Origin of the sequence: Streptacidiphilus sp. ASG 303 (assembly GCF_020991365.1) — a bacterium.
GTDB lineage: Bacteria > Actinomycetota > Actinomycetes > Streptomycetales > Streptomycetaceae > Peterkaempfera.
In genome coordinates, this window is record NZ_JAJLRA010000037.1 from 1 (window position 1) to 42,522 (window position 42,522).

The following is a 42,522-nucleotide window of genomic DNA, read 5'->3' on the forward strand; positions in this document are numbered from 1 at the left end:
GCGCCAACGACCTGGGCGGCACCCTCATGGAGGAGACCATCTCCCGGATGGCGGGCTCCGCCTACGGCTCCCACCGGTCCGTCCGCGACCTGGAGGCCATCGCGCAGGCCGCCGGCCGCCCGGCCCGCCAGCGCACCACCCTCTACGGCGAGGTGCCCGCCGAGCGCCGCGCCGCAGCCCTCGCCTCCGACGGGCACCTGCCGGAACTGCTGCCGCTGCTGGATGCCGGCTCCTCCGACCGGCAGGACCCCCGGGCAGCCGCCCGGTCGGCAACGCAGTGACGGCCCTGCAGGCGGCCTGGACCGTCGTGCTGCCCGTGAAACCGTTCGCGGCGGCCAAGAGCCGGCTGGCCGGTGCGTCCTGCGCCTCCCGCAGGACCCTGGCCCACGCCTTCTTCCGGGACACCCTGGAGGCGGTCCTCGGCACTGCGGCAGTCACCCGCGTCCTGGTGGTGACGGACGATCAGGAGGCGGCGGCAGAGGCCCGGTACGCGGGCGCGGTACCGGTACCCGACCGGCCACCAGCAGGACTCAACGCGGCCGTCCGCACAGCGGCCCGGCATGCGCAGATGCTCGGCCGCAGCGGCGCGATCGCTGTCCTGACCGCCGACCTGCCCGCCCTGCGGAGCACCGAGCTGGCCACCGTGCTGCACACGGCGTCGGGGCACCGGCGGGCCTTCCTCGCCGACCACGCGGGCCGCGGCACCACCGTCCTCACCGCCGCAGGCCCGCAGCGGCTGGAGCCGGCCTTCGAAGGGGACTCCCGCGACCGCCACCGCCGCACAGGGGCGTACGAGATCGTCGGCCTGGACGTGCCCGGCGCCCGGCTCGACATCGACACCCCCGACGACCTCCGGCTCGCCCGGCGACTCGGCCTGGGACCGCACACCCGGGCCGTCATCGCCGGGTCCGGCCCCATCCCGTCCCCATGCCCGCGGCAACGACTCGGCACAAGCCCCACGGATGCCCCTTGAGCCTGCGCCGTCCTGACGGACAGGGTGGTGCGGTGGTCGGGCGGCGCGGGCGGTTCCGTCGTCGTGGAGGCTGCGGTGGCGGCAGGTCACGCGCAGGGCGTCGGCGACCGGCCCGGTGTGCGGGTGGCCGGCGTCGGCCTGGGCCCGGCAGACCCGGTCGCGGACCGCGGTCCCGGTCAGGCCGGCACCCCGGCCGGCCTGCCCGACCGGGCGGTCACCGCGCCCGCACGGCTCGACGGTCCCGGCCTCGGCCCCCGGCGTGAACGGGCGCCGGGGGCAGGGCCTCTCCTCCCCGGTGCCCTCCAGGAGGGACGTCCTTGCGGGGACTCAGCCCCTGCTCGCGGATGCCCGTCGAACCGCACCAGACCCACCCCCTTGCAGTTCCCGCTCCGCAAACAGGCGGCCCTCCTGCACCGGCAGCCCCCCACGGCCCGGGGCGGCCGGGGTGGGGGCGTCGGCTTCCGGTGTCAGTCCGCCGTCGGCCAGGCCTTCATCGCGAGGTCGATGACCCGGTGCAGTTCCTCGCTGCTCGCACCGCCCACGGCCTGGACGGCCAGGCCCTGAAACACGGTGGCGAAGAAGCGGGCGAGGTCCGCGGGGGACGCGTCGGCGGGGATCTCCCCCTCGTCCTGGGCCCTCTCCAGCCGCGCCCGCAGGGCCGTTTCCCCGGCAGCGCGGCGCCTGGCAAGCTCGGCGACGGCCTGCTCCGACCCCGGGGCAGCCGCGAGTCCGCCCTGCAGCGTCAGGCACCCGGGAGGGCAGTCGGGACGGGTCGTGGCATCCGCACCACCATGCAGCAGGGCCTCGACGACCTGGAGGGCGGTGGGCTCGGTGAAAGCCTTCTGCATGTAGCCGGCCGGACCGTCCGCGTAGCGGTCGAGGACCTGCCGGAACAGTTCCTGCTTGTTGCCGAAGGTGTTGTACAGGCTTGGCGGGTTGATACCCATCGCGCTGGTGAGCTGTGAGATCCCGGCGCCCTCGTACCCATGGCGCCAGAACACTTCGAGCGCCCGGTCCAGCACCTCATCGACGTCGAAGGCCCGCGGCCGACCTCCAGCCATGGCGTCCTCTCACACATCGCAGAATTATAGTAGGCGCTATCATATCGGATGCGCCCGTCACCGGACACACCGTCTCCGGACGGAGGCGGGGTCGGACAGGCAGCGTTCGGCGCAGACCGGCCGGACGCGGTCGCGCTCGCCCGGGCAGCGGCGGCCGCCGACCGCCACCACCGGGGTGGTGCCGTGCCGTCCCCGGGTGCCTCCTCAGGGCGGTCAGCGGGTGAGTCCCGGTTCGTCCTCGAAGCAGATCCATGCCCCGCAGGCCGCCGGCGCTCTTCCGCCTCCGCCCGGATCGCCTCCTTCCACACCGCGACGGCCTGCTCGTCGCACTCGGCCACCCGCCGCGCCGGCAGCTGCGGGCCGAAGCTCCGTCGGCGCATGGGCCGAGCGGCCCCGGGGACGCCGGAGAGGGCATGGGACTTCCGGCCGACCGGCGCGGCCACCCGTGCGGCGGTCCGCGCCCGGCCCTCCGCCCGGCCGTGCGCGGCCGGGCCCGGTCGGCCGCCCGGTCAACCGGTCGTCCAGCAGGTCCGCCGCCGGCCCGGCCGGACCCCGTCAACCGCCTCGGCAGAGGCAGTCGCGTCGCTCATGGGGTGCTCCTTCCATGATCGGGAGCCGCACCGAAAACCGTGCGGACCGCTGGACGCGCCCCGGCCGGCTGCCCGCCCCGGACCGACCACCCCGCACCACCTGATCGACGGCTGCTTCACCGGCGCCGGCCTGATCCCGGACGGCCGACCGGCATCACGGATGCACGTCCAGGGTCACCGGCGGAGTGCGACCCGGCGCACCCGGCCGGCCCGGTGCGGCCCCGCCGGTGGGCCCCGATGATGTCGGCGTAACGGCGCCCGCTGTCCTTCACGGTCCGGCGTTGTGTCGGGTAGTCGACGTGGACGAGGCCGAAGCGCTTGCGGTAGCCGTAGGCCCATTCGAAGTTGTCCAGCAGCGACCAGGCGAAGTAGCCGGCCAGCGGGGCCCCGCCGCGCACCGCGCGGGCGCAGGCGGCGAGGTGCTCCTCCAGGTAGGCGGTGCGCTCGGGGTCGTGCACCCGTCCGTCGGGGCCGGGGCGGTCCTCGTACGCCGAACCGTTCTCGGTGACGTAGATGCTGCGCGCGCCGTACTCCTCGGTCAGGCGCAGCAGCAGCTGTTCCAGGCCGTCGGCGTGCACCTCCCAGTCCATCGCGGTGCGCCGGACGCCGGGCAGGCGCACGGGGCGTGCGCGGGGCAGCGGTCCCGAGGGGTCGTCGGCGACGACCTCGCGGAAGTAGTAGTTCAGGCCCAGCCAGTCCAGCGGGGCGGCGATGGCCGCCATGTCGCCCGGGCGCTCCGGCAGCTGCACGCCGTACAGCTCCACCATGTCCTGGGGGTAGCCGCGGCCGTGGACGGGGTCCAGCCACCAGCGGTTGGTGTGGCCGTCGGCGCGCCGTGCGGCGGCGACGTCCTCCGGCCGGTCCGAGGCGGGTGTGCAGGGGCTGAGGTTGTTGACGATGCCGATCCTGGCCTGCGGGACGGCGGCGCGCAGCGCCTGGACGGCGAGGCCGTGGCCCAGGTGCAGGTGGTAGGAGGCGCGGACGGCGGCGGTGATGTCGGTGAGGCCGGGGGCCATGAGTCCCTGCAGGTGGCCGATCCAGGAGGAGCACAGCGGTTCGTTGAGCGTCGCCCAGTGGGTGACCCGGTCCCCCAGCCTTTCGGCGACCACCGAGGCGTACTCGGCGAAGCGCAGGGCGGTCTCCCGCTGCGGCCAGCCGCCGCGGTCCTGCTGGGCCTGCGGGAGGTCCCAGTGGTAGAGGGTGGGGAAGGGGGTGATGCCGGCCTCCAGCAGTGCGTCGACCAGGCGGTCGTAGAAGGCCAGGCCGGCGGGGTTGACCGGCCCTCCGCCCTGCGGCACCACGCGCGGCCACGCGATGGAGAAGCGGTAGGCGTCCAGGCCGAGGCCGCGCATCAGGGCGACGTCCTGCGGCCACCGGTGGTAGTGGTCGCAGGCGGTGTCGCCGGTGTCGCCGTCGGCGACCTTGCCCGGTGTGCGGGAGAAGGTGTCCCAGATGGAGGGGGCGCGGCCGTCCTCGGCCGCTGCCCCCTCGATCTGGTAGGCGGCCGTCGCGGCGCCCCAGACGAAGGTGTCGGGGAGGTCGCTGAGGTCGGGGAACACGGGCTGCCTTTCGTTCGCCGGGTGGTCAGGGGCGGGTTGCGCGGGGCCGGCCACCGGGTGCCTCACTTGACCGCGCCGGCGGTCAGTCCGGCGACGAGGTAGCGCTGGAGCAGCAGGAACCCGCCCACCACCGGCACGCTGACCACGAGCGAGGCGGCCATGACCTGGTTCCAGTAGACGTCGCTCTGCGTGGCGTAGCCCTGCAGGCCGACGGCGAGGGTGCGGGTGGCGGTGGTGGTCATGACGGAGGCGAACAGCACCTCGCCCCAGGCCGCCATGAAGGCGTACACGCACACGGCGACGATGCCGGGTACGGCGGCGGGGACGACCACGCGCAGCAGGGCGCCGAGCGGGCCGCAGCCGTCGACGAGGGCTGCCTCGTCCAGGTCCCGGGGGATCGAGTCGAAGTAGCCGACGAGCATCCAGACGGAGAAGGGGAGCGAGAAGGTCAGGTAGGTCAGGATCAGGCCGCCCCGGCTGCCGTACAGCGCGATGCCGGTGGCGTTGCCGAGGTTGACGAGGATCAGGAAGAGCGGCAGCAGGAAGAGGATGCCGGGGAACATCTGGGTGGACAGGATGGTCAGCGAGAACAGGCGGCGCCCGCGGAACCGGTGGCGGCTGACCGCGTAGGCGGCGAAGACGGCCACGGTGACCGAGCAGACCGTCGCGCCGGCCGCCACGATCAGCGAGTTGAGGAAGTAGTGGGCCAGCGGGACGGTGTGCCAGATGTCGCGGTAGGGGCGCAGGGTCAGGTGGCTGGGGAGCCAGTGGAAGGGTCCCTGCACGTCCTGGAGCGGCTTCAGCGACGAGACGGCCATGACGAAAACCGGTGCGAGCGCGAAGGCGGTGAGCGCGCCCAGGACGACGCGCCGGGTCCACACCAGCGAGCGCGGCGGGGCCATGGGGCTGCGGGCGTCAGGCATCCTTCCTCCTCGAGGAGGTCACGGCCAGGTACAGCACCGTCACGACGAGCAGGAACAGCAGCAGGAGCACGGACATCGCCGAGCCGGAGCCGAAGTTCCAGGTCACGAAGGACGACTGGTAGATGTGGACGGACACCAGGTCCGCCGCGCGGGGTGCGGCGCGTCCGAACAGCACGTAGGGCGTGTTGAAGTCGTTGAACGTCCACAGGAACAGCACCAGCACCAGCACCTGGTTGACCGGGCGCAGCGACGGCAGGGTGATGGACCGGATCTGCCGCAGGACGCCCGCACCGTCCATCGCGGCCGCCTCGTACAGTTCGCGGGGGATGTTCTGCAGTCCTGCGGTGAGGCACAGGAAGGCGAAGGGCCACTGGCGCCAGACCGAGACGGTCACCAGTGCGGCGAAGCTGTTGTCGCCGATGAGCCAGAAGGGGCGCTCCCCGGTGAGGTGCAGCTGGTCGTGCAGGAGGTGGTTGACCATGCCGGTGTCCCGCTGGAACATGAACGCCCAGGTGATGACCGCCGCGTACACCGGGAGCGCGTAGGGCACCAGGAAGACGGTGCGCAGCAGGCCGCGGCCCCGGAAGGCGTCCTGCATCAGGAGCGCGGCGCCCGTGCCGAGCAGCCAGGACAGGCCGACGGACAGCAGGGTGAACCGGCAGGTGACGGCGAAGGACGCGAGCAGGTCCGCGCCGACCGGCGCGTGGACGTCCACCACGAGGCGGTAGTTGTCCAGCCCCGCCCAGGGGGCCGCGGACCAGTTGCCGATGAAGAACTGGGTCAGCTGCCTGAAGCTCATGGCGATGCCGACGAGCATCGGCACCAGGTGGACAAGCAGTTCCAGGGCAAGGGCCGGCAGGAGCAGCGCGTACGGGAGCCAGGCGCGCCGCAGCCGGGCCGGTGGGAGGATCCGGGCCAGCGGGGACCGGCCCGGGGCCCTCTTCTGCGGCGGCCGGGGGGCGCCGAGGGGTGGGGCGGTGGGGCCGTGCTGTGCGGGCAGGGCGGGGCGGGCCACGGGTCGGCGCGTCCTCACGAGGCCGGCATCTGCTGCTGGGCCTTCTGGAGGGCGGTCCTGACGCTGTCGGTGGTGACCGGGCGGCCGGCGGCGGCGTCGGCGAAGAGGTCCTTCACGGCCGTGCCGACGGCGGTCTCGAACTGGCTCTCGTCGGCGACCTGCGGGAGCGGTGCGGCGGTGTGGGCGAGCGCGTCGGCGAGCACCTTCAGGTCGGGGGTGGCGAAGGCCGGGTCGGACTGGGCCGCCTTGGTCGGCGGGAGCGACCCGTAGGCGGCGTTGAGGATCCGCTGCTCGTCGTCGCCGGTCATGAACTTCACGAACTTCAGCGCGCCGTCGGCGTTGGCCGTCTTGTTGAAGACGGCGAGGTTGATGCCGGCGACCATCGAGTTGACCGCGGTGGGGCCGGTGGCGTCCTTGGTCCGCATGGGCACCCGGGCGACGCCGTAGTCGCCGGGCTTCATGCCGTGGGACTTCAGCGAGGAGCCGGCGGCCTGCCACAGCAGCATGGCCGCCTTGCCGGTGGCGAAGTCGGTCACCGCCTGGTTGGCCGCGTACTCGGCACTGCCCGGGGCGACGATCCTGTCGGCGGCCATGAAGTCGACGTACTGCTTGACGGCGGCCACGGCCCCGGGGGTGGTGAAGTCCGGCTTGCCGGCGGCGTCGAAGAAGTCGGCGCCGTGCTGCTTGCCGAGGACGAAGGCGTGGTGGACGTTCTCGGACGGGTTGCCGCCCTCGACCGCGAGGCCGTACCTGCCGTCCTTGGTGAGCATCTTGCCGTCGGCGACCAGTTCGTCCCAGGTGGCGGGCGGCTCGGCTATGCCGGCGTCGGCGAACATCTTCTTGTTGTAGTACAGGCCGTAGGCGAGGGAGTACAGCGGCACTGCGGCCGGGTCCTTGCCCTGGGCGCCCGTCGCGCCGATCGCGGAGGCGACGAAGCGGTCCTTGCCCCCGATGGCCTCGAAGGCCTTCGCGTCGAAGGGGCGCAGGGCTCCGGTCGCCTGCAGGGAGGAGGACCAGGTGTTGCCGATGTTGAGGACGTCGGGGCCCTGGCCGGAGGCGGCGGCCGCGAGGATGCGGTTGAGCAGGTCGCTCCACGGGACGACCTCGAGCTTGACCTTGATGCCGGTCTGCTGCTGGAACTTCTTGAGTTCGGGTGTGAGGACCTGCTGGTCGGCCTCGAGGCTCGAGCCCTGGTTGCTGGCCCAGTAGGTGAGCTCCTCGGGGCCGCCCTGGGCGCTGCCGCCGGTCGATGAGCCTCCGCCGCAGGCGGTGGTGCAGACGAGGAGTACGGCCGCGAGTGCCGCGGGAGCCGTGATACGAGTGGTGCGCATGACCGGGATCGCCTCCGGGGTGAACCGTGGAAGTGAGGTACGTCACGTCTTAATTCAAGGCGTGATTTAACATGGGGGAAAACCCGGCGTCAAGGTCCGGAACAGCACCGGACCGCCAGGGGGAGAGGGCCGACATGGCAGAGCGGGACAGTCGGACAGTGCGCGACCTGCGGCGCGGCAACCGATCGGCGCTTCTGCGCCATCTGTACTTCGAAGGCCCCCTCAGCCGGCAGGAGTTGGCGAGGGACACCGGGCTGAGCACGGGATCCATCAGCAACGTCGTCTCCGAGCTCCTCGCCGACGGCGTCGTCGAGGAGGCCGGCTCGGTCGGCTCCGACGGCGGCCGCCCCCGCGTCATGCTCAAGGTCGCCCCCCGGCACGGCCTCCTCGTCGGCGTGGACGTCGGCGAGACCCGCGTCCGGGTCGCCCTGTTCGACCTCGCCCTCACCGAGCTGTCCTCCGCCGACCGGCCGTTGGCCGACAGCGGCCACGAGGTCGCCACGGTGGTCCGGCTCGTCCTCGACGGCCTGTCCGCCGTGCTGCGGGACGCCCGCGTCGACCCCGCCCTGGTGCTCGGTGTCGGCATCGGCGTCCCCGGCATCGTCGAGCAGGGCACGGACGGCTCCGGGGCGGTCGTGCACGGACAGACCATCGGCTGGAACGCCGTGCCCCTGGGCGCGCTGCTCGCCGAGGGCACCCGGCTGCCGCTCCACATCGACAACGGCGCCATCACCCTCGGCCAGGCCGAGATGTGGTTCGGCGCGGGCCGCGGCGCCCGCAACGCCGTCATCGCCCTGCTGGGGTCCGGCGTCGGCGCCTGCGTGGTCACCGACGGCAAGCCGTACCGCGGGACCGGCACCAGCGCCGGGGAGTGGGGGCACACCACCCTGCAGGTCGGCGGGCGCCGCTGCCGCTGCGGGGCCCGCGGCTGCCTGGAGGCGTACGTGGGCGCCGAGGCGCTGGCCGAGCGCTGGGGCGTGCACACCGGCGCCGGCGAGGAGGCGGCCGTCGGGGCGCTGCTCGAGGCCGCCGGAAGCGGCGACCCGGCCGCCGTCGCCCTGCTGGACGAGACCGCCGAGTACCTGGGCGCCGGCATCGCCGACCTGGTCAACCTCTTCGCCCCCGAACGCATCGTGCTCTGCGGCTGGGCCGGGCTGATGATCGGGCCCCGGCTGCTCGACGCCGTCCGCACGGCCGCGGCCGCCTATGCGCTGCACCGCCCCTTCGCCCGGACCACCGTCGAACTCGGCCTGCTGGGCGCCGACGCCGTCACCGTCGGCGCCGCCACCCTGCCGCTCGCCCGCTTCCTCGACGCGGGCGGCCATCCGCTCGTCGGGAGCGCAGCGGACAGCGCCCCGACCAGGCAGCGGTGACGGCCGCCCGCCACCTCGCTCCGGTCCGCGCGACGCCGCCTGAGCGGGTGCGGTCCACGGCCCGCTCCGCGTGCGGGGTCCGCTTCCCCGCGGCGGAAAGCCGAAGAAGGAACGCCTCCTCCCCCGTCCTCCCCGGCTCGGTCGTCACGCCACGGCCGTCTCTCTCCCCCCACGGTGCCGCTCCGCCGAGCGGGGCCGCGGCCGGTCCGGGGCCGCGGCCGGTCCGGGGGCGGGTGCCGGCGGTGTGGTCGGCGGGCCCGACGACCGCGCCGGCGCCGTCCGGGACGCGCCTGAGGGCGCAGGCCCCCTGACCGGGGCGGACGGTGGGCGGGCGGGTGGTGCCGGAACCTGGGACGGCGGTGGGAGGGAGGGGCGGGGGCGGGGCCGAGGAGTGCGGTGAAAGGGGAGGAAGGAACGGGGGCGGGGCCGCCGTGCGGACGGCGGCCCCGCCGGGTGCCCGGCCGGGCGGAGTCAGGGGCCGGAGACCAGGTCGGTCACGTTGTTCGCGGCGTTGGAGGTGCCGCCGGTGTCGTTGATGACGCGGTTGATGGTGCCGGTGCCGCCGAGCGAGACGGTCACCATGTCGTGGAAGCGGACCCCGGGGACGGCGGGGGCCTCGAAGGCCCGGTCGGCGACGACGGACGGGTTGACGTTGAAGTAGCAGTAGCTGCCCAGGCCCCAGGCCTCGTGCGTGGTCACCGACGGGCCGACCAGGTAGGCGTCGTAGCCGCGCGTGGCGCCGTTCATCCAGGCGGCCTGGTCGGGCGGGTCGTAGGGCATCTCGTTCTGGAAGAAGTACGTGCGCCCGCCGTTGCCGTTCCAGACCACCTGGTGCTGCTGGTAGTGCTCGACGAACAGCCCGTACATCGTCACGTCGGTCCCGTTGACGATCAGGCCGTTGGCGGCGGTGTTGGTGTTCCAGCCGACGCCGCTGCCGTGGTCGGCGCGCCAGAGCCACATGTGGTCGCCGATGACGTCCGAGCTGTTGACCACGAGGCTCCGGGCAGCCCTGCCGACGCCCGCGCCGCCGATGCGGAAGAAGACGTCGTGCAGCGAGGTCGGGTTCGCGGTGTGCCGGGCGGAGGAGCCGGCCGGGCCGATCTGCATCAGCGTCTGCGAACCGGTGGTGCCGGCGTCGACGAGCAGTCCGGCGATCCTCACGCCGTCGACGTCGGCCACGCTGACCGCGGTGACGCCGTTGTCGGGGACGAGGGTGGCCAGGCCCAGGCCCAGGACCACGGTGTCGGCGCGGTCGATCTGCAGGGTGCGGTCGAGGTGGTAGACACCCGGGGTGAAGAGCAGGTTTTTGCCCTGCGCGAGTGCGGCGTCGATGTCGCTCGCGGTGGCGCCGGGCTTGACGATGAAGAACTGGTCGATCGGCAGCGAGGCGCCCGCCTGGTTGCCGCCCGCCCACGTCGTGCCCTGGGTGCCGGTGCGCAGCGCGGGGACGAAGACCTTGTAGGCGCCGGCCTGGTCGACGTACAGGAAGGGCTTCTCGCGGGTCACGGGCGACTGCGCGACCGTGGTGTAGGGCGGGTTGGGGAAGGTGCCGGCGGGCGCGTTGACGTCACCGACGAAGACCATGTTCCAGTTGGAGCCGCTCCAGCTGCCCCACTGGCTGTTGCGCGACAGCCACTGCTGCTGCGAGCCGGAGCGCACTTGTCCGTCGATCAGGGAGTCGGCCATGAAGCCGCCGCTGGACCAGCCGCCGTCGTCCAGTTGCAGGTTGCCGCGTACGTGCATCCGGCGGTACGGGGCGGCCTGCGAGACAGCCCAGCGGTCCGTGCCGCCGGCCGGGTTGACGGAGAGGTTCTCCGCGGAACGCCAGAAGTTCTGGGTGGCGTTGCCCTGGAACCAGTCGGCCTCGGCGTGCACCGCGCCGTTGACGGTCACGTCGTCCGGCGACAGGCCCAGGCCGGCGACCTGGGTGTAGAAGCCGACGTTGGCGTCGACGTCGTAGCTGCCCGGCTTGAAGAGCAGGGCGTAGCGCTGCGGGCCGAACTGGTTCGACTCCTGCTGGGCGAAGACCTGGTCGAGCCGGGCCTGGACGGACGCCGAGGACATCGACGGGTCGAAGACCGAGACGTTGGGGCCGAGGTCGGGGGTGCCCGGCGGGTTCTGCGGGAGGTCGACGGAGCCGAGGGTGAAGGACTGCGCCGCGGTGCCGTTGCAGGTGTACTGCTGGAGGCGCGCTCCGTCGGCGGTGGAGGCGCCGGGCACGTCGAGGCACTTGCCGCTGTTGCGGCTGACGAAGTGGTACGTCCCACCGGCCTCCTCGACGGGCAGCCACTGCTGGTTGGCGCCGCCCGAGTAGGACCAGAGCTGGATCGGGGCGCCGTCGGCCGTGGAGACGTCGGTGACGTCCCAGGCCTTCGCGGTGTCGTTGCGGGTGTCGACCTGGACGTATCCGTCGCTGGTCGGCTGGAGGCGCCACTGCTGGGCGGCGGTCCCGTTGCAGGTGTACTGCTGGACGGCGGTGCCGTTGGCGGTGCCGGCGGCCGCGGCGTCGACGCACTTGCCGCTGTTCCCGGCGGTGACGGTCACCCACCCGGTGGGGAGCGGGGCGGCCTGGGCCTGCGGTGCGCTCAGGAGGACGGTGGACAGGCTCGAGACGAGCAGGCCCGAGGCGAGCAGGGCGCCCAGGGCGGCCGGGGCGGCTCGGCGCCGGGTGCGGCCGGTGCCGGGGGCACCGGCCGCCGGTGTGGCGGAGGTTGTCATGGCTGGCTCCTGTGCTGGGTGGCGATGCGCCAGGGTGGTGGCGTTCGGGCGGGGCCGGGAACGAGAGCGCCAGCAGGGTGGGGCGAGGTCGGGTGCGCCGAGGGGCCGGGAACGCAGGGACGGCGCCCCGAAGAGCAGCAGCACCCTTTTCACACAGCGTGAAATTAGGTTCTTAGAGGGAACACGTCAAGAGGTTGCGCCATGATCTCCGCCCTCCCGCGGCACCGCCCCGGCGCGCAGCCGACTCTTCTCTGCGGGTCAAGGTCTGACGGTCCACCAGCTCCGGAGCCGGTCCGCACCGGGACCTCGGCCACGGCCCGGGTCCGCCCCCTCCCTCACGCATGGACGGAAGCGGCGCCCGCGCCTTGTGCCGTCGGCGCCCGGATCGGCGCCCAGATCGGCGCCCAGGAGAACCAGGCCACCGGCACCCGCACCGGGTACCGCGGCAAGACACCGCCCACGTCGGCCGGCGGCCTGGAGCCGGCCGTCCCCCAGGTCCGCAGAGAGGGCTTCCTCCCCCGCCTGATCGAGCGCCGGCGCCGCATCGGCAAGGTCCTGCACACGGTCGTCATGGGGCCTGCGTCCTCGGCGTGTCCACCCGCCCGGTCGACGACCTGGTCCACACCCTCCGCACGGACACCGGTATCCCCAAGAGCGGGGTCTCGAGGATTCCCGCTCCTCCGGCGCCCACGGATCCGGGCGGGAAGTCGGACGCCGGCCGCCGTGCCGGGCGGCAGGCCGGTCACCAGGCGGACGCGTTCGACGGCGAGCCTGCCGGTGAGGAAGCCGAGAGCCCGGCAGGCCCGGGCGGGCGCGCCGCCGATCCGTTCCGTGGTCGCGGTGGGCGAGAGGGCGCCGGCCGGGACAACGCCGCGGCAGCCGCGGTCGGGGTGGACGGCGAAGAGCACCGGCCGCGACGAGCACAAGGTCGGTAACCCTGCGGCCCTGCAGTCGGGCAGCAGACGACTCCAGGCGATTCCCTGCAGGTCGGACGGGTCAGGCAGTTCACCCGGATCCGCGGCGCCTTCCCCCGTCCACCCGCGGAATTACTCACCACGGCCGTCGTGTTGACCTGATGACCGCCGACCGCCCCCGCGGGAACCGGCGTTCGGCAGAGACGGCGTCAACGACGGAGAAGCCCCGTGCCACAGACCTCGGCCCCCCTGCGGAAGCTCGGCTTCGTGACCATCGGGCTGTTCGACGAGGCCGATCCCCGGCGGGGCCACGAGTCGACGCTGGAGATCATCGAGCTGGGTGAGCGCCTGGGCTTCGACAGCGCGTGGGTGCGTCACCGCCACCTGCAGTACGGCATCTCCTCCCCGGTCGCCGTCCTTGCCGCGGCCTCCCAGCGGACCAGCCGGATCGAGCTCGGCACCGCGGTCATCCCGGTCGGCTGGGAGAACCCGCTGCGGCTGGCGGAGGATCTGGCGACCGTCGACCTGCTGTCCGGCGGCCGGCTCAACCCGGGCGTCAGCGTCGGCCCCCCGATGCACTTCGAGGCGGTGAAGCACGCGCTCTACCCTGACACCGCGGAGTCGGAGGACTTCGGCTACGGCCGCGTGGAGCGGCTGCTGGACTTCGTGCGCGGCACGCCGGCCACCGACTTCAGCGGCGTGGAGGGCTTCGAGGTGTTCTCCGACCGCGTCCAGCCGCAGGCACCCGGCCTGGGCCGCCGCATGTGGTACGGGGGCGGCAGTCTGCGCTCGGCACGCTGGGCCGGAGAGCACGGCATGAACTTCCTGACCAGCAGCGTCGTCAAGGCGGAGGAGTCGGAGGACTTCGCCGAGGTGCAGCTGTCGCACATCCGGACCTTCCGCGCCCACCACCCCGACGGCGACCGGGCCCGCGTCTCCCAGGGCCTCGTCGTGATTCCCACGGACAGTGCCACGCCGGGGCAGCGTGCGACGTACGAGGAGTACGCGAAGGCGCGCACCCCGCGCACGGCCGCCCCGCAGGGCCCGGCCCGGATGATGTTCGCACCCGATCTGGTGGGAGGCTCCGCCGAGATCGCCGAACGGCTCCACGCCCACGCCGCGTTCCAGGAGGTCGACGAGGTCGCCTTCGCGCTGCCCTTCACCTTCGCCCACGAGGACTACGTCCAGATCCTCACGGACATCGCCCAGGGGCTCGGCCCCGCGCTGGGCTGGCGCCCGGCCGGATGAACGCGGCAGCCCGGCAGCGTCGAGGAGCCCTGGCCCGGAGCACCACGTGAGACGTCCTCCCCAGCTCAGCCCGGCGGGTCGGGGTGCTCGGGAATCATGCCGGGCGGCCCCGGGGTGACGTCCCCCGACTCCTCGGGTACGGCCATGAACAGTCCCGCGTCAGGTCCGGTTTCGGGCGTCGCGATGCGAGGAGGCGCGGCACCGCGCGACATCGGCTCCGCGGATCCCGCCGGGGAGGTGGTACCCGGCGCTCCGGCCCCCTCGGGGCCGGCTCTGACGGCGTGAGCCACGCGTGCGGGCATCCCGGGGAGGTCGTCCGAGCCGGGCGTCGGCCTTCCTTGTCCCATGCCGCACCGTCAGTGGCCCTGACGTCGCCCACAGCCGTTCCTCGCAGCGTGTGCGCAGGTGCGGCGGGGTCGAGGAGTCCGCGGGGGCGGAAGGGTCCGTGAGGTCCTGGGCACCGCCGGTCCCTCCGGCGGCAGCCGGCCCGTCGCCGGTACTGGCCCCTGCCCTCTTCGGACCGGTCAGGACTTCCAGTACAGCGTCGCGGCGGCGGTCCGGCGCAGGAAGTGCTCGGCGTGCTCCCACGAGCACGCGTTCTCGACCACGAGGGTGCGCCAGCCCGAGGGGCCGAACCAGAACCACAGCGACTGGGCGGTTTCCTGCTGCGTGCAGGAGGGCGGGGGGAGCAGGGTGTGCAGGTGCCGCGCGATGGCGTCGAGCGCGTCGCGGTAGTCGGAGGTGGCACGGAGCCAGAGCGCTTCACCGTCCGCGTGGGTCGGCAGCGCCTTGTGGATCGCCTCGTGGACGCGGAAGTGCTGCTCGTTGCCCGCCCGCGTGCCGCGGGCGAGAACCTCCAGGACCGCCTCGGGGGTCTCCAGGGCGAGGGCTTGCCGCACGGCCTCCTGGTAGCCCGAGGCGGCCACTCCGCGCGTGACGATCTCGTCCAGGAGGTCGCTCTTGCTGCCCACGCTCGCGAACACCGTCTTCGCCGAGACGCCGGCGGCGGCCGCGATGTCGGCGACGGTGACCAGCCCGTAGCCGCGGCTCGCGAACAGCTCGGTGGCCCGTTCGATGATCCTCTGCCGGGTGAGGGCGGCGGCCTGCTCACGCAGGGGAGACACGTAGACACGCTTCGGGGACACAGGTCCACCCTACATCGAGACACTCAACAAGAAATGATTAGGTAGCATGAAACCTCAATAAGTACGCGTGTCCGAACCACGCGGATTCACCGCTGGACGAAAGGCATCCCCCGATCATGACCATGAACACCGACGACCTCGCCCGTGGCCTCTTCCGCGTCCTGGAGACGGGCGACGCGGCTCTGGCCGCCGCGGTGGTCTCCGACGACTTCCGCAACCGTGAGGCGGCCGTCGCACCCGCCGCCTGCGCCGTGCCGGGACCGGCCGGCGTCCTGGCCTCGGGAGCCTGGATGCGCTCGGCGTTCACCGGCCTGCACTTCGAGATCCTCGACGTGGCCGGCAACGACCACCAGGTGTGGGTCCGGCTGCGGATGCAGGGACACCACACGGGCCCCTTCGTCCGCTTCAAGGACGGATCGCTCGACCAGGCCGTACCCCCGACCGGCAGGGACATCGACTTCGAGCAGATCCACGTGCTCGACGTCCGCGACGGCCGGGTGGCAGGCCACGAGGCCGTACGGGACGACATCACCATGCTCGGCCAGCTCGGCGTCTTCCCGCCCTCACCCGCCGTCGCCCTGCGCATGGCGGCCTGGAAGGTCACCGGCCGCGCCGGCCGCGCCGCGGCGGACGTCGACCGACAGGCCGACGAGGCGGCGCTTCTCGCCCGGTGAAGCCGGACCGCGGGTCGACACGCATGCCGCCGGGCAGGCGCCGCGGTCGGCGACGGGATCGTGGCGGGCCGTCGTGCACGGGCCCGCCTGGAAGGGCGGGCCGGGCGCGGACCGGCCGGAGCCGTCCGGCCACCGACGCCGCGACGGCCCCGTCATGTCTTCCGCGGCCCTGCAACGGGGCCGCCGGCCCCAAGGGCCGGCACGGCTGCCGGACCCCTGTCGACCGGATGGCCCGCGAGGGCGCCACCGGGGCCGGGGGGTGCCCTCGGAGACGCTGACCAAAGGGCCCGACCGCCGCCCGCCGGGCACGGCACCCGGCGGTCCGCGGGCGGCAGGTCTGCACGACGTGGATGCGCGAGAACGGCCACGACGCCGAGGCCGGCACGGCAACGGGACACGGGGATGCCGGCGCGTACCGCACCGGCCGGGCCCGATTCCCGGCAGACGGTGCCGTCGCGGCGGGCTCCGGGGAGAGGCACTCCGACGGCCGGGAGCCGGCCGCGGAGGTCGGCGGCGCGCCGGGAGGTGCGGCCGGTACTGCGGTGGCACGGCAACGGCCCCTCGCTCGCAGCCACGGCCGGTGGAGGAACCCCCGGGCGCTACCGGCAGGGACCGTCGCCACCCCTGCCGCGAGCCGCCACGCGAGCGTTCCGAACCACCCTCCTGGGCTGCGGCCGGCGCAGCTTGCCGGCCACCTGCGGCGCAACGGGCAACGCACCGTCCTGGGCTGATCGGGACAGCCCGCGCCGCGCTCCGCTCGACCGTCTGTGAGCGGGCCCGTCGTATCGAGGACGGTGATGCCGGAGATGGTGGCGCCTGCGATCGCCCGGCTGAGTGGGCCTGTACGCGGGACTGTCTCCTGCGGCTCCCCGGCCGTGGCGTGCCCGGCACCGGGGAGGCGGACCGTCAGCTGTGCAGCAAGGTCGAGATCCGTCGCCGGGTCGCCGGTCAGGGCAACCGTCGCCGGAACGGTCGACCCGGCTTCGTTCACCCGCCGGGCGCGGGCAGCACGTACGGCGGCGGTGTGGAAGGAGGCGGCGTACGCGACGGCGGACAGTCGTTCCGGGTTCGTGCCCATGGTCCCGGCGCTGCCATCTGCGGACGGCGGAACACGGAGATGCAGATCCAGTTGCCGGTCGGACGAGCCGACGCGGCCGCGTCGGCCGGGCCGGGCGGTCGCGGACCCGCCGTACAGGACAGCTCATCGCCCTCCTTGCCACCGGCCGCCACGGAGGCGGGACGGCTGTGTCCGCCGGGTGCGCGGTGGTGTCAGCCGAACTGCCAGGACCGCTTGGACATCGAGTACCAGAACCCGTCGATCACCGACCGTCCGCTGTCCGACGACTGCGCTGCGGCTCCGAGGCTGACGAACAAGGGAGCGAAGTGCTCGACCGTGGGGTGTGCGATGCCTGCGGCAGGCGCCTTCCGCCGAAAGTCGAAGAGACCGTCGAGGTCCTTCGAGGCGATCGCCTCGTGGACCCACTGGTCGAACTCCGCGGACCATGCGGGTACCGCCCCAGGCGACGGGTTCCGCAAGGCCAGCCGGATGTTGTGGGTGGTGAACCCGCTTCCGACGATCAGGACACCCTCGTCCCTGAGCGGGGTCAGGGCGGTGCCCACCCTGTACAGCATGTGGGGGTCGAGGGAGGGCATGGACATCTGCAGGGTGGGGATGTCGGCGTCCGGGTACATCTCCACCAGGGGTACGTACGCTCCGTGGTCGAGACCGCGTCGGGGTTCGTCGTGCACCTGCACCTGGGCCGCGCGCAGAAGGTGCCGCACCGTCGACGCGAGGGCCGGGGCTCCTGGCGCCGGGTACCGCACGTCGTAGTAGCGCTGAGGGAAGCCGCCGAAGTCGTAGAGCAGGGGGACCGTCTCGGTGGCCCCGAGTGTCACCGGGGCGGCCTCCCAGTGCGCCGAGACGATGAGGATCGCGGTCGGCCGGGGCAGGTCCGCCGACCAGTTCGCGAGTTCCGAGGTCCACAACGAGTCATCGGCGAGTGACGGTGCGCCGTGGCTCAGGTAGAGGACAGGGGTGGCGGATGGGGTCATGACGGCTTCCTTCTCTGATGGCGGGTAATCGGTTCAGCGGGCGACGCAGAACCGGGTGCTGCGGTGGGCTGGGGTCCGGATCTCGTCGACCGGCGCCATGGCGGCATCAGGCCCGGGGATCATGGACTTCCCCTGCGCGCCGACCAGCAGCCCGTCCCTGCCGACGCGGAGGGTGTGCCCTTGGCCCATCAGGCGCACGGCTGCCGAAGTCGGCAGCCACGCCGGGGAGGAACCGGCCTGCTCCGGAGCCTGCGGGACGCAGGACGTCCGGGACTTCCTTCCGTGCGACCACCAGGTGCAGGCACTCGGGGAACGGTGGGAGTGTCGGGCAACAGCGGTCCGTCGGGACCCGCGCGCAGGCTGCAGGCACCCCCGCTGCAGCCAGCCGTGGCCCGGTGCGCGGGACCGTCCCCAGCACGGAGGGGATGGCCGTGGCGAGGGTGCCGGCGTTCGGGCCCGGGGCCGCGACGAAACGATCACGTCGGACGTGGCGGCGGGTTCGGCCAGGGGGGCCGGGTCGCAGACCGGTCCGGCGCGGACGGCCGCTCCCGGCCTGGCCCCGTGCGTCCCTCCGCGGTCGACCGCCCCCGCATCGCGGCCCCGGCGCAGCGCTTCTTCGACGATGCGCTCGCCGGCATGTCCGGGCGCTCCCCGCACTGCGATGAAGGTCATGGCTGCGCCTTTCGGGGTGGGGTCCGCGTTCCGTCCGTGAACTGAAGGTTCAGCTCATTGGTCATACGGTGAACTGAAGCTTCAGCTCACCGTACGTCCCAGGTATTTGAAGCGTCAACTGATCGCCGGTACCGTGGTCCCCGTGACCGAACCGGACTGGTTGGACGAGCAGGAGATGGACACCTGGCTGCAGATCGTCCGCGTCCTGACCAGACTGCCCTACGCGCTCGACGCACAGCTGGTCCGCGACGCCGGCCTTCGGCACTTCGATTTCCAGGTCCTCACCCAGCTCTCCCAGGCACCGGCACGAACCTTGCGCATGCATGAGCTGGCAGCCCAGGTCAGCGCCTCCTCCTCCCGGATCGCCCACGTGGTGGACCGCCTGGAAGGACATGGCTGGGTGCACCGCGAACCCTGCGCGGAGGACGGACGCTTCACCAACGCCACACTCACCGACGAGGGATGGCGGAAGGTCGTCGAGACGGCGCCCGGCCATGTTGCGACCGTACGGCGCCTGGTGATCGACACGATGAGCCGCGAGGAGCTCGCCCAGGTGGGCAGCATCGGGCGGCGCATCCTCCAAGCCCTCGACTCTCCCCCGCCCGACGCCCGGCCCACAGGAACCCGCAGATCACGATGACACACATGCCCCTCGGACCGAGTTCGGCGGCCGACCTCCGCTGATCGTCCTCGAGGCATCCGAGCCGGTCGCCCCTATGGAGGTCCTTCGAACACGTCGACGGCCTCCGCTCCACGCTGCGAGATGCCGCTCCGGTCGTCGGTGCCGAGGGGTGTCCGCCGAGCAGACCGCCGGCATGCACCCGCCGGCCGGGGACGGCGCCGCACCGCTCACCCGATGCGGACCGCCGGCCCGGCAGGCCGGCTCGGCGTGCCCGTCCGCGCGCACCCCGCCGCAGGCCGTTTCCACCTGCGCGAAGCGGCGCACCCGCATCCGCAGCGCCTCCCCGTTCACCTCCAGCCCCACGCCGGCGACCCGACCGCCCCGTCCCGCCCCGCCCCTCGCGGACCGCAGCATCGCCACCGCACCCCGCAGGAACTCGTCGCCGCACTTCGACGGACGTCCAACCCGGGGCCCACCCCCTCACGGATCCGCGGACCCGACGGCCAGAGGTGTCCACCCCAAGGGGGCAACCTCACGGCGACGTTGCCCCGGATGACGCTGCGCCGCCTGAGGACCGCCACCGGCACCGTACGGGATGCGCAACCCCGCAGCGGCGCCGCCGCCCGGCTCTCGACGGCGTAGCGGACCACCGGCAGCACGGCGCCGAGTGCGAGCGCGGTCAGGGCCGTCGGGGTCCGTCCAGCCCTGCCGGCCGGCGCGGGTCAGGCCGTGGACGGCACGTCGGCTACGGGCCGAGGTCGACCGAGCCCGGGGACACGGTGCCGACGTCGCCCCAAGGCGAGGTCGAGGTGCCCACGACGACCTCGGCCCCGTGCGCGGCGGTGCACCCCACCGCACCGACACCCAGGGCGCCGGCGGCGAAGACGGCGAGGAACACCACGGCGAACACGACCGCCCCCGCACCGGTACGGCCGTCCTCGGGAACCACGACCGCCCGGCGGGGCCGCCCGGACAGACAGGCGACGATGACCGTGCCGCCCTCGACCACGGTGTCCGGCGCCTGCGCCCTGAGCCGCCGCACCCGCCCGTCCGGGCCGCACTACTCGACCGCATGCCGGCGCCGGGAGCGCACGTGCCCGCCGTGGCTGTCGACCCCGGTGAGGACCCGGACGCAGCGCCCCGCGGTCCGCACGCCGGTCCGCAGCACCGCGCGTGCGCGCAGCCACCCGCACACCAGCACGCCGGCCGTGATGAGCGCACCGGCGGCCATCAGCACGGCGACGGCGGCGAGGACAAGAGCGAACACGGACGCAGCCCCTCCCCCGGAAGGACGCGGACCAGTGCCGCGATGACGCCCCCGCGGCCGGAGCCGGCAACCACGGAGCCACGGGTTCAGAGCCTGCCTTGAGCCTTCCCGGCCCCTGCCGCCCAATGGAGCGCAGACCAGGGAGAATGGTGAACCGTACCGGGCTGCCTCCGCGGACAACCGGGGCGACCCGCGCCCCCACAGGGACAGCGGAGTGCCAGAGGTGGCTGACGTCATCGGCGGACGGACCAGGAGCAGCGAGGGAGAGCCATGCCGGTCCCACAGGAAGCGCGGCACACCGTCACGGCCCGCAGGACGTCGGCGTGGCGGCGCGCCCTGCTCGTCCTCGCCGTCGGGCAGGTGGTCAGCTCGATCGCCGGCCAGGCGGCCGGGATGGAGTTGACCACACCGGACCGGGCAGGGGAGCCCCCCGTCGTGCCCGTCGGATGGGCGTTCTCCATCTGGGGGCTGATCGAACTGCTGAGCCTGGCCTACGCGGTCTGGGCGCTGCCCGACGGCCGACCGGACAGGCGGCTCAGGAACGAGCTGGCCGTGCCGCTGACGGTCGTGTTCGCCGGGTTCAGCTGCTGGCTGGCGGCAGCCGAGGTCGAGCCCGTCTGGACGACGGTCGCCGTCTTCGCCGTCATGGTCGCCGGCCTTCTCAAGGCCCTGCAGATCGCCCTGCGCAACCGGGACGCGATCGCCAGGTGGCCCCGGGCCGGGCGATGGCTGGCCTGGTGGACCATCGGGATCTACTCCGGCTGGTCGACCATGGCGATCTGGATCAACCTCACCACCGCCATGGCCGGCTCCGGGGCCCCGGTGGGCGGCGCCCGGGGCATCGGCGCGCAACTCGCCGTCCTCGCCGGTGCGACCATGACCGCCGTGGCCGTCATCCGGTGGAGCAACGGCCTGCTCCCGTACACGCTTGCGGCCTGCTGGGCCCTGGCCACGGCCGGACTCGGCGCCGCGGACGCCGGGGAGGCCCTCCTGGCCGCAGCCGCAGCGGCCGGCCTCTGCACCGCCGCAGCAACGACTGTCCACGCCCGCCGACGCGAGGACTCCGACCGGACCTGACGACGGCCGGAGTCGAAGGTCTTCTCCCCAGCAGGGGTGAGCGCGGCGGCGTGGCGCCCGCCCCTGCCGAGGCCCCGTTCGGGACAGGCCCGGATTCCCCTGATGCCGCCCCCACGGCCCCCCCCTGCCGCTGCGCTCGCCCTCGGCCTCGCCTCGGCATCAGCGCGCCCGCATCCACGCGACGAGGAGCCGCCTCACCCGGAACGGGGTCGACGCCCATGGCCCCGGCCAGCCGCCCGCCGATGCCTCCGACCCCCGGGTCCCCGCTCCGGAGCAGTCCCTCGGCGGCATCGCCGGGCTGCCCCCCGGCCACCGTCATCGACCTCGCCTCCCGCCGCCTCGCCTCCAGCGAGCGCGAGGCCCGACTCGAGCTCTTCCGCTGGCTGCACCGCTACGACACCGTCCGCCGCCGCTCCTGCCTCGGCCAGCGCAGCCCCATCGCCTACGAGACAGCACTCCAGGCGACATCAACTACGCTCACCCAAGCCGCATAACCCCGTGTCCAACATCCGGGGTCAAGGCCCAGATGGGGTGGGAGGGCGTGGACGGACTTCCCGAGCGGATCGGCACAACCATGACGTTCGACGCCCACCCGGGCTGGGACCGGCGACGAGTCCGTTCGCCTCTGCACGACGGCGACCTCGAGCCGCCCCCGAACCGCAAGGGGCAGGAGGCCCTCGGTCGGATATCGAACTGACGACCGGTCAGGGAAGCGGAACGCCACGGGCGGCGACCCAGAGCCGGTACCACTCCTCGTGGGTGAGCGCGGGCTGCTCCTCCGCCGCATCTCGGCACGCCCGGATCCGCTCGGGCCGGCTGGTGCCGATGACCGGGACGATCCCGGCGGGGTGGCGCTGCAGCCACCACAGCACGATCGTCTCCGGGGTGGTGCCGTGGCGGTCCGCGAGCAGCCGCACCAGCGCGGCCGCAGTCCGGTCGGCATCGGTCTCCGGGTTCTCCGTGAACCGGCCCCGGGCCAGCGGACCCCACGCCTGCAGCCGCACCCCGTTCCCGACGCAGTACTCCACCGTGCCGACGGGGAAGCCGAGACCGGCCCCCGCGGCCGTGTTGACCTGGACCTCGCTCTCCAGCCAGTCACGCCGGTGCAGGCTCATCTCCAGCTGGTTGGCCACCAGGGGCAGGTCCAGCGGCTTCTGCAGCCGGGCGATCTGGGGAGCGCTCATGTTGGAGACGCCGAACTCCCGGACCAGGCCCTGCCGGTGCAGCGAGGTCAGCGCCTCGGCGACGTCCTCCGGGTCCGCCAGCGGATCGGGACGGTGCAGCAGCAGGACGTCCAGGTGGTCGGTGCGCAGCCGGGCCAGGCTCTCCTCCACCCGCTGCACGATGCTGCCGCCGCGCAGGTCGTACCAGCCGATCCCGTCCTCCTCGGGCAGGCGGATGCCGCACTTGGTCTGGAGCGTGATCCGTTCCCGCAGGCCGGGGTCGCGGGCCAGCAGCTCACCGAAGACGGCCTCCGCCTTGCCGTGCCGGTAGATGTCGGCGTGGTCGAAGACGGTGATGCCCGACTCGAGCGCCGCCTCGACCGCGGCCCGGGCCCGGTCCACGTCGGCGGCGGTCCAGGGCTCGCGGTCCCAGCTCCCGCCCAGACCCATGCAGCCGTAGACGACCCGGCTCTCCGCCATGTCCGAACCTTCCGTTCCGTGAACCGTCGACGCCGCCCTCGGCGTCCCCGGGCCACCCTAACGGGCGCTGCGGCCTGCCCACGTCCACGGATTCCCCGGAGGGACCGGGAGGCGACGCACCCCGGTCCGCGGTCGCCGCCCGGTCCGCTCCGTGCTCCGCCCGGAGGGCGGGCTCACGCGAGGCCCTACCTCCGGGTGTCCGCGCCCGCCCCTCGGGGCGGCCCGTCAGTGCGGGCGGCACACGGCGCCTCAGCCCGCCGCCGCTTCGCTCACGGCGAGAGGACGACCTTCTCGCAGTCGTCCTGCTTGTTCTTGAACAGGTCGTAGCCGGTCGGCGCCTCGGCCAGGGGCAGCCGGTGGGTGATGACCCGGGTGGGGTCGATCGCGCCCTGCTCGATCAGGCCCAGCAGCGGTTCCATGTACCTCTGCACGTGGCACTGCCCGGTGCGCAGGGTCAGGGACCTGTTCATCCAGGCGCCGGCCGGGAACTTGTCGATCAGCCCGCCGTAGACGCCGATGACCGACACTACCCCGCCGCTGCGGCAGGACAGGACGGCCTGGCGCAAGGCGTGCGGCCGGTCGGTCTCGGAGCGGACCGCCTGCTTGGCGCGGTCGTAGAGGTGGATGTGGGAGGCGCCGTGCACGGCCTCCATGCCGACGGCGTCGATGCACTTGTCGGGGCCCCGGCCGCCGGTGAGGTCGAGCAGGGCCGACCTCACGTCGGCGGACTCGAAGTTGACGGCGGTGTAGCCCTGGGCCTCGGCCATGTCGAGCCGGTAGGCCTCCTTGTCGATCGCGATGACCTTCTCCGCACCCAGGACCCGGGCGCTGTCCATGGCGAACTGGCCGACCGGCCCGGCGCCCCAGACGGCGACGACGTCACCGCGCTGGATGTCGCACATGTCGGCGCCCATGTACCCGGTCGGCAGGATGTCGGACAGGAACAGCACCTGCTCGTCGCTGAGGTCCGACTCGATCTTGAGGACGTTGGCGTCGGCGAGCACGACGCGGGCGTACTCGGCCTGGCCGCCGGCGAAGCCGCCGGTCAGGTGGGAGTATCCGTAGATGCCGGCGGTGGGGTGGCCGAAGAACTTCTCGGAGACACCGGCGTTGGGGTTGGTGTTCTCGCAGCACGAGTACAGCTCCGCGCGGCAGGACGCGCAGGCGCCGCAGGCGATGGGGAAGGGCACGACGACCCGGTCGCCGACGCGCAGCCTGTCGTGGCTGATGCCGGGGCCGACCTCGACGACCTCTCCCATGAACTCGTGGCCCAGGATGTCGCCCTTCTCCATGGTGGGGACGTAGCCGTCGAGCAGGTGGAGGTCGGAGCCGCAGATCGCCGTCGACGTGATCCTCACGATGGCGTCGCGGTTGTTGAGGATCGACGGTTCGGGGACGTGCTGCACCTCGACCGAGTTGCGTCCCGTCCAGCAGTTCGCCTTCATGCCAGGGCCTCCTTCAGCTCGTCCTCGGTCAGCGGTCGCGCCGGGCGCTGCGGGAACTCGCCACGGGCCTGCTTGCCGCCGGGCGCGCCCTCGGAGCGGACGACCTCGCCGGTCTCCACGATCTGCTTGAAGCGGCGGAGGTCGTCGTCGAGCTGCTGGTGCGGCTCCTCGCCGAAGTAGCGCGCGGCGGCCGCGCCCAGCGCCCCGCCGGGCAGGTCGTAGCGCAGGGTCACGCGGATCTCCGTGCCCCGGTCGCCGGGGGCGGGCGTGAAGCGGACCTCACCGGAGTTGTCGATGTCGGCACCGTCCACCGACCGCCAGGCGATCAGTCGGCCGGGGACGTCCTGGGTGGTCTCGGCGTCCCATTCGACCGCCCGGCCGAACGGCGCGACGACCCGCCAGTGGCTGGTGCGCGGGCCGGTGACGCGCACCTCGTCCAGGTGCGCCATGAAGTCCGGCAGGCGCGTCAGGTCGCTCCAGAAGGCGTGGACCTCGTCCGGGGGACGGGTGACGGTGGTGGTCGCGGTCAGTTCCATGGGGGTGCTCCTGCGGGTGCGGGTCACGGCCGCGTAGACGTCCGTGGCCGTGATGGCGGTGACCGCGGCGGTCGCGGCGACGGTGCGGCCGAGGCCGCGGCCGTCATGGTTCCTCAGGGCCCGGCCCAGCATCGCCAGGTCCATGAGGTCGCCGCCGACACGGCCCCAGAGCCAGGCGGGATGCGGCCTTGCCAGCAGCCCGGCCGCCGCGGCCAGTTCACGCACGCCGACGGCGGCCGTGGCCGAGCGGTGCCGGATGGAGGGGCGCTCCACGCCCAGGGCGCGGGCGAAGCCCGCCGGGGCGGCGACCTGGGGCACGCCCAGGAGCGCACTGGCCCAGCCGAGGCCGCGCACGAGCGGGTCGTGCCGCAGGCCGGAGGCGGAACGGATGTCTGTCTTCACGGATGCTCCTCACATGGGGTGAGGTGGAGGGTGGCGGGCCGCTTCGGGGGGACGATGGTCGGGGAGACGGTGAAGGGGGCGCCGCGGACGGGTCCTGGGTATCCGCGTGACCCGTGTTCAACCCCCGTTCCCCTCATGGATCCGGTCCCCTTATGGGTCCGGCGGCGCAGCGGTCCGACGGCGGCACGGACGTGTCACGTGGGACGGGCGTCGTCGTCGGACTCCACGGCCCGGCTGCGTGGACGGGGGCGGCCGCGCGTGCGCACCCTGCCGGACCGGGCGGCGGGGTTGCCCGTCCGTCCCGCCGGGCGGGACGTGGCCGGTCCCCGCTCGCCGGGTGCGACGCGAGGGCGGGCGGCGCCGGCCCGTCCGGCCCCGGCGGCGGCCGGGGCCGGACGCCATGCGTCGGCCGGACCTGGTCGGGCGGCCGTCAGGCAGCCCCGGGGCGCCTCACCGCCGGTGTCCGTTCCCGTGTCCGTCGGGGTGCAGGACCACCTTGGTCCAGCCCTCGTCACGGGCGTCGAAGTGCTCGTAGGCGGTGGAGACCTCGTCGAGGCCGAGCTCGTGCGAGACGACGAAGCTCGGCTTCGCCTTCCCGCCGGCGATCAGATCCCGCAGCGCCCGGTTGTACCGCTTCACCGGCGCCTGCCCGGTCCCCATGTGCTGGCCCTTGAACCACATCGTCCCGAAGTCGATCGGGACCTTGCCCTGCGCCTCCAGCTCCCCCTGGTTCTCCGCGCCGCCGGGGTCCTGGGGCAGGAAGACGCCCACCACGCCGATGTCGCCCGTGAACCTGACCGCGTCGATCAGTCCGTTGAGCGTGAGGCTGGCGTCCTCGTGACCCTGGGGGTCGTGGGCCTGGTAGCCGACGCACTCGCAGCCGTTGTCGGCGCCCAGACCGAGGGTGGCCTCCTTGACGACCTCCGCCGGGTCCTGCTCGGCGGTGTTGATCGGGATGGCTCCGATCTCTTCCGCCTTTCGGAGCCGGTCGGGCTGGTGGTCGGCGGTCCAGACCCGGCCGGCGCCCTTGAGGAGGGCGGAGTAGGTGGCCATCAGCCCGACGGGGCCGGCACCGAAGACGACGGTCTGGTCGCCCGGCTTGACGTGGGCCATCTCGGTGGCGTGGTAGCCGGTGGGGAAGATGTCCGCGAGCATGACGTAGTCGGTCTGCCGCTCGGCGGCGTCCTCGCCCAGGCGCAGGGCGTTGAAGTCGCCGTAGGGCACGCGCAGCAGCTCCGCCTGACCGCCCTGGTAGGGGCCCATGTCGGCGAACCCGTAGGCCGCTCCCGCGAGGGCCGGTTCGGGCTGCATGGTCAGGCAGTAGTTGGTCAGACCCCGCTCGCACTGCTTGCAGAAGCCGCAGGCGATGTTGAAGGGCAGGACCACGTACTCGCCGACCTGGACCTTGCGGACGGCCGGTCCGACCTCCACGACCTGGCCCATGTTCTCGTGTCCCAGGGTGCGGCCGGACTCGAACGAGGTGCGGCCCTCGTACATGTGCAGGTCCGAGCCGCAGATGTTGGTGGCGGTAATCCTGACAACGATGTCACAGGGGTGTTCGATCCTCGCGTCGGGCACGTCCTTCACCGTGACCGTCCGCGGTCCTTCGTATACTGCCGCTTTCATGATGGCGTCTCCTGGTGCCGCGGTGCGTCCGCGACTCTGAAGTGGTGGAGACTGCGCGAGGAGCCCGTCGGCTCCGGCACGTGCTTCGACGGGGTCCGTGACTCCGGCACGTCTCTGCGGGCCGTTCACCCGGATCGGGTGGAACGACGGTTACGCCGCCGGCCCGTCCGGCGGAGCCTCAGCGCTCCGGCGGCGTGCCGCGCGGGTCTGCGTCGGCCTCGACCGCGGAACAACCGCTCGGCGGCCGGTCAGCCGAATCCTCGTACCCGGACGGGGGCGGCCGTCGGCCGAAGGGATTGCCGATTCGGATCACCAGCCGGTTCCCGTCTTCTTCCACCGTACGCCGATATCCCTGCCCGTGCGGGGAGCGGACGGCTGCCCGGACCGCCCCCGCCGCGCCCCGTGCTCGGCACCGCCGCCACGGCCGGTCGATCGGTGCGACCGTCCCGAGGAGCCTTCCGGGCAGCAGCCCGGCTCGCGGACCACGTACCGGAGGGCATCGGGCTCCGCCGCGCGGAGGGGCACGGGGCACGCGGACGGGGAGACAGATCCGAGGCCACGGCGACCGCCCGCCGGCTGCTTCACCGGAAACACGGATCGCGGCGAGGGCGGGGACGGCGGAACGGGGCTGTGGTCACGGGGCAGGGCAGAACGAAGCCGGGAACGCAGGAGGAGTGATGTCGGTTCAGGATTCCCTTGCCGACCCCCTGCGGGCACTCCGGCCGGACGTGGGTTCTGCGCCGCTTTGCCCGGTGCCCCCGGCGCAGCGGCGCCTGCGGGCTCGCCCGGGCGGGAGCGGTCCCCCTCCGCGCTGCGACTGCTGTGCGGGGGCTCCGCTGCAGCGGCCCACCACCGATCCGGCCGAGACCGCTCCCCCTTGGTCCCGCCGCCTCTGCGCGGCGGCCGGAAGGGCCGTACCACCCTGCCGTGCGGGGCCGGACGCGGCCCGTGCCGCCCCGTCCTTCCGGGGTGGAACGCTCCTCCTGAGCGGCGGTACGACGAGCGGCGGGCGCCGCTCGCGCCCGGCCGGGCGGGGACCGGATCCGCGAGGGCTCCGGGGGCGGACGGTCAGGGCCGGGGTGGCCGGGGGTGGGCGGCGAGGTGGTCCTGGAGCTCCCGGTGGCGGAACTGGTGGGCGGTCCCGGAGATCCGAAGGATGCCCAGGTCGTAGCAGCACTCCATGAACCGGCCCAGGCGCCAGGGCAGCAGTGTGCGGCTGCCGGCGAGGAAGGCGAGGTAGCGGACCGTCGCTCCTCCCGCGAAGCGGGACGCCAGGGCGACGGCCAGGGCGTTGCCGCATCCGAAGACCAGACCGAGGACGAGGCCGGCGATGAGCATCACGGCGACGTCGACCGGCAGGCTGCCGGAGTGCGGGAGGACTCCGGCAAGAGCAGCCACGGCGCACATGGCCCCGTCGGCGACGAGGCCGATCAGGAGGGCGGTGGAGAGCCGGCTGGTCCAGTCGCCCCGGATCACGCGGCACGCGTCGGCGTGAAGCGTCCCGTCCTGGTGGCCACTCGCCTGTCCGGCTCTGAACGTGCGGGCGACATCGATCACCATCCCGGCCAGGACACCTTGCACGAGGCCGCCGGCGGGATCGTGCCAGGGCCAGGAGCCGGGGACATGCAGGTACGTGCCCGCGATGCCCGCGAGGATCCCGATCAGCAGCCCGCCCACGACCGGGCCGCCGGTCACCGTGGTGCGGAGACGACGAAGCATCCTCCGCTGGTCGGCGTACTGCGGCTTGGGCCACGACGGCCTCCCCCACACGGCGGCCGGAACGACGGCCGTGAGCACCGCTGCCGTCCTCCAGGTGGCCCGCTCCGTCTTCTCGACGAGCGCGGCCAGGGCCAGGGCGGGAGCCTCGCACAGCGGGACCACGACGGCCGTCACGGCCCGGTCGATCCGGCGGACACGGCGGGGACCGGCGAGGGGCCGCAGCTCGTGGAGGACGAGGTCGGTGGTGGGCAGGGTGCGTCCGGCCAGGGGAGGCCTCCCCCTGTTGCTGTCGAGGTAGGCGGCCAGGACTGCGAGGCGGCGGTGCGCCTGGGCCGCGTTCCCAGCGGCTGCGGGGCGCTGTCCGAGGTCGCCGGGCGTCCTGCCGGTCGCATGGGTTCCGGCTGCGGCCCGGATGCTCGCGGGGATGAAGCGGTCCAGCAGGTACCGCGACAGCTCCCCCGTTCACGCGAGGGTGATGAGCAGGGCGGGGCTGCGCTTGTAGGTGCCGGAGGCGTCCCGCTCCTGGAAGACCACCACGGCCAGGGTCAGCCGCCACGGCGTGCTCAAGGACTCGGCCAGGGCACGTGCCGACCACCCGATCCCCGCCACGGACACCAGGACGGACGCCCAGGCCGCCACCCCCCACCCGCCACGCCCCCGAAGCTTCATGCTGCAGATCCTCTCCGCCGTCGGGCCGGGTCCGCCACTGATCGGCAGACGTCACCGGGGACGTCCGGCGTCGCCTCTCGGGGTGGAACGTCCTCGGCCGCTGACGTGAGCCGGGGGCGACGGACTCGGCGGCCCCGGCTCCTGCCCGGCGGGGACGGACGGATCAGGGCCCCGCGGTGGACGGGGCGGCCCGGTAGACGGCGTAGACGTCGTGGACGTCGTCCCCGGAGTCCTGGCTGTCCGGCCGGTCGAAGCGGACGGCCACGAAGCCGTTGCCGCTGACGCCCTGGATCCGGAAGGACTGCTCCTTGGCCAGCACCCGCTGCGTCGCCGCGTCGAGCACCAGGCCGTTGGGCCGGCCGTCCTGCGTGGTGCTCCCGCTGTCGCTGGGCACCCCGACCGATCCGTACAGCCGTCCCGAGATGCAGGTCTCGGGGCGGAAGGTCAGCTGGCCCTCGCCCTGCTGCCACAGCCGGCGCCCCGTGCGGAGGTCGTAGGCGTAGGCGCGCTCCTGCTCGACCGCGTAGACCCGGTCGTGGTCGGCGTCCCAGGTCAGGTGCAGGGTCTCGGCATCGCCGATCCTGCCGAGCTCGTGCCCGTTGCGCACGTCGTACGCGTAGAGCGGGCCGTCCTGCCACTGGAGGACCACGTGGTCGCCCACGACCCCCCATTCGGCCGGGGAGACGTCGGGGTCGAGCCGGGCTCCTGCCGGCGCCGTCCGGGTCAGGTCCCACAGGCGCTTCCCCCCGGCCGCCAGGTCGTGGACGGCCAGGGTCCGGTCGCCGGAGGCGGTGCGGGCGTGGACGAAGGCCCAGCGCCCGGCCTGGATGTCGTACACCCCGAGGGAGTTCGGGACGTCGCGTCCGCTGGCGTCGGTGGGGACGCTGACCACCGCCCGCCCCCTCGGGTCGCGGATCGCGGTCGTGCCGGCGGCCTTGTCGGTGGTGACGATCCAGCCGTTCAGGAACTGGGCGTCGCCCTTGTCGTCGTCGTAGGTGAACGTGCCGATCCGGGTCCCGTCGAGCCCGTAGGTGTCGACCACGGTGTGGTGCCGCTCAGGTGTGAGGCCGTCGGAGGGGACGGTCGTGCGGTAGGTGAACCCGATCACCTCGGTGCCGTCGATGTAGCCCTGCTGCCACTGCAGCGTGTTGCCGTCAGCACCCGAGGGTTCCGGGACGGTGGCGGTGACGTGGCCGGTGGCGGCGTCCACGACGCGGATGCCGGGGCCGTCCGGGTAGGCGAAGCGGTCGCTGAAGGACATCCACTCGGGGCGGCTGCGGTCGGACGTGCTGTCCGGCCGGGCGCTCCACGCCGGCGCCGGGCCCAGGCCGGTGGCCGCGTCGAGGGCCGGAGGAGTGTTCGCCGCGCCGGGGGGAGTGCTGCCCGCACCGGGTATCGCGGGATCCGCGCCGCCGGCCGGGGAGACGCTGGTGCGGGAACGCTGGTGGGTGCCGTCGAGGCGGAAGTCCCACAGGTCGCCGGAGACCGTCCCTCCGGCCACGTCGCTGAAGGCCACCATGAGGTCGTCGTCCTCCGCTGCGCGCTGGGCGACGGGGACCTCGACCACCCAGGTGACCTGCTGTCCCACCGCGAGCCTCAGGTCCTTCCCCTGCCGCGCCTCGAGCGGCGTGCAGGAGGGCGGTCCGCTCCCGTCGTCGCCGGCCACCTGGATCCGGTCGGTGAGGACCCGGTGGGAGACGGCGTCCGCCAGGGCCATGGTGAGGCTCGGCTGGGGGTCCGTCCCGGACGGGTCGTCCGTCCTCCACGACACGGGACCGGCGTTGCGGACCGTGACCGTGACGGGGAACACCTGGCCGGCGGTCTCCTGCTCGCACCGGGGTTCCGCCGGACCGCCGATGCGGACCTGTATGTCGGCGTCCAGCCTGCGGTGCCCCTGAACGCCGAGGGCGAAGTGGTGTTCCAGCCCCTCGTGCCCCTCGTGGCCGCCGTGCGGGCCGAGCGCACCGGTCAGGACGACGACGCAGGCCGCCGCGGTCAGTGCGAGGACGGTGAGGAGGACGGCGAGTGCGGACGGGCGTCCGCGCCACCGCCCGCTGGGGGGCGCGGGGGCCGCCGGGGCGGCGCCCGTCCGGGGCGGGCGGGCGGGGGGAAGGGGCGGTGCGACGGCGGACGGGTGCGGCGGCAGGGCCGGACCGGCCGGACCGGCGGCTGCGGACGGCCGCACGGTGAACGCCTCGGCCCAGGAGCGCAGTTCGGCGTCCCTGCCGAGCGCCTCGTCGAGGGCGACGCGCAGGGCCGTCGCCCGCTCGGGCCGCTCAGGGTTCTCCCGCCAGGACAGCCAGGCGTCCCGGAGTGCGGGATGGCGCTCCAGGAGGCGTGCGGGCAGCGGCTCGCCCTGGACGCCCGGTTCGGCGGACAGCGTGGCCAGGACGTTGCGGGCCAGGTCGGACGTCTGCACGGGCCTGTTCCTCTCGCTCGGTCGGAAAGCGGCATGGAAGGGGGCACCGGACCGCCCCGGCGGCACCCGGGCGCGGCACCGGGCACACGGACGTCCCCGCGGAAGGCGCCCGGGCGGGATGCAGGGCGCGACTGCGCCTGTCGACATGTCTACGGCACCGCGAGCACCGGCGGCCAGCGTCCGGCTGTCCCCTATTGCGGGGACGGCCGGCGCGCCGTCCCGGCGGGCGGCGGCCGCACCCGGGCGAGCCGGCGGGGCCGTGCGCCCCGCCGGGCCGCGTCCGGTAACTGATCTTGCGGCAGGTCGAGGTGGGACGGCGGATGCGGCGACCGCCGACGACGTGGAGCCCCCGGCGGCCGACCACCCGCCTTCACCAGGGAGATCCAGCGCGACCGCGACGCGGTCGAACGGTGCTTCGCCCGCCTCAAGCGGTTCCGCATGATCGCCGCTTGCTTCGACGAGCCCGCCGACCGCTGCCGCGCCGCAGTCGTCCTGGCCTCACTCATCCTCTGGCTCCACGAACCAGCCCGATGATCCATCAGGAAGCCCCGGTCTCCTGCGGCCAACCCGTCATCACCACGCAAGTTCGCCCGACGGCGACCCCTTCAGTCACGAACTGCTGACCGGGCCCGCCGTCTCGGTGTTCAAGGCAGAACCCCTCCATCCCGACAGGGAGCCGGCGGGCATCGCGGCCGGCGCCGGCATCCCACGATGACGACGTCGCCGGCTGCGCTCCGCGTGCTCATCGGGGTCCGCGATTCCCGTCAGCCTGCGGTGCGAAGGGTCCGGGCGGTCCGGGTGGTCCGGGTGGTCCGGGCAGCAGCAGGCAGGCCGCGAGCAGGAAGGCCGTGGCGGCGGTGGCCGCGGCGAACGCCTGGGTGAAGCCGTGGTCCAGGAGCACCGGATCGGCGTCGGCACTGCGGGTGGCGGCGGCGAGCACGACGGCGAAGGCGGCGGTGCCCAGCGGTGAGCCGAGCCGCTGGGCGATGTTCAGCGTGGTGCTGGCACCGGCGGCTTGGCTGCGGCTGAGCGACCGGTAGGCGGCCGCCACGGGCGGCAGACCGGAAAGGCTCGCGCCCAGTCCCCGGACGAACAGCAGCAGGCACAGCCATGCCAGGGGGCCGGCGGGGGTGAGCACCAGGAGGCCGGCGGTGCCGAGCAGGCCGAGCACGGCCCCGACGGAGGCGGTGCGGCGCGGCCCGTACGTGTCGGTGAAACGGCCCGCCAGCGGCAGCGCCAGCACGGCGCCGAAGCCCTGCGGTGCCAGGACGGCGCCGGCGGTCAGCGGACTCATCGCTCGGACTTGCTGGAGGTAGAGCGGCAGCAGCAGGACGACACCGTCGCCGGTCAGGCGCGACAGGAAGGCGGCGCCGGTTCCTGCGGCGAACGCCTTGTCCTTGAACAGGTGCAGGTCCAGCAGCGCGTCTTCGCCCCGGTGCAGAGCGTGGACGGCGAACAGGCCGAGCAGGCCCAGGCCCGACGCGACGAGGACCAGGGCCGTCGGGTCGGTGAGGTCGCCGCTCCGGGCCGTGCGGGAGACCGCGTGGACGAGCAGGCCCAGCCCAGGTCCGATCAGCGCCAGCCCGGTGACGTCCAGCCGCCTCCAAGTCCCGGTAGGCGGGTCGGCGGGCAGCCGGCGGGCCGCGAACGCGGCGCCCGCGATGCCCAGCGGCAGGTTGACGTAGAAGATCCAGCGCCAGGAGGCGTGCGCCACGATCGCCCCGCCGACGGTCGGCCCGAGGATCGGGCCGAGCAGGGTCGGAATGGCGACGATGCCCATCACCCGCCCCAACCGCTCCCGGCCGGCGACCTGCGCCACCAGGGTCTGGCCGAGCGGCGCGAGCAGACCGCCCACCATGCCCTGGACGATCCGCAGCCCGATGAGCCAGCCGATCGAGGGGGCCGCCCCGCACAGGGCAGACACTGCCGAGAAGGCCGGCAGGCAGCCCAGGTAGAGGCGGCGGGCACCCAGCCTGTCCGCCAGCCACCCCGACACCGGCAGGGTCAGGGCGAGCGCCAGCAGGTAGCCGGTGCCGATCCACTGCACGGCGGTGAGCGTGGTGTGGAACTCGCGCCGGATCGTGTCCAGCGCGATGTTCACGACCGTGCCGTCCAGGGTCGACAGCACCGAGCCGAAGACCGCCGCCGACGCCACCTTCAGCACTGCGCGCTCCAGCCTCGGCGGGGCGGGCCGACCGGTGGACCGCAGGGGCCAGGGCATGGTCACACTCCATAACTGATACAATCCGTATCAGATATAGGGTAGTCGCATGGACCACGCCGACACCTCCCGGCCCCGCCCGCTGCGGGCCGACGCCGCGGACAACCAGCGCGCCATCCTGAACGCGGCGGCCCGGCTGTGGGCGGAGGACCCCGACGCGCCCGTGGCCGCCGTCGCGGACGCCGCCGGCGTCAGCCGGGTCACCGTCTACCGGCGCTTCCCCACCCGCGAGGGCCTGCTGGACGCGCTGCGCGAGCAGGCCGCCCGGGAATCGGCCGACGCGATCGCGGGAATCGATCCGCTCCACGGACCGCCCCTACAGGCACTGGAGCGCATCGTCGGCGCGCTGGCCGAGATCGCCCACCGCTACCAGGTCGTGTACCTGCCGGGGATCACCAGCACCCCGGCCGCCTCCGACCGCGACATCCGCGCCGGCCTCACCGAACTGGTCACCCGCGCCCAGACCGTCGGCGAAGTCCGCACCGACATCCCGGCCGGCTGGGTCGTCACCGTCATCTCCGCCCACCTGGCAGCGGCAGCCCGCGCCCAGCACCGAGGGGACACCGAACCCGCCGCCACCGGAGGGCTGCTGACGGCCACACTGCTGCACGGCATCGCTGCCGGGTCGGACTCCCCGCCCAGGCCCCGTCCGGCGGATCATGCGACTGCCGGCCGGTCGGCTCGTTGCACCTGCCACGGGGCGGGATGACCGACGGATGACGCTTGGGCCCGCCGGGAACCGCATCCGCCCAGGGGCGGGCGGCGGGGCGGGCAGTGGAGTGATCACCGCAGGGTGACCCACGGGATCCCCTTCCGGCAGCGGACCGGTGTCCCGTGGCGGGACCCGCCCGAGCGGCCCGGCAGCGGGAAGACGCTCCACGAGCGGCATCGCCGCCGGCCGGCGGACGGCGCGTGGGACCCGCTGCTCCAGGCCGTGCAGGTCCGGGCCGACGCCGAAGACCGGATCGACCGGTCCACGGTGAGCGTGGACTCCACCTCCCGCCGCGCCCGCCGGCACGCCGCCGGAGCCCTCAGGAAGCCGCCGCGTGTCCCCGGGAAAGAGCGACGCCCCGGCAGCACCGCCGGGACGAAGGACTCGGCCGCTCCCGGAGCGGACCGGCCACGAGGATCCACCTCGCCGGCGAGGGCGAACGCCGCCCGCCGGCCCTGCTGGCCACGCCGGGCCGGCCGGCGGGGCGACGCCCCGCAGCCCATCCCGGTGCCGGAGCGCATCCGCGTCGCCCGCCCGGACGGCGGCCGTCCCCGCGCCCGGCCCGGCCGCGTGGGCGGCGACCACGCCTACAGCTCCCGCCGCAATCGCCGCTGCCTGTGCAGACGCCAACTCGAGCACACGATCCCCGAGCCGGGGAACCGGCGGGCCCACCGCCGGCGCCACGGCAGCAGGGGCGGCCGGCCCTCGCCTTCGACAAGGACGCCCACCGGCGGCGCAACGAGGTCGAGCGCACCGTCAACCGGCTCACGACCTTCCGGGCCGTCACCACCCTGTACGACGAGCGGGCCTGCGTCTGCCACGGCACCGTCACCGCCGCAGCCATCCGCCTTCGGCTCCGCCCGTGATCCATCGGACAGCGCCTGGGAGGGCAGGGGCACCCTCAGTTCCACGACGGTCCCCTCCCCCCACGCACTGCTGACCGAGACGCTTCCTCCGATGTCTGCCAGCCGCCCGCGGACGGAACGTGCCAGCCCGGTGCGCTCGGGCCGCTCGGAGGGATCGAAGCCCCGGCCCTGGTCGGTGACGCTCACCACCAGATGGCCGTCCTCCACTGCGGCGGCCACTGCGGCCCGGTCCGTGCCCGCGTGCTTGCGCACGTTGGTCAGGGCCTCGTGGCAGGCCGCGAGCACTGCGTCGGCCGCCTCGCCCGGCACGTCGGCGAAGTGCGCCCCGCGCCCGGCCGGCAGGTGCACGGCCACCCTGAGTCCCTGCCGGACCCGCTCCTGCGCCAGCGCGTGCAGGGCCGTGCCGAGATCCGTCCCCATGGGCACCCCGTGCGGGGTGGCGGCGTCCGGGCCGTGGTCGATGAGCCAGCGCAGCCATCCGGCCTCGGCCCGGACCTGGTCGCGCATCCATGCGTCGGCCACCCAGCGTCCGTGGGCGAGCGTCTCCAGCGTCTGCAGCACCCGGTCGTGCAGCAGGCGCGCCTGCTTGGTGCGCTCCCCCGCCACGCCTGCCTCCCGTGCCAGCCCGAGCGCCGTCGCCCGGGAGGCGTCGAGCTCCCCGCCCAGGCGCCGCAGTTCCCGCGCCACCAGCCAGGTGACCGGGCCGATGCCGAGGTAGCTGCCCGCGTTGGGGACCGCGTTCCACCACGGCTGGCCGCTCGCCGCATGGTCCGAGACCACGTAGACCGCGGCCAGACACACCGATGCGGCGCCCACCCGCCGGCCGCCGTGCAGCAGCAGCCCGCAGGCGCACGAGGCGACCAGCGTGTACGGGTACGCGAAAAAGCCCCAGGTGTGCACGTCGGGCCCGGACACGAGGAGCGCGTTGACCGCCAGGGCGGCGCAGCCCACCGCGGTGTCCGCCGCCCCGGCCCAGGCGGGCAGGCGGACCGTGCGCAGCGCGGCCAGCGACAGCACGGACGACTCGACCAGCAGGGCGCCCGCCAGGGCGGCGGCCGCGGCCGGCACCCTGCCGCCCTCGATGCCGGTGCCGAGGGCGACGGCGACGTTCAGGAGGGCGGCGACCCGCGTCGCGACCAGGGCCCGGACCTCCAGCCGCGCCACCCGCAGGGACGCCTCCCCCGGCCGCCCGCGCGCAGGACCGGCGGCTGCGGCCGCCCGCTCACCGCCGGCCAGCGTCGCCCCCCTCGTCGAGGCTGCGGGCGAACCAGACGAGTTCGGCCTTGTTGCCCAGGTGCAGGCGTGCCCGGATGCGCTTGACGTAGGTGTCCACGGTCGACGGCTGCACACCCATGCGGCGGGCGGTCTGCGCGTGCGTCAGGCCCCGGGCGATCCACCCGAGGGCCTCCTCCTCCCGCGCGGTCAGCAGCGCGGCGCGGCCTTCGGCCGCCGCGCTCCGGGCGGCCGCACCGACCATCCCGGCCAGCTGCGGGGAGAGGTAGAACTCGCCGCCGGCGACGGAGCGGACCGCGGCGAGCAGCACCTCCTCGTCGCTGTCCTTGGTGACGTAGCCTGAGGCACCCGCGGCGACACAGGCGAGGACGTCGGCCGGACGGCTGGCGGCCGACACCATCAGCACCGCCGTGGCCCCGGCCAGTGCGCGGACTTCGGCCACCGCCGGCCGGTCCGCGGCGAGGTAGAGGTCGCACAGCACGACGTCCAGGGCGTCGTGGTCCCGCAGTTCCGACGGATGCGCCACGGCCTGGGCGACTTCCAGGCCGGGATCCTCACCGAGGATCACCGCGAGCCCCCGGCGCGCCACCGGGTGGTCGTCCACGATTCCCACCACCACCATGGCGCCATTGTCCCGGTCGGGAGGCGTCCGCGACAGGCGCAGGTCGCACTGCCTCGGGCGGCGGTTCCCTGCGGCGGTGAGACTCCGGGGAGCCGTCTCGCGGGCGTCTGCGGGGCCGGGCAGGGCGCGGCGGGCCGCACCGTCCGAGGGCCGCCACTTCCTGCCGGAGCAGGTGCGCGCGGCACGCTGCGCCGGGGCGGGACGGCGGCGCACGGCCGACCGGGTACGGCCGGTCCGGAGGCCGGCGACGTCCACCCCCACGGACGTGCGGGTCCGAGTCCCCGGACCTCGCGGCGGTCGCCGCCTCCAGCAGATGCCGGCCGTCGGTCTCCGGCGCACGCCGCTCCTCCGGCCGCCCCCCCCGGGCCGATGCCTCGTCGAGCAGGGCCCGGACGGCGCCCGGCTGCTGCAGGTTCAGGAAGCCGTACCGGCCGTGTCCACGTCCCCGGAGCCCAAGGAGAGCCCTCCCTGTACGTACGGGCCGGCCCCTCGGTGAGGACGACGCGCAGCCGGCCGTCGCCGTCGGCCTGCGGGTACAGCCCGCGGGTACGGCGTGCAGGTCTCACGGCAGTGCGCGGATCGGCCACCGGCCGGCACAAGGTGGCTGTGGCGGAGTGCCCACAGGTGCACGTGCCCGTCGGCCACCAGTCGACGGGGCTTCTTCGCGCGGCGGGACACGGGGCCGGGACCACGCGGTCCGGTCCACAGGGCACCCCTGGTGCGGTGAATCGGACCTCGACGAGACCTGTCGGGGGTCGGGGCCCGGCGGGACAGTGCAGCGGCAGCCGGCGGGCCGCCGCCGAGGGAGCGGCAGGGACCGGGACCGGCTGCCCGGCACGTGGCAGGCCCCGGTCCGGAGCCCTTCCTCCGTCCTTCGCACGGGGCAGTGGCGGAAGCGACGGAATGTGCGGACCCGCGGCCCCGAGGACGCGGGATGAGGCATGCCCGGGGAATGCGGCGGGCGCCGGCGGGCAGTGTCCTCGGGTGTCCCGGCCGGCCGGAGCCCCGGCCGACCACGGAATCAGCCTGTTCCGGGAGGGGGCAGGGACGGGATCACAGCGGGAGGAGCGCAGGGCCCGGGGCCGGCCGCGTCGGCGGTGGAAGGACGGAACGGTGCGGCCGGCCAGGTCCGCCACCCTCTCCGACTGCCGTCGGTCCAGTCCGGTCCTGCGGTGGTACGGCGACGGCCCCTCGCTCGGAGCATCCGTTGGTGCAGGAACCCCGAACGCTACCGGCAGGAGCCGTTGTCGCACCCACCGTGAGCCACCACACGACCGTTCTGAACAACCTTCCAGATGTCCGTCAAAGAGGATCAGGCCCACCATCGCGTCCCCCGAGTACGGAGCTCCTCGACGACGGCCTCGTCCACCAGTGTCCTCACGTACTACCCTCTTGCCGCGTCACCCGTTCAACCCGTCAACTCAACCACTCACCGGTCAACTGAAGCACTCCGCCACATGACATCACGAGTTCAGCCTGGGCAGTAAGCGCAGATAGGATTACTCCGGCAGCCGGAGGAGGACCACAGGAGCACGTATGAACAGAGATGCATGGCCGATCCCCACGTCGGCCGGCAAGATTCCCGGCCTCTGGCTGGATGATATGACCTGGGACCGGGTCTGCTCCGGTGACCTTGCCGCTCTGGCCGCCGAGGGTGAGGTCGCTGGAGTTACGATAGGCCCTGCCTTCTTCGAGAGCCCCGAAATTCGTGAAGCACCCGCAGCCGGATGCACTCGTTATGCCCGTTCTATTGCGTTGTCCGGAGAGTCGGCACTTGACCCGCAGGCGGTCTTCGCCGCTCTGATCCGGAGCGTCGGAGAGACGTGCCGTGTGCTGCGACCGCTATTCGAAGCGACCACAGGCCGGGACGGTTGGGTATGCCTCCCTGCCGTTCCGGATGACGAGAGCACACCGGAGGCGCTTCTCCAGGAGGTGCGGCGGCTGCACAGAAGCGTGGGCGAGCCCAACCTTTGCGTGGGTCTGCCGGCCACCCTGCCAGGGCTCCAGGCAATGGAGTCCGCGACCGCCGAAGGCATCACAACCAAAGTAGGCCCGATTTTCGACGCTGCACGCTACCGAGGGGCTGTCTACATGTACCTGGCGGGCGTTCGCCAGGCACAGAAGCGGAAGGTCGATCTTTCCACCATGCACCCGGTGGCAACCCTCTCCCTGGGGGCATTCGGCGCAGCGGTGGACGCTCGGCTGTATGCCATTGGTACTCCTGCGGCCTTGGAGCTAATCGGGCGGGCAGGTCTTGCTGGCGCACGCATGGCCTGCGCCGTCTTCCGCTCGCAGTTCGGCACTGGAGGTTCTCGGACCTTCCCGGATTCCCGTGCCAACCCTCTGCGCCCGCTCTGGGACTTCTCTGCGCCCGACCGCTCTTCCCTCGGGAGTGAGACGGGCCGTCCAATGGACTTCACCACGTCCATCACGTTCAGCAGGCGGTCCAGTTGGCAGGCGGGCAGCTCTTCCACCTGGGCGAGTACAGATCCGCTTGTCGACCCTGCAGACGATGCCGATAGCCCGCAGGAGGTCTTCCGGAGGATCTCCACCCTCGGCATCAGCCTCAGTGAGGTCGTGGCCGCGCTGGAGGCTGCCGTCCTGCAGGCCCGCCATGCGTCATGGGAAGCCCTCCTGCACTCGGTCGAGCGAGCATTCGAGGCAGGGCGGTAGGCCCTGAGGATCGTTCAGAACGGTCGCGTGGTGGCTCACGGTGGGTGCTACAACGGCTCCTGCCGGTAGCGTTCGGGGTTCCTGCACCAACGGACGCTGCGAGCGAGGGGCCGTCGCCGTACCACCGCAGGACCGGACTGGACCGACGGCAGTTGGAGAGGCTGGTGGACCTGGCCGGCCGCGCCGTTCCGGCCTTCCACCGCCGACGCGGCCGGCCCCGGGCCCTGCCGCTGGCCGATGCGGTCACGCCGGTGCTGTTCGTCCTGCGCAACAACGCCACCCAGCAGCTCGCCGGTGAGCTCTGGGGCGTCTCACAGGCCACGGTCGCCCGCCTGTGCCGCACCCTGAAACCCGTGATCGCCGCCGTTCTGGACCAGGCCACCCCTGCGGCCCGGCGCATCTGCCGCGGGACACTCGTCCTGGTCGACGGCACCCTCACCCCGAGCTGGGCCTGGAAGAACACCTCCGGCATGAACTCCGGCAAGCACCTCCGGACCGGCCACAACATGCAGCTCGCCGCCGACCTGCGCGGCCGGCTCCTGGCCGTCGGCCGGCCCCTGCCCGGAGCCCGCCACGACAGCACCGCCTACCGGGAATCGGGTCTGGCCGGCGCGATACGCACCGGCATCCCCGTCGCCGACCTGGGCTACCCGGGCACCGACTGCCGCATCCCGCACCGCAAGCCCCGCCACCGCCCGCTGACCGATGCCGAGCAGAACGCCAACCGCCACCACGCCCGCCTGCGCAGCCCCGTCGAACGCGCCGTGGCCCACCTCAAGACCTGGAAGATTCTCTCCACGCCCTACCGAGGACCGCTCGACCGCTTCGGCACCGTCCTCGCGGCGGTCGCGGCACTGGAGATCCACCGATCACGAGGGCCGTTCTGAACAACCTTCCAGAGCTGCCGAAGTCGTCTGGCGCCTGACAGGCGAACAGCGCAAACGTTACCTGATCAGGTGCAATTTCTGCCGTCACCTGGCAATCGGATGCAGAATCGGCGCTTTTTGCCGTGCCGGCCCCTGAGTTATCGGTCCTCATTGCAGCTCGCGACTTTCACGCGGAGCGGGATGCGCGGCGGTCCTTGCGCCGTTGCAGCTCTTCGGGTTCCACCAGGGTGAGCATGGGCTGGCCTGGCGCGCAGATCATGGTGACCAGGAAGCGGCACCAGGTGTCTGTCCGGTTGTTACCGTCCTGGTAGTGGATCACATCGCCGCCGGGTTCCCAGAAGGTGTCTCCGGCGGTGAGCACGCGTTCAGGTTCGCCTTCCAGTTCAAAGCGCATCTCCCCCTCCAGTATGTAGCCGAATGCCGGCCCTGAGTGGCGGTGCGGGGGGGTGCCTGCGGAGCCGGGCGGATGGTCGATGCGAACAGTCATCACCTCTGCGCCCTTCGGCATACGGGGCGCACTCACCGTCTGGAGCACGGTCAGAGCCTTCTCCCACGTGTCGGTCCCTGGCTGTTGGGGAAAGTTGCTCGGCGCATCACTCGGCATCGTCAGGGGTTTCCTCTCCTTCGCGCAGTTCCCAGGGGGCTGTCATGCCGGGTGTGGCGTCCTTTCGGTAAGCCAGCGGACATAGTGGACGGAACCGAGGCGGGCTCCCTTGGGAGCGGTGACGGCACCACCCGAGACGGCTGCGAAAAGACCTGCGCTTTCATCCGTCACGACCCTCAGGTCACCCTCGGGCCGGGCTTTCAGTGTCAGGCGCCCCAATTCGTCGAGGGGGATGACGTCGGGGCCTGCCACATTGAGGATGCTCTTCAACGGCGTTCCCACGCTCACCTCGGCGAGAAATTGGACGGCTTCATCAGCCGCCACCGGCTGGAGTGGCGTGCTGGGAAGCCGCACCGTGTTTCCCTCGGTCGTCCACGACATGATCTTGTCGACGAACTCCATGAACTGAGTCGAGCGCACGATGGACCACGCAACGGCACTGTGCTTGAACCGCTCTTCCTGCAAGAGCTTGGCCCGGTAGTAGTCGACCTGGGGGACGCGGTCGATCCCCACGATCGACAGAAGGACCGCGTGCCTGACCCTCGCCCGCTCGGCCGCCGCAAGGAGATTGTCCGCGGTCGTACGGAAGAACGAAGCAGCGGCAGCATCGAAGGACGGGGCATCAATGGCGTTGACAACGACATCGGCTGATGCCACCGCTTGCGGCAGTCCCTCGCCGGTGAGCAGGTCACACCCCGTGGACCGGTCGTGAGCGATGGCTTCGTGCCCCTCGGCCACCAGCCTCCTGACCAGCCTGGAACCCATGAAACCCGTTCCCCCAATGACAGAGATCCGCATCCTGCTCACCTCCGAAGCCAAGAAGAGAAGCTGGCAGCCCAACGTCGACCTGTGCGTCAGCCTCCAGTGTCACCCCTGCCGAACTGTCTCGCCACGGCCGGGTTACCTAACAAGACGTCTCATTTGGAGAGTCGGCGGTAGCCGATGAGTGCTGCGGCGAGGCCGACGAAGCCGAGGAAGTGCTCGGCTTTGCGCTCGTAGCGGCGGTGGAGACGTCGGCAGCCGCCGAGCCA

At 73.3% G+C, this 42,522-nt stretch carries 34 protein-coding genes and 3 pseudogenes; 13 read left to right on the forward strand and 24 right to left on the reverse strand.

What is annotated here, in order from left to right; translation table 11 throughout:
- Positions 1–281, forward strand: a 281-nt coding sequence (locus tag LO771_RS27550) for a hypothetical protein (RefSeq protein ID WP_230747501.1), incomplete at its 5' end; no start/stop codon positions are given.
- Positions 278–973 (forward strand): 2-phospho-L-lactate guanylyltransferase, encoded by a 696-nt coding sequence (gene cofC, locus LO771_RS27555; RefSeq protein ID WP_230747503.1) that lies wholly within the window; start codon positions 278–280, stop codon positions 971–973. The genes LO771_RS27550 and cofC, both read left to right, overlap by 4 nt.
- Before the next feature lie 467 nt (positions 974–1,440).
- Here cofC and LO771_RS27560 read toward each other — a convergent pair whose 3' ends face one another.
- From LO771_RS27560 to LO771_RS27580, 5 genes are all read right to left on the reverse strand, one after another.
- Complete coding sequence (locus tag LO771_RS27560; protein WP_230747504.1) at positions 1,441–2,034, reverse strand: TetR/AcrR family transcriptional regulator; 594 nt, start codon at positions 2,032–2,034, stop codon at positions 1,441–1,443.
- A gap of 706 nt (positions 2,035–2,740) precedes the next feature.
- Complete coding sequence (locus LO771_RS27565; RefSeq protein WP_230747505.1) at positions 2,741–4,183, reverse strand: GH1 family beta-glucosidase; 1,443 nt, start codon at positions 4,181–4,183, stop codon at positions 2,741–2,743.
- A gap of 62 nt (positions 4,184–4,245) precedes the next feature.
- Complete coding sequence (locus tag LO771_RS27570) at positions 4,246–5,106, reverse strand: carbohydrate ABC transporter permease (RefSeq protein WP_230747506.1); 861 nt, start codon at positions 5,104–5,106, stop codon at positions 4,246–4,248.
- On the reverse strand, positions 5,099–6,106 hold the full coding sequence (locus LO771_RS27575; protein WP_374228265.1) for a carbohydrate ABC transporter permease: 1,008 nt from the start codon (positions 6,104–6,106) through the stop codon (positions 5,099–5,101). Before LO771_RS27575 ends, LO771_RS27570 begins: the two co-directional genes overlap by 8 nt.
- A gap of 29 nt (positions 6,107–6,135) precedes the next feature.
- Positions 6,136–7,452: a sugar ABC transporter substrate-binding protein gene (locus LO771_RS27580; protein ID WP_230747507.1), complete on the reverse strand. Its 1,317-nt coding sequence runs from the start codon at positions 7,450–7,452 to the stop codon at positions 6,136–6,138.
- A gap of 134 nt (positions 7,453–7,586) precedes the next feature.
- Between LO771_RS27580 and LO771_RS27585 the strand changes: the two genes are divergently transcribed.
- Positions 7,587–8,825 (forward strand): ROK family transcriptional regulator, encoded by a 1,239-nt coding sequence (locus LO771_RS27585; RefSeq protein ID WP_230747508.1) that lies wholly within the window; start codon positions 7,587–7,589, stop codon positions 8,823–8,825.
- A 471-nt stretch (positions 8,826–9,296) separates the two neighbouring features.
- Here LO771_RS27585 and LO771_RS27590 read toward each other — a convergent pair whose 3' ends face one another.
- Complete coding sequence (locus LO771_RS27590; protein WP_230747509.1) at positions 9,297–11,543, reverse strand: RICIN domain-containing protein; 2,247 nt, start codon at positions 11,541–11,543, stop codon at positions 9,297–9,299.
- A gap of 201 nt (positions 11,544–11,744) precedes the next feature.
- On the opposite strand from LO771_RS27590, the gene LO771_RS31760 reads away from it, so the two are divergent.
- Both LO771_RS31760 and LO771_RS27595 read left to right on the forward strand, forming a co-directional pair.
- A complete protein-coding gene (locus LO771_RS31760; protein ID WP_374228264.1) occupies positions 11,745–12,614 on the forward strand; it encodes a transposase in 870 nt (289 codons plus the stop codon).
- A 71-nt stretch (positions 12,615–12,685) separates the two neighbouring features.
- Positions 12,686–13,705, forward strand: coding sequence for an LLM class flavin-dependent oxidoreductase (locus LO771_RS27595; RefSeq protein WP_230747510.1), 1,020 nt, complete (start codon positions 12,686–12,688; stop codon positions 13,703–13,705).
- 524 nt (positions 13,706–14,229) lie between these two features.
- On the opposite strand, the gene LO771_RS27600 is transcribed toward LO771_RS27595, so the two are convergent.
- The gene (locus tag LO771_RS27600) at positions 14,230–14,829 is read right to left on the reverse strand and encodes a TetR/AcrR family transcriptional regulator (protein ID WP_230747512.1); all 600 of its coding nucleotides are present in this window, start codon (positions 14,827–14,829) and stop codon (positions 14,230–14,232) included.
- Positions 14,830–14,966: 137 nt separating this feature from the next.
- Between LO771_RS27600 and LO771_RS27605 the strand changes: the two genes are divergently transcribed.
- A complete protein-coding gene (locus tag LO771_RS27605) occupies positions 14,967–15,524 on the forward strand; it encodes an ester cyclase (RefSeq protein ID WP_230747513.1) in 558 nt (185 codons plus the stop codon).
- Between the two features lie 1,269 nt (positions 15,525–16,793).
- Here LO771_RS27605 and LO771_RS27610 read toward each other — a convergent pair.
- Together LO771_RS27610 and LO771_RS27615 are read right to left on the reverse strand one after the other, a co-directional pair.
- Entirely contained in the window at positions 16,794–17,576 is a 783-nt protein-coding gene (locus LO771_RS27610; protein ID WP_230747514.1) for a class III extradiol ring-cleavage dioxygenase, read from the reverse strand.
- Between the two features lie 33 nt (positions 17,577–17,609).
- On the reverse strand, positions 17,610–17,765 hold the full coding sequence (locus LO771_RS27615; RefSeq protein WP_230747524.1) for a hypothetical protein: 156 nt from the start codon (positions 17,763–17,765) through the stop codon (positions 17,610–17,612).
- A gap of 589 nt (positions 17,766–18,354) precedes the next feature.
- Here LO771_RS27615 and LO771_RS27620 point away from each other — a divergent pair.
- The gene (locus LO771_RS27620) at positions 18,355–18,888 is read left to right on the forward strand and encodes a MarR family winged helix-turn-helix transcriptional regulator (protein WP_230747525.1); all 534 of its coding nucleotides are present in this window, start codon (positions 18,355–18,357) and stop codon (positions 18,886–18,888) included.
- Positions 18,889–19,615: 727 nt separating this feature from the next.
- Here LO771_RS27620 and LO771_RS27630 read toward each other — a convergent pair.
- Both LO771_RS27630 and LO771_RS27635 read right to left on the reverse strand, forming a co-directional pair.
- Positions 19,616–19,912, reverse strand: a complete 297-nt coding sequence (locus LO771_RS27630) for a hypothetical protein (RefSeq protein WP_230747526.1) — start codon at positions 19,910–19,912, stop codon at positions 19,616–19,618.
- A gap of 18 nt (positions 19,913–19,930) precedes the next feature.
- Positions 19,931–20,137 carry a hypothetical protein gene (locus LO771_RS27635; RefSeq protein ID WP_230747528.1) on the reverse strand — a complete coding sequence of 69 codons (207 nt, stop codon included), beginning with the start codon at positions 20,135–20,137 and terminating at the stop codon, positions 19,931–19,933.
- Between the two features lie 270 nt (positions 20,138–20,407).
- Here LO771_RS27635 and LO771_RS27640 point away from each other — a divergent pair, with 270 nt between their 5' ends.
- Together LO771_RS27640 and LO771_RS27645 are read left to right on the forward strand one after the other, a co-directional pair.
- On the forward strand, positions 20,408–21,214 hold the full coding sequence (locus tag LO771_RS27640; protein WP_230747530.1) for a hypothetical protein: 807 nt from the start codon (positions 20,408–20,410) through the stop codon (positions 21,212–21,214).
- A 242-nt stretch (positions 21,215–21,456) separates the two neighbouring features.
- A complete protein-coding gene (locus LO771_RS27645) occupies positions 21,457–21,708 on the forward strand; it encodes a hypothetical protein (RefSeq protein WP_230747532.1) in 252 nt (83 codons plus the stop codon).
- A gap of 210 nt (positions 21,709–21,918) precedes the next feature.
- Here LO771_RS27645 and LO771_RS27650 read toward each other — a convergent pair whose 3' ends face one another.
- The 8 genes from LO771_RS27650 to LO771_RS27690 form a co-directional block, all read right to left on the reverse strand.
- Positions 21,919–22,857 (reverse strand): aldo/keto reductase family oxidoreductase, encoded by a 939-nt coding sequence (locus LO771_RS27650; protein WP_230747533.1) that lies wholly within the window; start codon positions 22,855–22,857, stop codon positions 21,919–21,921.
- 269 nt (positions 22,858–23,126) lie between these two features.
- A complete protein-coding gene (locus LO771_RS27655; RefSeq protein ID WP_230747534.1) occupies positions 23,127–24,302 on the reverse strand; it encodes a zinc-dependent alcohol dehydrogenase in 1,176 nt (391 codons plus the stop codon).
- Positions 24,299–25,240: an SRPBCC family protein gene (locus LO771_RS27660; RefSeq protein WP_230747535.1), complete on the reverse strand. Its 942-nt coding sequence runs from the start codon at positions 25,238–25,240 to the stop codon at positions 24,299–24,301. The genes LO771_RS27655 and LO771_RS27660 overlap by 4 nt, the downstream gene beginning before the upstream one ends.
- Before the next feature lie 450 nt (positions 25,241–25,690).
- On the reverse strand, positions 25,691–26,866 hold the full coding sequence (locus tag LO771_RS27665) for a glutathione-independent formaldehyde dehydrogenase (protein ID WP_230747536.1): 1,176 nt from the start codon (positions 26,864–26,866) through the stop codon (positions 25,691–25,693).
- 1,068 nt (positions 26,867–27,934) lie between these two features.
- Entirely contained in the window at positions 27,935–28,759 is an 825-nt protein-coding gene (locus LO771_RS27670; protein ID WP_230747537.1) for a hypothetical protein, read from the reverse strand.
- 288 nt (positions 28,760–29,047) lie between these two features.
- Positions 29,048–29,254, reverse strand: coding sequence for a hypothetical protein (locus LO771_RS27675; protein ID WP_230747538.1), 207 nt, complete (start codon positions 29,252–29,254; stop codon positions 29,048–29,050).
- 163 nt (positions 29,255–29,417) lie between these two features.
- A complete protein-coding gene (locus LO771_RS27680; RefSeq protein ID WP_230747540.1) occupies positions 29,418–31,673 on the reverse strand; it encodes a hypothetical protein in 2,256 nt (751 codons plus the stop codon).
- Between the two features lie 742 nt (positions 31,674–32,415).
- Complete coding sequence (locus LO771_RS27690; RefSeq protein ID WP_230747541.1) at positions 32,416–33,894, reverse strand: MDR family MFS transporter; 1,479 nt, start codon at positions 33,892–33,894, stop codon at positions 32,416–32,418.
- A 49-nt stretch (positions 33,895–33,943) separates the two neighbouring features.
- Here LO771_RS27690 and LO771_RS27695 point away from each other — a divergent pair, with 49 nt between their 5' ends.
- Positions 33,944–34,603 (forward strand): TetR/AcrR family transcriptional regulator, encoded by a 660-nt coding sequence (locus LO771_RS27695; protein WP_230747542.1) that lies wholly within the window; start codon positions 33,944–33,946, stop codon positions 34,601–34,603.
- A 3-nt stretch (positions 34,604–34,606) separates the two neighbouring features.
- Positions 34,607–35,472, forward strand: a pseudogene (locus LO771_RS27700) (IS5 family transposase); the annotation flags it as partial.
- Positions 35,473–35,505: 33 nt separating this feature from the next.
- Here the strand turns inward: LO771_RS27700 and LO771_RS27705 are convergent.
- Both LO771_RS27705 and LO771_RS27710 read right to left on the reverse strand, forming a co-directional pair.
- Positions 35,506–35,979: pseudogene (locus LO771_RS27705) on the reverse strand (sensor histidine kinase); the annotation flags it as partial.
- Between the two features lie 715 nt (positions 35,980–36,694).
- Complete coding sequence (locus LO771_RS27710; protein ID WP_230747544.1) at positions 36,695–37,327, reverse strand: response regulator transcription factor; 633 nt, start codon at positions 37,325–37,327, stop codon at positions 36,695–36,697.
- A gap of 1,536 nt (positions 37,328–38,863) precedes the next feature.
- Here LO771_RS27710 and LO771_RS27715 point away from each other — a divergent pair.
- Both LO771_RS27715 and LO771_RS27720 read left to right on the forward strand, forming a co-directional pair.
- On the forward strand, positions 38,864–40,000 hold the full coding sequence (locus tag LO771_RS27715; protein WP_230747545.1) for a transaldolase family protein: 1,137 nt from the start codon (positions 38,864–38,866) through the stop codon (positions 39,998–40,000).
- A gap of 152 nt (positions 40,001–40,152) precedes the next feature.
- Positions 40,153–40,887, forward strand: a complete 735-nt coding sequence (locus tag LO771_RS27720) for a transposase family protein (RefSeq protein WP_230747546.1) — start codon at positions 40,153–40,155, stop codon at positions 40,885–40,887.
- A gap of 166 nt (positions 40,888–41,053) precedes the next feature.
- On the opposite strand, the gene LO771_RS27725 is transcribed toward LO771_RS27720, so the two are convergent.
- The 3 genes and pseudogenes from LO771_RS27725 to LO771_RS27735 form a co-directional block, all read right to left on the reverse strand.
- Positions 41,054–41,422, reverse strand: coding sequence for a cupin domain-containing protein (locus LO771_RS27725; protein ID WP_308189023.1), 369 nt, complete (start codon positions 41,420–41,422; stop codon positions 41,054–41,056).
- 111 nt (positions 41,423–41,533) lie between these two features.
- Positions 41,534–42,289, reverse strand: a complete 756-nt coding sequence (locus tag LO771_RS27730) for an SDR family oxidoreductase (protein WP_230747552.1) — start codon at positions 42,287–42,289, stop codon at positions 41,534–41,536.
- Between the two features lie 119 nt (positions 42,290–42,408).
- Positions 42,409–42,522 (reverse strand): annotated as a pseudogene (locus tag LO771_RS27735) (IS5/IS1182 family transposase); the annotation flags it as partial.

Coding starts and splice junctions, on each gene's coding strand:
- LO771_RS27650 (WP_230747533.1), bottom strand. CDS start 22,857: ATGGCGGAGAGCCGGGTCGTCTACGGCTGCATGGGTCTGGGCGGGAGC.
- LO771_RS27610 (WP_230747514.1), bottom strand. CDS start 17,576: ATGACCCCATCCGCCACCCCTGTCCTCTACCTGAGCCACGGCGCACCG.
- LO771_RS27715 (WP_230747545.1), top strand. CDS start 38,864: ATGAACAGAGATGCATGGCCGATCCCCACGTCGGCCGGCAAGATTCCC.
- LO771_RS27590 (WP_230747509.1), bottom strand. CDS start 11,543: ATGACAACCTCCGCCACACCGGCGGCCGGTGCCCCCGGCACCGGCCGC.
- LO771_RS31760 (WP_374228264.1), top strand. CDS start 11,745: ATGATCTCCGCCCTCCCGCGGCACCGCCCCGGCGCGCAGCCGACTCTT.
- LO771_RS27675 (WP_230747538.1), bottom strand. CDS start 29,254: ATGAAGCTTCGGGGGCGTGGCGGGTGGGGGGTGGCGGCCTGGGCGTCC.
- LO771_RS27645 (WP_230747532.1), top strand. CDS start 21,457: ATGCCTCCGACCCCCGGGTCCCCGCTCCGGAGCAGTCCCTCGGCGGCA.
- LO771_RS27655 (WP_230747534.1), bottom strand. CDS start 24,302: ATGAAGGCGAACTGCTGGACGGGACGCAACTCGGTCGAGGTGCAGCAC.
- LO771_RS27560 (WP_230747504.1), bottom strand. CDS start 2,034: ATGGCTGGAGGTCGGCCGCGGGCCTTCGACGTCGATGAGGTGCTGGAC.
- LO771_RS27585 (WP_230747508.1), top strand. CDS start 7,587: ATGGCAGAGCGGGACAGTCGGACAGTGCGCGACCTGCGGCGCGGCAAC.
- LO771_RS27570 (WP_230747506.1), bottom strand. CDS start 5,106: ATGCCTGACGCCCGCAGCCCCATGGCCCCGCCGCGCTCGCTGGTGTGG.
- LO771_RS27695 (WP_230747542.1), top strand. CDS start 33,944: ATGGACCACGCCGACACCTCCCGGCCCCGCCCGCTGCGGGCCGACGCC.
- LO771_RS27665 (WP_230747536.1), bottom strand. CDS start 26,866: ATGAAAGCGGCAGTATACGAAGGACCGCGGACGGTCACGGTGAAGGAC.
- LO771_RS27640 (WP_230747530.1), top strand. CDS start 20,408: ATGCCGGTCCCACAGGAAGCGCGGCACACCGTCACGGCCCGCAGGACG.
- LO771_RS27730 (WP_230747552.1), bottom strand. CDS start 42,289: ATGCGGATCTCTGTCATTGGGGGAACGGGTTTCATGGGTTCCAGGCTG.
- LO771_RS27690 (WP_230747541.1), bottom strand. CDS start 33,894: ATGCCCTGGCCCCTGCGGTCCACCGGTCGGCCCGCCCCGCCGAGGCTG.
- LO771_RS27580 (WP_230747507.1), bottom strand. CDS start 7,452: ATGCGCACCACTCGTATCACGGCTCCCGCGGCACTCGCGGCCGTACTC.
- LO771_RS27710 (WP_230747544.1), bottom strand. CDS start 37,327: ATGGTGGTGGTGGGAATCGTGGACGACCACCCGGTGGCGCGCCGGGGG.
- LO771_RS27615 (WP_230747524.1), bottom strand. CDS start 17,765: ATGGGCCAAGGGCACACCCTCCGCGTCGGCAGGGACGGGCTGCTGGTC.
- LO771_RS27605 (WP_230747513.1), top strand. CDS start 14,967: ATGACCATGAACACCGACGACCTCGCCCGTGGCCTCTTCCGCGTCCTG.